This is a genomic window from Streptomyces sp. SM10 (genome assembly GCF_002910915.1).
In the GTDB taxonomy this organism is placed as follows: Bacteria; Actinomycetota; Actinomycetes; order Streptomycetales; family Streptomycetaceae; genus Streptomyces.
On sequence record NZ_NEUF01000175.1, the window covers coordinates 1 to 56,020 of the forward strand.

At 69.7% G+C, this 56,020-nt stretch carries 53 protein-coding genes, 3 rRNA genes and 1 pseudogene (1 of these 57 cut by a window edge); 33 read left to right on the top strand and 24 right to left on the bottom strand.

Translation table 11 applies throughout. From position 1 onward, the window contains the following. The first annotated feature begins 307 nt into the window (after positions 1-307). The 11 genes from B9S57_RS28735 to B9S57_RS28785 all read left to right on the top strand — a co-directional run bounded on the left by B9S57_RS28735 (position 308) and on the right by B9S57_RS28785 (position 12,401). Positions 308-1,833 (top strand): 16S ribosomal RNA (locus tag B9S57_RS28735). Between the two features lie 303 nt (positions 1,834-2,136). Further along, a 23S ribosomal RNA gene (locus tag B9S57_RS28740) occupies positions 2,137-5,262 on the top strand. 79 nt (positions 5,263-5,341) lie between these two features. Continuing rightward, positions 5,342-5,458, top strand: a 5S ribosomal RNA gene (rrf, locus tag B9S57_RS28745). Together the 16S, 23S and 5S rRNA genes form the textbook arrangement of a ribosomal RNA operon. A 72-nt stretch (positions 5,459-5,530) precedes the next feature. Beyond that, the gene (locus B9S57_RS28750) at positions 5,531-6,178 is read left to right on the top strand and encodes an HAD family phosphatase (RefSeq protein WP_103760102.1); all 648 of its coding nucleotides are present in this window, start codon (positions 5,531-5,533) and stop codon (positions 6,176-6,178) included. 42 nt (positions 6,179-6,220) lie between these two features. Continuing rightward, positions 6,221-7,423 carry an MFS transporter gene (locus B9S57_RS28755; protein WP_181011515.1) on the top strand — a complete coding sequence of 401 codons (1,203 nt, stop codon included), beginning with the start codon at positions 6,221-6,223 and terminating at the stop codon, positions 7,421-7,423. Continuing rightward, entirely contained in the window at positions 7,392-8,564 is a 1,173-nt protein-coding gene (locus tag B9S57_RS28760) for an acetoin utilization protein AcuC (protein ID WP_103760103.1), read from the top strand. Before B9S57_RS28755 ends, B9S57_RS28760 begins: the two co-directional genes overlap by 32 nt. 76 nt (positions 8,565-8,640) lie before the next feature. Further along, entirely contained in the window at positions 8,641-9,456 is an 816-nt protein-coding gene (locus B9S57_RS28765) for a phosphatase (protein ID WP_103760104.1), read from the top strand. Between the two features lie 127 nt (positions 9,457-9,583). Beyond that, the gene (locus B9S57_RS28770; RefSeq protein ID WP_014046653.1) at positions 9,584-9,796 is read left to right on the top strand and encodes a helix-turn-helix domain-containing protein; all 213 of its coding nucleotides are present in this window, start codon (positions 9,584-9,586) and stop codon (positions 9,794-9,796) included. 110 nt (positions 9,797-9,906) lie between these two features. Next, a complete protein-coding gene (locus tag B9S57_RS28775) occupies positions 9,907-10,005 on the top strand; it encodes a 30S ribosomal protein bS22 (protein WP_003948845.1) in 99 nt (32 codons plus the stop codon). Positions 10,006-10,264: 259 nt separating this feature from the next. Continuing rightward, complete coding sequence (locus B9S57_RS28780) at positions 10,265-11,335, top strand: NAD-dependent epimerase/dehydratase family protein (RefSeq protein ID WP_103760192.1); 1,071 nt, start codon at positions 10,265-10,267, stop codon at positions 11,333-11,335. Between the two features lie 16 nt (positions 11,336-11,351). After that, positions 11,352-12,401, top strand: coding sequence for a lysophospholipid acyltransferase family protein (locus B9S57_RS28785; RefSeq protein WP_103760105.1), 1,050 nt, complete (start codon positions 11,352-11,354; stop codon positions 12,399-12,401). 77 nt (positions 12,402-12,478) lie between these two features. Here B9S57_RS28785 and B9S57_RS28790 read toward each other — a convergent pair whose 3' ends face one another. The 3 genes from B9S57_RS28790 to B9S57_RS28800 all read right to left on the bottom strand — a co-directional run bounded on the left by B9S57_RS28790 (position 12,479) and on the right by B9S57_RS28800 (position 16,000). Beyond that, positions 12,479-13,675: a DUF5667 domain-containing protein gene (locus B9S57_RS28790; RefSeq protein ID WP_103760106.1), complete on the bottom strand. Its 1,197-nt coding sequence runs from the start codon at positions 13,673-13,675 to the stop codon at positions 12,479-12,481. A 209-nt stretch (positions 13,676-13,884) separates the two neighbouring features. Then, complete coding sequence (locus B9S57_RS28795) at positions 13,885-14,670, bottom strand: ECF subfamily RNA polymerase sigma factor, BldN family (protein WP_103760107.1); 786 nt, start codon at positions 14,668-14,670, stop codon at positions 13,885-13,887. A gap of 388 nt (positions 14,671-15,058) precedes the next feature. Then, the gene (locus B9S57_RS28800) at positions 15,059-16,000 is read right to left on the bottom strand and encodes an HAD family phosphatase (protein ID WP_103760108.1); all 942 of its coding nucleotides are present in this window, start codon (positions 15,998-16,000) and stop codon (positions 15,059-15,061) included. Between the two features lie 133 nt (positions 16,001-16,133). On the opposite strand from B9S57_RS28800, the gene B9S57_RS28805 reads away from it, so the two are divergent. The 6 genes from B9S57_RS28805 (at position 16,134) to B9S57_RS28830 (ending at position 22,514) form a co-directional block, all read left to right on the top strand. Continuing rightward, positions 16,134-16,409: a glutaredoxin family protein gene (locus B9S57_RS28805; RefSeq protein ID WP_103760109.1), complete on the top strand. Its 276-nt coding sequence runs from the start codon at positions 16,134-16,136 to the stop codon at positions 16,407-16,409. Positions 16,410-16,694: 285 nt separating this feature from the next. Further along, positions 16,695-17,480, top strand: coding sequence for a redox-sensing transcriptional repressor Rex (locus B9S57_RS28810; protein WP_103760110.1), 786 nt, complete (start codon positions 16,695-16,697; stop codon positions 17,478-17,480). Further along, positions 17,477-18,961, top strand: a complete 1,485-nt coding sequence (locus tag B9S57_RS28815) for a glutamyl-tRNA reductase (RefSeq protein WP_103760111.1) — start codon at positions 17,477-17,479, stop codon at positions 18,959-18,961. Before B9S57_RS28810 ends, B9S57_RS28815 begins: the two co-directional genes overlap by 4 nt. Beyond that, positions 18,958-19,944, top strand: a complete 987-nt coding sequence (hemC, locus tag B9S57_RS28820) for a hydroxymethylbilane synthase (protein WP_103760112.1) — start codon at positions 18,958-18,960, stop codon at positions 19,942-19,944. Before B9S57_RS28815 ends, hemC begins: the two co-directional genes overlap by 4 nt. Next, a complete protein-coding gene (locus B9S57_RS28825; protein ID WP_103760113.1) occupies positions 19,941-21,608 on the top strand; it encodes a bifunctional uroporphyrinogen-III C-methyltransferase/uroporphyrinogen-III synthase in 1,668 nt (555 codons plus the stop codon). Before hemC ends, B9S57_RS28825 begins: the two co-directional genes overlap by 4 nt. Before the next feature lie 165 nt (positions 21,609-21,773). Then, the gene (locus B9S57_RS28830) at positions 21,774-22,514 is read left to right on the top strand and encodes a hypothetical protein (RefSeq protein ID WP_103760114.1); all 741 of its coding nucleotides are present in this window, start codon (positions 21,774-21,776) and stop codon (positions 22,512-22,514) included. A gap of 108 nt (positions 22,515-22,622) precedes the next feature. On the opposite strand, the gene B9S57_RS28835 is transcribed toward B9S57_RS28830, so the two are convergent. Beyond that, positions 22,623-23,360 (bottom strand): class I SAM-dependent methyltransferase, encoded by a 738-nt coding sequence (locus B9S57_RS28835; protein WP_103760115.1) that lies wholly within the window; start codon positions 23,358-23,360, stop codon positions 22,623-22,625. A gap of 179 nt (positions 23,361-23,539) precedes the next feature. Between B9S57_RS28835 and hemB the strand changes: the two genes are divergently transcribed. Beyond that, positions 23,540-24,535, top strand: a complete 996-nt coding sequence (gene hemB, locus B9S57_RS28840) for a porphobilinogen synthase (RefSeq protein WP_103760116.1) — start codon at positions 23,540-23,542, stop codon at positions 24,533-24,535. A 50-nt stretch (positions 24,536-24,585) separates the two neighbouring features. Here hemB and B9S57_RS28845 read toward each other — a convergent pair whose 3' ends face one another. Then, the gene (locus B9S57_RS28845) at positions 24,586-25,146 is read right to left on the bottom strand and encodes a VanZ family protein (RefSeq protein WP_103760117.1); all 561 of its coding nucleotides are present in this window, start codon (positions 25,144-25,146) and stop codon (positions 24,586-24,588) included. Between B9S57_RS28845 and B9S57_RS36555 the strand changes: the two genes are divergently transcribed. Continuing rightward, complete coding sequence (locus B9S57_RS36555) at positions 25,145-25,411, top strand: DUF5701 family protein (protein ID WP_103760118.1); 267 nt, start codon at positions 25,145-25,147, stop codon at positions 25,409-25,411. The genes B9S57_RS28845 and B9S57_RS36555 overlap by 2 nt on opposite strands. Before the next feature lie 314 nt (positions 25,412-25,725). On the opposite strand, the gene B9S57_RS28855 is transcribed toward B9S57_RS36555, so the two are convergent. The 4 genes from B9S57_RS28855 to B9S57_RS28875 form a co-directional block, all read right to left on the bottom strand. Continuing rightward, positions 25,726-26,076: a hypothetical protein gene (locus B9S57_RS28855; protein WP_103760119.1), complete on the bottom strand. Its 351-nt coding sequence runs from the start codon at positions 26,074-26,076 to the stop codon at positions 25,726-25,728. Between the two features lie 464 nt (positions 26,077-26,540). After that, positions 26,541-27,074 (bottom strand): putative immunity protein, encoded by a 534-nt coding sequence (locus B9S57_RS28865; protein WP_103760121.1) that lies wholly within the window; start codon positions 27,072-27,074, stop codon positions 26,541-26,543. 11 nt (positions 27,075-27,085) lie between these two features. Further along, positions 27,086-27,328 (bottom strand): DUF397 domain-containing protein, encoded by a 243-nt coding sequence (locus tag B9S57_RS28870; protein ID WP_103760122.1) that lies wholly within the window; start codon positions 27,326-27,328, stop codon positions 27,086-27,088. After that, complete coding sequence (locus B9S57_RS28875; protein WP_258036687.1) at positions 27,325-28,110, bottom strand: helix-turn-helix transcriptional regulator; 786 nt, start codon at positions 28,108-28,110, stop codon at positions 27,325-27,327. The genes B9S57_RS28870 and B9S57_RS28875 overlap by 4 nt, the downstream gene beginning before the upstream one ends. Positions 28,111-28,261: 151 nt before the next feature. On the opposite strand from B9S57_RS28875, the gene B9S57_RS28880 reads away from it, so the two are divergent. Next, complete coding sequence (locus tag B9S57_RS28880) at positions 28,262-28,693, top strand: ATP-binding protein (RefSeq protein WP_103760124.1); 432 nt, start codon at positions 28,262-28,264, stop codon at positions 28,691-28,693. Positions 28,694-28,705: 12 nt separating this feature from the next. Then, the gene (locus B9S57_RS28885; protein ID WP_103760125.1) at positions 28,706-29,116 is read left to right on the top strand and encodes a DinB family protein; all 411 of its coding nucleotides are present in this window, start codon (positions 28,706-28,708) and stop codon (positions 29,114-29,116) included. Between the two features lie 117 nt (positions 29,117-29,233). On the opposite strand, the gene B9S57_RS28890 is transcribed toward B9S57_RS28885, so the two are convergent. Next, positions 29,234-30,526, bottom strand: a complete 1,293-nt coding sequence (locus B9S57_RS28890) for an LAETG motif-containing sortase-dependent surface protein (protein WP_103760126.1) — start codon at positions 30,524-30,526, stop codon at positions 29,234-29,236. 277 nt (positions 30,527-30,803) lie between these two features. Next, positions 30,804-31,535: a DUF4232 domain-containing protein gene (locus B9S57_RS28895; protein WP_103760127.1), complete on the bottom strand. Its 732-nt coding sequence runs from the start codon at positions 31,533-31,535 to the stop codon at positions 30,804-30,806. A gap of 396 nt (positions 31,536-31,931) precedes the next feature. On the opposite strand from B9S57_RS28895, the gene B9S57_RS28900 reads away from it, so the two are divergent. Continuing rightward, a complete protein-coding gene (locus B9S57_RS28900; protein WP_103760128.1) occupies positions 31,932-33,290 on the top strand; it encodes a helix-turn-helix transcriptional regulator in 1,359 nt (452 codons plus the stop codon). 91 nt (positions 33,291-33,381) lie between these two features. On the opposite strand, the gene argS is transcribed toward B9S57_RS28900, so the two are convergent. Continuing rightward, on the bottom strand, positions 33,382-35,151 hold the full coding sequence (gene argS / locus B9S57_RS28905) for an arginine--tRNA ligase (protein WP_103760129.1): 1,770 nt from the start codon (positions 35,149-35,151) through the stop codon (positions 33,382-33,384). A 146-nt stretch (positions 35,152-35,297) separates the two neighbouring features. Here argS and lysS point away from each other — a divergent pair, with 146 nt between their 5' ends. Beyond that, positions 35,298-37,058: a lysine--tRNA ligase gene (gene lysS, locus B9S57_RS28910; RefSeq protein WP_181011517.1), complete on the top strand. Its 1,761-nt coding sequence runs from the start codon at positions 35,298-35,300 to the stop codon at positions 37,056-37,058. Positions 37,059-37,123: 65 nt separating this feature from the next. On the opposite strand, the gene B9S57_RS28915 is transcribed toward lysS, so the two are convergent. The 3 genes from B9S57_RS28915 to B9S57_RS28925 form a co-directional block, all read right to left on the bottom strand. Further along, positions 37,124-38,512 (bottom strand): DUF2637 domain-containing protein, encoded by a 1,389-nt coding sequence (locus tag B9S57_RS28915; protein WP_103760130.1) that lies wholly within the window; start codon positions 38,510-38,512, stop codon positions 37,124-37,126. Between the two features lie 198 nt (positions 38,513-38,710). After that, positions 38,711-39,538, bottom strand: a complete 828-nt coding sequence (locus B9S57_RS28920) for a DUF3558 domain-containing protein (protein ID WP_103760131.1) — start codon at positions 39,536-39,538, stop codon at positions 38,711-38,713. Positions 39,539-39,749: 211 nt separating this feature from the next. Then, on the bottom strand, positions 39,750-40,577 hold the full coding sequence (locus tag B9S57_RS28925; protein WP_103760132.1) for a hypothetical protein: 828 nt from the start codon (positions 40,575-40,577) through the stop codon (positions 39,750-39,752). Positions 40,578-40,748: 171 nt separating this feature from the next. Here B9S57_RS28925 and B9S57_RS28930 point away from each other — a divergent pair, with 171 nt between their 5' ends. Then, on the top strand, positions 40,749-41,942 hold the full coding sequence (locus tag B9S57_RS28930) for an RtcB family protein (RefSeq protein ID WP_103760133.1): 1,194 nt from the start codon (positions 40,749-40,751) through the stop codon (positions 41,940-41,942). 116 nt (positions 41,943-42,058) lie between these two features. Here B9S57_RS28930 and B9S57_RS28935 read toward each other — a convergent pair whose 3' ends face one another. The 4 genes from B9S57_RS28935 to B9S57_RS28950 form a co-directional block, all read right to left on the bottom strand. Further along, entirely contained in the window at positions 42,059-42,817 is a 759-nt protein-coding gene (locus B9S57_RS28935) for an SDR family NAD(P)-dependent oxidoreductase (protein WP_103760134.1), read from the bottom strand. 62 nt (positions 42,818-42,879) lie between these two features. Beyond that, positions 42,880-43,215, bottom strand: coding sequence for a YnfA family protein (locus B9S57_RS28940; protein ID WP_103760135.1), 336 nt, complete (start codon positions 43,213-43,215; stop codon positions 42,880-42,882). 44 nt (positions 43,216-43,259) lie between these two features. Continuing rightward, on the bottom strand, positions 43,260-44,009 hold the full coding sequence (locus tag B9S57_RS28945; protein WP_103760136.1) for a Mut7-C RNAse domain-containing protein: 750 nt from the start codon (positions 44,007-44,009) through the stop codon (positions 43,260-43,262). A 90-nt stretch (positions 44,010-44,099) separates the two neighbouring features. Next, positions 44,100-44,936, bottom strand: a complete 837-nt coding sequence (locus B9S57_RS28950; protein WP_103760137.1) for a helix-turn-helix domain-containing protein — start codon at positions 44,934-44,936, stop codon at positions 44,100-44,102. A gap of 82 nt (positions 44,937-45,018) precedes the next feature. Between B9S57_RS28950 and B9S57_RS28955 the strand changes: the two genes are divergently transcribed. Next, complete coding sequence (locus B9S57_RS28955; RefSeq protein ID WP_103760194.1) at positions 45,019-45,591, top strand: TIGR03086 family metal-binding protein; 573 nt, start codon at positions 45,019-45,021, stop codon at positions 45,589-45,591. Here B9S57_RS28955 and B9S57_RS28960 read toward each other — a convergent pair. Further along, a complete protein-coding gene (locus B9S57_RS28960) occupies positions 45,524-45,820 on the bottom strand; it encodes a hypothetical protein (protein ID WP_103760138.1) in 297 nt (98 codons plus the stop codon). The genes B9S57_RS28955 and B9S57_RS28960 overlap by 68 nt on opposite strands. Positions 45,821-45,995: 175 nt before the next feature. Between B9S57_RS28960 and B9S57_RS28965 the strand changes: the two are divergent. The 4 genes and pseudogenes from B9S57_RS28965 to B9S57_RS28980 form a co-directional block, all read left to right on the top strand. Continuing rightward, positions 45,996-46,522: pseudogene (locus B9S57_RS28965) on the top strand (sodium-independent anion transporter); the annotation flags it as partial. A gap of 355 nt (positions 46,523-46,877) precedes the next feature. Next, a complete protein-coding gene (locus B9S57_RS28970; RefSeq protein ID WP_103760139.1) occupies positions 46,878-48,548 on the top strand; it encodes a PP2C family protein-serine/threonine phosphatase in 1,671 nt (556 codons plus the stop codon). Then, a complete protein-coding gene (locus tag B9S57_RS28975; RefSeq protein ID WP_103760140.1) occupies positions 48,545-49,639 on the top strand; it encodes a B12-binding domain-containing protein in 1,095 nt (364 codons plus the stop codon). Before B9S57_RS28970 ends, B9S57_RS28975 begins: the two co-directional genes overlap by 4 nt. Continuing rightward, positions 49,636-50,058 carry an STAS domain-containing protein gene (locus tag B9S57_RS28980; RefSeq protein WP_103760141.1) on the top strand — a complete coding sequence of 141 codons (423 nt, stop codon included), beginning with the start codon at positions 49,636-49,638 and terminating at the stop codon, positions 50,056-50,058. Before B9S57_RS28975 ends, B9S57_RS28980 begins: the two co-directional genes overlap by 4 nt. 96 nt (positions 50,059-50,154) lie before the next feature. Here B9S57_RS28980 and B9S57_RS28985 read toward each other — a convergent pair whose 3' ends face one another. The 4 genes from B9S57_RS28985 to B9S57_RS29000 all read right to left on the bottom strand — a co-directional run bounded on the left by B9S57_RS28985 (position 50,155) and on the right by B9S57_RS29000 (position 52,208). Then, positions 50,155-50,526 (bottom strand): STAS domain-containing protein, encoded by a 372-nt coding sequence (locus B9S57_RS28985; RefSeq protein ID WP_103760142.1) that lies wholly within the window; start codon positions 50,524-50,526, stop codon positions 50,155-50,157. An 84-nt stretch (positions 50,527-50,610) separates the two neighbouring features. Further along, on the bottom strand, positions 50,611-51,093 hold the full coding sequence (locus tag B9S57_RS28990; protein ID WP_107499032.1) for an ATP-binding protein: 483 nt from the start codon (positions 51,091-51,093) through the stop codon (positions 50,611-50,613). Positions 51,094-51,175: 82 nt separating this feature from the next. Next, positions 51,176-51,529: an STAS domain-containing protein gene (locus B9S57_RS28995; RefSeq protein ID WP_103760143.1), complete on the bottom strand. Its 354-nt coding sequence runs from the start codon at positions 51,527-51,529 to the stop codon at positions 51,176-51,178. A gap of 70 nt (positions 51,530-51,599) precedes the next feature. Then, positions 51,600-52,208, bottom strand: a complete 609-nt coding sequence (locus B9S57_RS29000; protein WP_103760144.1) for a hypothetical protein — start codon at positions 52,206-52,208, stop codon at positions 51,600-51,602. A gap of 292 nt (positions 52,209-52,500) precedes the next feature. Here B9S57_RS29000 and hemL point away from each other — a divergent pair, with 292 nt between their 5' ends. The 4 genes from hemL to B9S57_RS29020 all read left to right on the top strand — a co-directional run. Further along, the gene (gene hemL / locus B9S57_RS29005; protein WP_103760145.1) at positions 52,501-53,808 is read left to right on the top strand and encodes a glutamate-1-semialdehyde 2,1-aminomutase; all 1,308 of its coding nucleotides are present in this window, start codon (positions 52,501-52,503) and stop codon (positions 53,806-53,808) included. Beyond that, positions 53,805-54,494, top strand: a complete 690-nt coding sequence (locus B9S57_RS29010) for a histidine phosphatase family protein (RefSeq protein WP_103760146.1) — start codon at positions 53,805-53,807, stop codon at positions 54,492-54,494. The genes hemL and B9S57_RS29010 overlap by 4 nt, the downstream gene beginning before the upstream one ends. Before the next feature lie 186 nt (positions 54,495-54,680). After that, on the top strand, positions 54,681-55,937 hold the full coding sequence (locus B9S57_RS29015) for a hypothetical protein (protein WP_103760147.1): 1,257 nt from the start codon (positions 54,681-54,683) through the stop codon (positions 55,935-55,937). A gap of 67 nt (positions 55,938-56,004) precedes the next feature. Beyond that, positions 56,005-56,020 carry the 5' end (the start) of a redoxin domain-containing protein gene (locus tag B9S57_RS29020; protein WP_103760148.1) on the top strand. It continues 590 nt past the right edge of the window, so the window shows 16 of its 606 coding nt (coding positions 1-16); its start codon is at positions 56,005-56,007; the stop codon falls past the right edge of the window.

Sequence of the window (56,020 nt, forward strand, 5' to 3'; positions counted from 1 at the left end):
CCGGGAATCGGACACGAAAGAGTCTGATAGAGTCGGAAACGCAAGAACGAAGGGAAGCGCCCGGAGGGGCCCGGTGAAACGGGACCGAAGGAAGCGTCCGTTCCTTGAGAACTCAACAGCGTGCCAAAAGTCAACGCCAGATATGTTGATACCCCGGCCTGCTTCGGCAGGTTGGTGGTTCCTTTGAAAAGTCCTGCCGGCCCTTCACGGTCCGGTAGGCAACAACAGCGAGGACGCTGTGAACGACCGGTCATATTCCGACCTGGTCGTTCCGCTCTCGTGTTGTGATCCCGATTACGGGAAAACATTCACGGAGAGTTTGATCCTGGCTCAGGACGAACGCTGGCGGCGTGCTTAACACATGCAAGTCGAACGATGAAGCCCTTCGGGGTGGATTAGTGGCGAACGGGTGAGTAACACGTGGGCAATCTGCCCTTCACTCTGGGACAAGCCCTGGAAACGGGGTCTAATACCGGATAACACTCTGTCCCTCATGGGGCGGGGTTAAAAGCTCCGGCGGTGAAGGATGAGCCCGCGGCCTATCAGCTTGTTGGTGGGGTAATGGCCTACCAAGGCGACGACGGGTAGCCGGCCTGAGAGGGCGACCGGCCACACTGGGACTGAGACACGGCCCAGACTCCTACGGGAGGCAGCAGTGGGGAATATTGCACAATGGGCGAAAGCCTGATGCAGCGACGCCGCGTGAGGGATGACGGCCTTCGGGTTGTAAACCTCTTTCAGCAGGGAAGAAGCGAAAGTGACGGTACCTGCAGAAGAAGCGCCGGCTAACTACGTGCCAGCAGCCGCGGTAATACGTAGGGCGCAAGCGTTGTCCGGAATTATTGGGCGTAAAGAGCTCGTAGGCGGCTTGTCACGTCGGATGTGAAAGCTCGGGGCTTAACCCCGAGTCTGCATTCGATACGGGCTAGCTAGAGTGTGGTAGGGGAGATCGGAATTCCTGGTGTAGCGGTGAAATGCGCAGATATCAGGAGGAACACCGGTGGCGAAGGCGGATCTCTGGGCCATTACTGACGCTGAGGAGCGAAAGCGTGGGGAGCGAACAGGATTAGATACCCTGGTAGTCCACGCCGTAAACGTTGGGAACTAGGTGTTGGCGACATTCCACGTCGTCGGTGCCGCAGCTAACGCATTAAGTTCCCCGCCTGGGGAGTACGGCCGCAAGGCTAAAACTCAAAGGAATTGACGGGGGCCCGCACAAGCAGCGGAGCATGTGGCTTAATTCGACGCAACGCGAAGAACCTTACCAAGGCTTGACATATACCGGAAAGCATCAGAGATGGTGCCCCCCTTGTGGTCGGTATACAGGTGGTGCATGGCTGTCGTCAGCTCGTGTCGTGAGATGTTGGGTTAAGTCCCGCAACGAGCGCAACCCTTGTTCTGTGTTGCCAGCATGCCCTTCGGGGTGATGGGGACTCACAGGAGACTGCCGGGGTCAACTCGGAGGAAGGTGGGGACGACGTCAAGTCATCATGCCCCTTATGTCTTGGGCTGCACACGTGCTACAATGGCCGGTACAATGAGCTGCGATGCCGCGAGGCGGAGCGAATCTCAAAAAGCCGGTCTCAGTTCGGATTGGGGTCTGCAACTCGACCCCATGAAGTCGGAGTTGCTAGTAATCGCAGATCAGCATTGCTGCGGTGAATACGTTCCCGGGCCTTGTACACACCGCCCGTCACGTCACGAAAGTCGGTAACACCCGAAGCCGGTGGCCCAACCCCTTGTGGGAGGGAGCTGTCGAAGGTGGGACTGGCGATTGGGACGAAGTCGTAACAAGGTAGCCGTACCGGAAGGTGCGGCTGGATCACCTCCTTTCTAAGGAGCATCTAGATTCTCTTCGGGGAATCCAGAGGCCATTTCGTCGGCAAATGTTCGACGGTGGTTGCTCATGGGTGGAACGTTGACTATTCGGCACGACAGGTTGTTTTTGCGAGTACTGCTTCGGCGTGGAAAGTGAGAATGGATCGGTCGGGTCGGGCACGCTGTTGGGTATCTGAAGGTACGGGCTCGTTTGAGTCTGTCCCTTTGGTTGCCGGCCCCAGTGAACTCGCCTGTAAGGGTGGGGTGATGGGTGGCTGGTCGTTGTTTGAGAACTGCACAGTGGACGCGAGCATCTGTGGCCAAGTTTTTAAGGGCGCACGGTGGATGCCTTGGCACCAGGAACCGATGAAGGACGTGGGAGGCCACGATAGTCCCCGGGGAGCTGTCAACCAAGCTTTGATCCGGGGGTTTCCGAATGGGGAAACCCGGCAGTCGTCATGGGCTGTCACCCGCTGCTGAACACATAGGCAGTGTGGAGGGAACGCGGGGAAGTGAAACATCTCAGTACCCGCAGGAAGAGAAAACAACCGTGATTCCGGGAGTAGTGGCGAGCGAAACTGGATGAGGCCAAACCGTATGCGTGTGATACCCGGCAGGGGTTGCGCATGCGGGGTTGTGGGAGTTCTCTTGATCAATCTGCCGATTGGTCGGCAAGTCAGAAACCGTTGGTGTAGGCGAAGGACATGCGAAAGGTCCGGCGTAGAGGGTAAGACCCCCGTAGCTGAAACATCAACGGCTTGCTTGAGAACCACCCAAGTAGCACGGGGCCCGAGAAATCCCGTGTGAATCTGGCGGGACCACCCGCTAAGCCTAAATATTCCCTGGTGACCGATAGCGGATAGTACCGTGAGGGAATGGTGAAAAGTACCGCGGGAGCGGAGTGAAATAGTACCTGAAACCGTGTGCCTACAAGCCGTGGGAGCGTCGCTGTATGTGCTTGCACATGCAGTCGTGACTGCGTGCCTTTTGAAGAATGAGCCTGCGAGTTAGCGGTGTGTAGCGAGGTTAACCCGTGTGGGGAAGCCGTAGCGAAAGCGAGTCCGAATAGGGCGATTGAGTTGCACGCTCTAGACCCGAAGCGGAGTGATCTAGCCATGGGCAGGTTGAAGCGGAGGTAAGACTTCGTGGAGGACCGAACCCACCAGGGTTGAAAACCTGGGGGATGACCTGTGGTTAGGGGTGAAAGGCCAATCAAACTCCGTGATAGCTGGTTCTCCCCGAAATGCATTTAGGTGCAGCGTCGTGTGTTTCTTGCCGGAGGTAGAGCACTGGATAGGCGATGGGCCCTACCGGGTTACTGACCTTAGCCAAACTCCGAATGCCGGTAAGTGAGAGCACGGCAGTGAGACTGTGGGGGATAAGCTCCATGGTCGAGAGGGAAACAGCCCAGAGCATCGACTAAGGCCCCTAAGCGTACGCTAAGTGGGAAAGGATGTGGAGTCGCAGAGACAACCAGGAGGTTGGCTTAGAAGCAGCCACCCTTGAAAGAGTGCGTAATAGCTCACTGGTCAAGTGATTCCGCGCCGACAATGTAGCGGGGCTCAAGCGTACCGCCGAAGTCGTGTCATTCATACACATATCCTCAACGGGAGTATGGATGGGTAGGGGAGCGTCGTGTGCCGGGTGAAGCAGCCGCGGAAGCGAGTTGTGGACGGTTCACGAGTGAGAATGCAGGCATGAGTAGCGATACACACGTGAGAAACGTGTGCGCCGATTGACTAAGGGTTCCTGGGTCAAGCTGATCTGCCCAGGGTAAGTCGGGACCTAAGGCGAGGCCGACAGGCGTAGTCGATGGACAACCGGTTGATATTCCGGTACCCGCTTTGAAACGCCCAATACTGAATCAGGCGATGCTAAGTCCGTGAAGCCGGCCCGATCTCTTCGGAGTTGAGGGTAGTGGTGGAGCCGACGAACCAGACTTGTACTAGGTAAGCGATGGGGTGACGCAGGAAGGTAGTCCAACCCGGGCGATGGTTGTTCCCGGGGTAAGGGTGTAGGCCGTGTGGTAGGTAAATCCGTCACACATTAAGGCTGAGACCTGATGCCGAGCCGATTGTGGTGAAGTGGATGATCCTATGCTGTCGAGAAAAGCCTCTAGCGAGTTTCATGGCGGCCCGTACCCTAAACCGACTCAGGTAGTCAGGTAGAGAATACCGAGGCGTTCGGGTGAACTATGGTTAAGGAACTCGGCAAAATGCCCCCGTAACTTCGGGAGAAGGGGGGCCATCACTGGTGATCCGATTTACTCGGTGAGCTGGGGGTGGCCGCAGAGACCAGCGAGAAGCGACTGTTTACTAAAAACACAGGTCCGTGCGAAGCCGTAAGGCGATGTATACGGACTGACGCCTGCCCGGTGCTGGAACGTTAAGGGGACCGGTTAGTGCACTTTCGGGTGTGCGAAGCTGAGAACTTAAGCGCCAGTAAACGGCGGTGGTAACTATAACCATCCTAAGGTAGCGAAATTCCTTGTCGGGTAAGTTCCGACCTGCACGAATGGCGTAACGACTTCTCGACTGTCTCAACCATAGGCCCGGTGAAATTGCACTACGAGTAAAGATGCTCGTTTCGCGCAGCAGGACGGAAAGACCCCGGGACCTTTACTATAGTTTGATATTGGTGTTCGGTTCGGCTTGTGTAGGATAGGTGGGAGACTTTGAAGCGGCCACGCCAGTGGTTGTGGAGTCGTCGTTGAAATACCACTCTGGTCGTGCTGGATGTCTAACCTGGGTCCGTGATCCGGATCAGGGACAGTGTCTGATGGGTAGTTTAACTGGGGCGGTTGCCTCCTAAAGAGTAACGGAGGCGCCCAAAGGTTCCCTCAGCCTGGTTGGCAATCAGGTGTTGAGTGTAAGTGCACAAGGGAGCTTGACTGTGAGACCGACGGGTCGAGCAGGGACGAAAGTCGGGACTAGTGATCCGGCAGTGGCTTGTGGAAGCGCTGTCGCTCAACGGATAAAAGGTACCCCGGGGATAACAGGCTGATCTTCCCCAAGAGTCCATATCGACGGGATGGTTTGGCACCTCGATGTCGGCTCGTCGCATCCTGGGGCTGGAGTCGGTCCCAAGGGTTGGGCTGTTCGCCCATTAAAGCGGTACGCGAGCTGGGTTTAGAACGTCGTGAGACAGTTCGGTCCCTATCCGCTGTGCGCGTAGGAATATTGAGAAGGGCTGTCCCTAGTACGAGAGGACCGGGACGGACGAACCTCTGGTGTGCCAGTTGTCCTGCCAAGGGCATGGCTGGTTGGCTACGTTCGGAAAGGATAACCGCTGAAAGCATCTAAGCGGGAAGCCTGCTTCGAGATGAGTATTCCCACCACCTTGAGTGGTTAAGGCTCCCAGTAGACGACTGGGTTGATAGGCCAGATGTGGAAGCCCGGTAACGGGTGGAGCTGACTGGTACTAATAGGCCGAGGGCTTGTCCTCAGTTGCTCGCGTCCACTGTGTTAGTTCTGAAATAACGAACGGCCGTGTTGTGTTCCGGTGTTGGTTAATTTCATAGTGTTTCGGTGGTCATTGCGTTAGGGAAACGCCCGGTTACATTCCGAACCCGGAAGCTAAGCCTTTCAGCGCCGATGGTACTGCAGGGGGGACCCTGTGGGAGAGTAGGACGCCGCCGAACAATTATTCCGGGAAAGCCCCGTGCCCTTGTGGCACGGGGCTTTTCTGCGTTCGGAGCGTCTAGGGTCGAACCATGCGCTACGAACTGGTCATCTTCGACAACGACGGCGTGCTCGTCGACAGTGAGCCGATCTCCAACACCGTGCTGGCCGGCTACCTCACCGAGCTCGGCCACCCCACCTCGTACGAGGAGTCCCTCCGCGACTACATGGGGGCCGCGATCCACCGGGTCCACGACCTCGTGGAGGAGCGGACCGGCCAGAAGCTCCCCGCGGACTTCGACGAGGAGCTCCACCGGCGGACCCTCTCCGTGTTCCAGCAGGAGAGGCTGGCCGCGGTCGACGGGGTCCACGATCTGCTCGGCGGCCTCGTCGCCGACGGGGTCGCGTACTGCGTCGCCTCGTCCGGAAGCCACCAGAAGATCGCGGCAGGGCACCTGAACACCGGGCTCGACCAGTGGTTCGAGGACGAGTGGATCTTCAGCTCCGAGGACGTGGGGCGGGGGAAGCCGGCCCCGGACCTGTTCCTCCACGCCGCCGAACGGATGGGCGTCGCCCCCGAGAGGTGCGTCGTGATCGAGGACAGCCCCCTCGGCGTCGAGGCAGCCCGGGCCGCCGGGATGGACGTGTACGGCTTCACCTCGATGATGCCGGCGGACCGGCTCGTCGGCGTCACCGGGCACTTCTCCGACATGTCCCAGCTCCCCAAACTTCTCGCCTGATCGATCTACCCAGCGGTAGACCAGGGCTCTACGCTCGCGGCCATGACGGATGCGCGGTTGCGGTACGGCAGAGCCTCCCTGGCGCTGAGCTTCCTGGTGCAGGGGGTGACCTTTGCGCTGCTCGTGACGCGCATCCCCGCCATCCAGGACCGGTACGGGATATCCGACGGGCTGCTGCCCGCCTTCCTGGCCGCGGTGCCTGTCCTGGCGGGGGTCGCCAGTGTGGTCACCGAGAAGGTGGTCGCGCGGGTGCGTCCCGGAGTCGTGCTCAGGTGGGCGCAGCCCGTCGTGATGCTGGCGCTGCTGGGCGTGGGCGCCGGCAGCGAGGTCTGGCAGGTGGCTCTTGCGCTCGGGGTCTTCGGCCTGGCGGTCGGGGCTCTGGACGCGTCGATGAACATGATGGGCGTCAGCCTCCAGCGGGCGTACGGCCGGAGCATCATGCTCGGGTTCCACGCGGCGTACAGCCTGGGCGGGATCGCCGGGGCCTCGATGGCGTGGGCGGGCGCGCACTGGGATCTCTCGCTGCTGGTGTCCTATCTCCCGGCGGTGGCCGTCCTGCTGCCCGCGGCCCTGATCGGGAGCCGGTGGTACGCGGAGGGCAGGAGCGGCGCGGGCGCGGTGGAGGCGGAGCCCGCACAGGGAGCGTCGGTGCCGTTCAGGCTGCTGCTGCCGCTCTGCATGGTGATGGCGTTCGCGTACATCGGGGACTCGACGGTCTCCAACTGGAGCGCGAAGTATCTGCAGGACGTGCTGGGCAGCTCGGAGCAGCTGGCGACGGTTCCGTACAACGTCTACATGGTGACGACGTTGCTGGGGCGGGCCGTCGGGGACCTGGGGGTGCGGCGGTTCGGGGCGGTCGCGGTGGTGCGGGGTGGCAGTGTGCTGGCCGCCGCAGGGTTCGCGGTGGTGGCGTTGGCGCCCGGGGCCTGGTGGGGGATGTTCGGCTTCACGCTGCTGGGGCTCGGGCTGTGCGTGATCGTGCCGCAGACCTTCGCCGCGGCGGGGAGGATGTTCCCCGGGGCGAGCGATGTGGCCGTCGCCCGGCTGAACGTCTTCAACTACGTGGGCTTCCTCGTCGGGTCGCCGCTCGTGGGGGCGCTCGGGGACGCCTGGAGCTACCGAGGCGCGATGCTGGTGCCCATGGTGCTCGTCCTCGCGACGCTCGTGTACGCCCGGTCGTTCGGCGCGGAACCCGCCCGATACGGTGGCGGGCATGAGCGGGCGCGCGCAGCTGATGTGGGATGAGGCAGTAACGGGATACGACTTCGGGTCCAGTCACCCCATGGATCCGGTCAGACTCGCCCTGACGATGGGGCTGGTGCGGGCGTTCGGCCTGGACGGGTCGGTGGACGTCAGCTCGGCCAAGTCCGCCGGGGACTCCACGCTGCGGCTGGTGCACCGGCAGGACTACGTGGCGGCCGTCCGGGCGGCGTCGGCCGATCCGGGGTCCGCCGACCAGGCGTACGGGCTCGGGACCGTCGACGATCCGGCCTTCGCGGGGATGCACGAGGCGTCCGCGCTCATCGCGGGGCTCTCGGTGGGAGCCGCGGAGGCGGTGTGGCGCGGGAGGAGCGCGCACGCCGTGAACTTCACCGGCGGACTGCACCACGCGATGCCCGGGAGCGCATCGGGCTTCTGCGTGTACAACGATCCCGCCCTCGCCATCGCCCGGCTGCTGGAGCTGGGCGCGGAGCGCGTGGCGTACGTGGATGTGGACGTCCACCACGGCGACGGGGTGGAGGCGGCGTTCCGTGAGGATCCCCGGGTGCTGACCGTGTCGCTGCACGAGCACCCGCGGACGCTGTTCCCGCAGACGGGGTGGCCCGAGGAGACGGGGTCCGGGGCGGGCGAGGGCAGCGCGGTGAACGTGGCGCTGCCGGCCGGTACGGGTGACGCGGGGTGGCTGCGGGCGTTCCACGCGGTGGTGCCTGAGCTGCTGGAGGACTTCCGGCCGCAGGTGCTGGTGACCCAGCACGGTGCGGATACGCACTTCGAGGATCCGCTGGCGCATCTCGCGGTGTCCCTGGACGCCCAGCGGGCCGTCATGGAGGCCTGCCACGAGCTGGCCCACGCCTACGCGGAGGAAGGGCGGTGGGTGGCGCTCGGCGGAGGCGGTTACGCGGTGGTGGATGTGGTGCCGCGCTCCTGGACCCATCTCGTGGGGATCGCCGCCCACGCCCCGGTGGACCCGGAGTCGGTGATTCCGTCGTCGTGGCGGGACGAGGTCTACGCCCGTACGCGGCAGTTGGGTCCGGCGCGGATGACGGACGGCCGTACGCCGATGTGGAAGCCGTGGGAGGACGGCTACGACCCGGCGGACCGGCTGGACCAGGCCGTGCTGGCGACGCGGCGCTCGGCGTTCCCGCTGCGGGGGCTGCTGGCCTGAGGAAGGGTTACGCCAACGGTGGGTCGGTATCGGGGTTCCGGCACGGGGGCGCTGCCGGTGCGGCAGCATCGGGAGGGTGTTGAGCACCGGAGCGCTGCGCGCTCATCTGCTGGCAGCCCGGCTGGCCGGGCCCGTGGCCACGCCGCGGGAGACGAGCCTGCGGAGGTACCGGCTGTTCGCGGCGAGGGACCCCCGGGTGATGCTCGGACTCGATCCGGACCGTGCATGGGGGGAGCGTGACCTGCTGCGGCTGATGGCGGACAAGTGCGGTGTGTCGGGAGATCCTGATCATGTGTCAGGGCCGGATGTGATCGATCCGGAGCGGACCCTGGCCGCTCTGGACGCGTTCGCGGAGCGGATCGCGGGAGCTGCGGAGAGGCGGTCTCCGGTGCTGTTCGGCACCGGGCATCCGCACCGGCTGCTCGGGTTCTACGCCGGTCTGACAGACGCTTTGTCGGCGGCCGGGTGCGCGGTACTCACCCCCGCGCAGGGGCGATGTGTCGACATGACGACCCGGTTCGGCGTACGTACGTACAACCTCGACTACGTACACGGCGTCGCGCTGGTGCGCGAACCGGGCGTGCGGGTTCCGGGGAGTGCCACCGGCGCACACACCCACTCGCCGCTGCCGGTCCGGGCCGCCCTGGAGGAGGCGGTGGACGCCCGGGGGGTGCTGCCCGAGCTGGTGGTCGGGGACCACGGGTGGGTCTGCGGGGCAGGTCAGCTGGGCATCGAGGCCATCGGGCTGGCGGACACGGACGACCCCGCGGTGTTCGTGGGTGAGGCGGAGGGGCGGGTGTCCGTCGCCGTTCCGCTTGATGACGGTGTGCACGCGGACCACTACCGGCCTCTCGCTCGGTATGTACTCAATCGGGCTGCTCTGTCACAGTAGGCGGCCGATCGCCTCACCTCTTCCCCACTGCATCACCCGCCCCTAATCTGGGGAGTGAGCGCACAACGACGAAGAGTCACCGGAGGGGAAGCCGGTGCGCGTCTCGTGCGGAAGGTACAGGTGGGTCATGGCTGCTGGCAGCGAGAGGCCTCTCAACGAGGTCAAGTTTCTGACCGTGGCGGAAGTCGCCTCGGTCATGAGGGTGTCGAAGATGACCGTGTACCGCTTGGTGCACAGCGGTCATCTGCCGGCGATCAGGGTGGGAAGGTCCTTCCGGGTCCCGGAGCAAGCGGTTCACGAGTACCTTCGTGAGTCCTTCGTGGGGGTGGAGTCGGCCTGACGTTGCCCTCGGATTACGTCCCTCACCCGGTGGCGGGTAGGCTAGGCCGACGTAGGTCGTGTGGGCCCAGACGCCCCGCACCAGTGAAGAAGAAGTGAGCGAGGGTAGTCGTGGGCTCTGTTATCAAGAAGCGGCGCAAGCGGATGGCCAAGAAGAAGCACCGCAAGCTGCTCAAGCGCACGCGCGTTCAGCGTCGCAACAAGAAGTAGGCGAACGCAGTTCGTGAGACCGAGGCCCTCCCGTCGTCATGGCGGGAGGGCCTCGGTGCGTTCCGGGGGCGGTGTTCCGCGCTCGTCGGGCGGTCGCGGGGCCTGTGCCCGGCTGTCCGCCCGTGCGGCGGTTCCGGTGGTATTCCCGCCATCGGTTCGGTAAAGCCCGCCTGGGGTCATCACAGGGCAACATCCACCGACTACGGTGACGGCCAGGGGAACACCCCGTCCGGTGAACGATCGACGGAAGGCGCTGATCTTGGGGAAGATCGTGCTCGTCACAGGTGCGGCCCGGCAGCTGGGAGGCCGTTTCGTGCGGCGTATCCAGCGTGATCCCGGTGTGGACCGGGTGATCGCCCTGGACGCGGTGGCGCCCGCGCATCAGCTGGGTGACGCCGAGTTCGTCCTCGCGGACATCCGGCAGTCGGCGATCGCCCGGATCCTCGCCGAGTACTCCGTCGACACGGTCGTCCATCTGGACGTGTCCGCGAAGGCGCTCGGCGCGGGTGGCCGGACGACGGTCAAGGAGACCAACGTCATCGGCACGATGCAGCTGCTCGGTGCGTGCCAGAAGTCCCCGTCCGTGCAGCGGCTGGTGGTGAAGTCGAGCACGAACGTCTACGGCTCCGCCCCCCGCGACCCGGCGGTCTTCACCGAGACGACCTCCCCCAAGTCCCTGCCCAGCGGCGGGTTCGCCAAGGACGCGGTGGAGGTCGAGGGCTATGTCCGAGGCTTCGCGCGACGCAGGCCCGACGTGGCCGTGTGCGTGCTGAGGTTCGCGAACATCCTGGGACCCGAGCCGGACTCGCCGCTCGCCGACTACCTGACGCTTCCGGTCCTGCCGACGGTCCTCGGGTACGACCCCCGGCTGCAGTTCGTGCACGAGGACGACGTCGTCGACGTACTGGAGATCGCCGCGCGTGAACCGCGGCGCGGCACGCTGAACAGCGGCACGTTCAACATCGCCGGCGACGGTGTGCTGCTGCTCTCGCAGTGCGCGCGGCGCCTGGGGCGGCCGACCGTCCCGGTGTTGCTGCCGGCCGTGACCTGGGTGGGATCGGCGCTCCGTACGATCGGTATGACGGACTTCTCGCCGGAGCAGATCCGCCTGCTCACCCACGGCAGGGTGGTCTCGACCGTGCAGATGCGGGAGACGCTGGGTTTCCGGCCGGGATTCACCACGGCCGAGACGTTCGCGGAGTTCGCGCGGAGCAGGGGGCCGGGGCTGCTGCCGCCCGAGCGGGTGGGCAGGGCCGTCGGCAGGCTGGCGGAGCTGCCGATCGGCGGCGGGCCGGCCCGCAGGACACATTCGACTCACGGCGCCAGGTAGAGGAGCGCGACCGACGATGGCGGACGCCAAGGTCATTCCCTTCGACGACGACCGCTCGCGCTCCGGTGCGGGGCGGCGCAGAGGTCTGCTGCCGGGCGGAGGGCGGGTCCAGGCGCCCGCGTCGGCCGCCCCCGCGCCCGTCAGCGCACTGCCGGGCGGTCAGGTGCCGGAAGGGGCCGCTGAGGCCGCAGGTGCCCCCTCGCGCGACGAGGGGGCGGGGCCGGTGAGCGGCTGGGACCGGCGGATCGCGGGCGGGCTCGCGTTTCTGCGGCGCAGGCTCACGGGGGATTACGACGTCGACGAGTTCGGGTACGACAAGGAGCTGACCGACCAGGTCCTCATGTCGATGCTGAGGCCGCTGGCGGACACGTACTTCCGGGTCGAGGTCAAGGGCATCGAGAACATCCCGTCCGACGGTGGTGCGCTCATCGTGGCCAACCACTCCGGGACGCTGCCGCTGGACGGGCTGATGCTCCAGGTCGCGGTGCACGACAACCACCCGGCCGAGCGGCATCTGCGGCTGCTCGCGGCCGACCTGGTCTTCATGCTCCCGGTGGTCAACGAACTGGCGAGGAAGGCCGGGCACACCCTGGCGTGCGCGGAGGACGCGGAGCGGCTCCTGCAGGCCGGTGAGGTCGTCGGGGTGATGCCGGAGGGCTTCAAGGGGATCGGGAAGCCGTTCGGCGAGCGGTACAAGCTGCAGCGTTTCGGCCGGGGCGGCTTCGTGTCGACGGCGCTGCGGGCCGGGGTGCCGATCGTGCCGTGCTCGATCGTGGGCGCGGAGGAGATCTACCCGATGATCGGGAACTCGAAGACGCTCGCGCGGGTGCTGGGCGTTCCGTACTTCCCGGTCACGCCGACGTTTCCGTGGCTGGGGCCGCTGGGGATGCTGCCGCTCCCGACGAAGTGGACGATCCAGTTCGGGGAGCCGATCCCCACGGACGGGTATCCGCCGGAGGCGGCGGAGGACCCGATGCTGATGTTCAACCTGACGGACCAGGTGCGGGAGCAGATCCAGCACACCCTGTACAAGCTGCTGGTGCAGCGCAGGTCGGTCTTCTTCTGACGGGCGCCGGGTCGCCCACGGAGGAAGGGAGGGGCTGTCCGGTCAGGACGGCCCCTCCCTTCCTCCGTGGGGTCGCCCTACGGCTCGACGTCCTCGCCGTCGATGCCCAGACCGGGCAGCAGGCCCGGGAGCAGCGGCGGCAGGGTGACGTCCGGCGCGGGGGACGTGCCGGAGGTGCCGCCCGGGGACGACGGGGTGGTGCCGTCCGTCGGGAGGTCGTCGAGCAGGCCGTCCGTGCCGCCGTCGAGCAGGCCGTCCGCCGGACTGCTGTCGGAGCCGGACGGCTTCGGTGCGGTGCTGGTGGACGCGCTGTCGTGCGGGGCCGCGGAGGAGGAAGGCGCCCTGCGGCCGGGGGCCGTGGAGTCGTCGTCCTCCCGCGGGGAGCCTGCCGGTGGTGCGTCCCCGCCGGTGTCCGGTGTGCGGGGCAGCAGGGACTTCAGCGGTGCGACCTCCTGGTCCATGGCCTCGAAGACGGAACTGACCTTGTCGCCCACGTCGGTCAGCTGGACGGGCAGCCGCTCGCGGAGGCTGCTCCAGCCCGCGCGGTGCGAGCGGGAGAAGGAGTCCAGGGTCTGGATCGGGCCGATGGCTCCGTCGCGCTGGTAGGCGGTGTGGAGCAGGCGGTGGCCCTCGGTGGCGTCGTGGGTCACGCTGTCGAGGGCGCGCCTGACCTCGCCGATCGATTCGTGGTCCATCTCGCCCGCGCGTCCACGCTCCATCAGCCGGCGGGCTTCGCTGAGGCGGGTCGAGGCCTGGTCGAGATAGGCCTCGCCCCGGTCGGCGTCGCCGTCGGCCATGCCGAGGCTGATGTCCTCCATCCCGCGTTTGAGCGGGTAGAGGGAATCACCCGGCAGGGCGTCGGAACTGGCGGCTGCCACTCCGCCGAATGCTCCCGCGGCCACACCGACGGTGAGCCCGCCCGCGGTGAGACCCTTCGCCCAGCGGGAGCGGGGGCGCAGCCTCCGGATCGGGGAGGCCCGGTGGGCTCCCTTGCTCCGTTGCTCGGGCACCGTAGGGCCGGTGGGCGCACCGCCTTCGGCGAACATGGTCTCCATGGCCGCGACGAGCTGGGCTCGCTGCACCACTTTGACCTCGGGATCGAATTCCGGCGCCGGTAGCTCACCGAGGCCGTTCGCCAGGGCCAACAGCGTTCCGTGGTCGGCCGGTGGGGCCGGGTCCTCGGGCTGTACGGCCGCCTCACCCTGGGGGGACTGCTCCTCCAGGGCCTGGGCGAAGGCGTTCGCCCGCCGGTGTGCCGAAACGTTTGCGATCACTGGCGGCACCTCCTCTCGTCATGACGGTCGACTCCCCTGAGGGTCCGGAAGGTTGCCCACCGGAGGCGTTTCCACACGATCGAGCGAGTGGAAACGGCCTGGTGCGGCGACAGGGGGCCTGCATCCGGCACAACGAGTGGCGCGGCAGTTGGGTTACGGACGGCGGATGATCCGATCAGCGTGTCACGGACACGTCACGGATGGTGACGTCAGCGGGCGTCGTCCGGCAGAAGTCGTGCGAGCGTTCGCACGGCTCTGTACTGCAAGGTTTTGATCGCGCCCTCGTTCTTTCCCATGACCCGGGCGGTCTCGGCGACCGAGAGGCCCTGAAGGAATCTCAGGGTCACGCACTCCTGCTGCTGCGGGTTGAGCCGTCGTACGGCTTGCAGCAGCGCGGCGTTGGAGAGGGACTCCAGGACGGAGTCCTCCGGGCTCCGCGCGACCTCGTTGGCGTCGAGCATTTCGCCGGTGGTCACTTCCAGCCGGAAACGACTGGATTTGAAGTGGTCGGCGACCAGGTTGCGAGCGATCGTGACCAGCCAGGCGCCGAAGTCGCGGCCCTGCCAGGTGAAGGTGGAGATGCGGCGGAGCGCCCGCAGGAACGTCTCGCTGGTCAGGTCCTCCGCTGTCGCCTTCCCTCCCACGCGGTAGTAGATGTACCGGTACACGGTGTCGCTGTACTGGTCGTACAGGCGGCCGAAGGCCTCGGCCTCACCGGCCTGCGCGCGCTCGACGAGATCCATCATGCGCGCGCTGTCGCTGTCGGCTGCCGGCCGGCGGGCAGGAGCCGACGACGCGGTGGTCGCGGCGACGCGGTTGCTCCGTCTTCCGACGGCCGCGCTGCGTTCGGCCAGCGCATAGCAAGGACCGGCAGGTACAGGGGTGGCACATTGGGGGACGGCGTACGCGGTGGGGACGAAGCCGCGCAAGTGGTCGAGGACCGTTGCGCGGAGCGTAGCCAGGCCCGAGGTGTCAACCCCGACGTGTGGGTACACGGGACTCCCAGAGGCAGAGCTTCCATCACGTGCAGTTCGAAAACCGTCACTCGTGGTAGCGAGAGGCGGGCTCCTTGTGCGTCTGAGGAGAATAACGCTTCGTACAGGCCGTGCTACACCCAGTTGCTCAAATCACCGATTCCGTCGCTTCCGTAACCTCTCAGTGACGGTTCAAGTGGCACATCGTGACCGGTTATTGATCGAATGGCTTCGTGATCTGCCTGCGGCGGCGACGGGTTGTGGTCGTCCGCACGCAACGCGACTGGCCGGGGCGATGGGTGTCCCCGCCCGCTGTTCCGCTCCCGATTGGCCGTACGTCTCCGGGCGTGCCGCTTTCCGCCCCGCGCGAGGACGGCGGGGCGGGCGGGGTGCGTGGTGAAGGGGAGGGTCAGCGGCGGCGGCGGTGGAGCGCCACGGCGGCGGCCGTGCCGCCGGCCAGGGCGCCGACGCCCGCCGCGGCCGGGATGCCCACCTTGGCCGCCTTGCGGCCGGTGCGGTAGTCGCGCAGCCGCCAGTCCAGGGAGCGGGCGTGCTTGCGCAGCTTGGCGTCCGGGTTGATCGCGTACGGGTGGCCGACCAGGGACAGCATCGGGATGTCGTTGTGCGAGTCGCTGTACGCCGCGCACCGGTCGAGGTCCAGTCCCTCGGCCGCCGCGAGTGCGCGCACCGCCTCGGCCTTGGCCGGGCCGTGGAGGGGTTCGCCGACGAGCCGGCCGGTGTAGACGCCGTCGACCGACTCGGCGACCGTGCCGAGGGCGCCGGTGAGGCCCAGGCGGCGGGCGATGATCGTGGCGGTCTCCACCGGGGCGGCGGTGACCAGCCAGACCTTCTGTCCCGCGTCGAGGTGCGCCTGGGCCAGGGCGCGGGTGCCGGGCCAGATGCGGTCGGCCATGTACTCGTCGTAGATCTCCTCGCCGATGGACATCAGCTCGGAGACGCGGTGGCCCTTGACGATGGACAGGGCGCTGTCGCGGGCGTCCTGCATGTGCTCGGGGTCCTCGACGCCCGCCAGCCTGAACCAGGCCTGCTGCCAGGCGAACCTGGTCAGTTCGCGGCGCTGGAAGAACTTCCGCTTGTACAGGCCGCGGCCGAAGTGGAAGATCGCGGCGCCCTGCATCACGGTGTTGTCGAGGTCGAAGAAGGCGGCGGCGCGGGTGTCCCCGGCCACCGGGAAGGGGGGCTCCCCGGCCTCTTCGGAGGCGGCCGGCGGCTCTTCGGCGCCGGTGGGGAGTGCCGACTTCCGCGCTGCTTCGGCTGCGGCCTCGCCTGCGAGCACGCTGCGTGCCGTGGCGGGGCGCCTGCGGGTGGTGAGCCATCCAAGAGCGGCCATGTCGTGAGCATAGCCATTCTGTTCGGCTCTTCCCGACCCGGCGGGATGCGGCGGTGTGAACTCTCCGGGACCGGGGCGTTAAACGGGTGATTCCGCGGGTCCGCGGGTCCGTCCGGGGGCGCAGAATGAAGGTATGAGTGCACTGCTGCGTCGGACGAAGAAGAAGCCCGCGGACCGGGTGGTGACCCTCGTGGGGAAGCCCGGGTGTCATCTCTGTGACGACGCGCGCACGGTGGTGAGCGCGGTCTGCGAGGAGACCGGTGCCTCCTGGGTGGAGAAGGACATCACGCGGGACGAGGCGCTGCACCAGGAGTACTGGGAGCAGATCCCGGTGGTCCTGATCGACGGTGAGCAGCACACCTTCTGGCGTGTGGACCCGGCGAGGCTGCGCACGGCCCTGCGTACGTGAGGGGGCTTCTCCGGCGAAACCCGGTTAACATCGTGGGCGTTTTGAGTGGTCTCGGGGGCGTGGACATGAGGAGTGTGTACCGTCTTGCCCCCTTCGGGCCTGCAACGGGCTGATGGCGCCCCGGGTTCCGGGACCGCGCAGGGAATATGCGTGACCCCGGTCACTTTGACCGGACAAAACGGACACTATCTTTGTGCACGCGTTCACAAAGACATAGCCTGCTGTCGACGGGGCGGTCATAGGACATACGGCCGCCTGCAGCCCCGCTCATCCCGCAGGAGCACCGTGGCAACTGGCCGAACTCACCGACCGGCGACCCGTAGCCGAGGAATTCCCGAGGCCACCGTCGCCCGGCTTCCGCTGTATCTCCGCGCACTGACGGCGCTCTCCGAGCGCTCGGTTCCCACGGTGTCGTCCGAGGAACTCGCCGCGGCGGCAGGAGTCAATTCCGCCAAGCTGCGGAAGGACTTCAGCTATCTCGGTTCCTACGGCACGCGTGGTGTCGGGTACGACGTCGAATATCTCGTCTACCAGATCTCCCGTGAGCTGGGCCTCACGCAGGACTGGCCGGTCGCGATCGTCGGCATCGGCAACCTCGGCGCCGCGCTCGCCAACTACGGCGGCTTCGCCTCCCGTGGTTTCCGCGTCGCGGCCCTGATCGACGCCGACCCCGCGATGGCGGGTACGCCGGTGGCCGGGATCGCCGTGCAGCACACCGACGACCTCGACCGGATCATCAGCGACAACGGCGTGTCCATCGGGGTCATCACCACCCCGCCCGGCGCGGCCCAGCAGGTCTGCGACCGGCTCGTCGCCGCGGGTGTGACCTCCATCCTGAACTTCGCGCCGACGGTGCTCTCCGTGCCGGAGGGCGTCGACGTGCGCAAGGTCGACCTCTCGATCGAGCTGCAGATCCTCGCCTTCCACGAGCAGCGCAAGGCCGGCGAGGAAGCCGCTGCCGACGGCAGGGCGGCCGTGGACGCCGACGAGGAAGGGGCGCCGCCGATGCGGGCCACCCCCACCGGCCGGAAGGGACCTGACGGGGACATGCCCGCCGTGATGCCGGCATGAGCCTCCTGGTCGTCGGGCTGAGCCACCGCAGTGCTCCCGTCTCCGTGCTGGAGAGGGCGTCGCTGGCGGTCGAGGCGCAGACGAAGCTGCTTCAGGACACCCTCGCCGCGGAACCCGCGACCGAGGCCGCGGTCCTGGCGACCTGCAACCGCATCGAGCTGTACGCGGACGTGGACAAGTTCCACGCGGGTGTCGCCGAGCTGTCCACCCTCCTCGCGCAGCACAGCGGGGTCGGCCTGGACGAGCTCACTCCTTATCTTTATGTGCACTACGAGGACCGCGCCGTCCACCACCTCTTCTCGGTGGCGTGCGGGCTGGACTCGATGGTCGTCGGCGAGGGCCAGATCCTCGGCCAGATCAAGGACGCGCTCGCGCTGGGGCAGGAGCTCCACACCGCCGGCCGTCTGTTGAACGACCTCTTCCAGCAGGCCCTGCGGGTCGGCAAGCGCGCCCACAGCGAGACCGGGATCGACCGGGCCGGGCAGTCGCTCGTCACCTTCGGTCTCGAGCAGCTGGCCGAGGGCGCCGAGATCACCGGGTGGGCGGCCGGCAAGTGCGCCCTGGTGATCGGTGCGGGTTCGATGTCCTCGCTGGCCGCGGCCACCCTGGCCCGCGCCGGTGTCGAGGAGATCGTCGTCGCCAACCGGACCCGGGCCCGTGCCGACCGGCTCGTCGAGATCCTCGGCCAGGCCGGTGTCCCGACGGCGCGTGCCGTGGAGATGGGCCGGGTGGCGGGTGAACTGACACGTGCCGACATCGTGGTGTCCTGCACCGGCGCGACGGGGCTCGTCCTGACCGCGGAGGCGGTCGCCGAGGCGCTCGGCGTCGACTTCGACAGTGCGGCGCATGCGCCCGAGGCTCCCGCGTCCGCCGTACCCGACGAGCTGGACCAGCACGCCGCGTGGGTGGAGAACGGTTCCGCCGCCCAGGACCGGACCGTGCGCCGGGCCCCTGTGCGGCCGGCCGCCGTCGGCCCCGCCCGGATCCATCTGCTCGACCTCGCGATGCCGCGCGACATCGACGGAGCGGCCCACCGCGTCGCCGGTGTGCGCCTCGTCGACATCGAGTCGCTCGCCGAGGCGTCCGCGGACGCCCCGATGGCCGCCGATGTGGACCAGGTGCGCACCATCGTCGCCGACGAGGTCGCCGCCTTCGGAGCCGCGCAGCGCGCCGCCCACATCACTCCGACCGTCGTCGCCCTGCGCACCATGGCCGCCGATGTGGTGGCCGGCGAGATCGCGCGGCTCGACGGACGCCTCCCCGACCTGGACGAGAAGCAGCGCGCCGAGATCACGCAGACCGTGCGCCGTGTCGTCGACAAGCTCCTGCACGCGCCCACCGTGCGGGTCAAGCAGCTCGCCAGCGAGCCCGGCGGTGCCGGGTACGCCGATGCGCTGCGGGAACTCTTCGACCTCGACCCGCAGACGGTGGCCGCCGTCTCCCGGGCAGACCTGAACGACCCGAATCGAGGGCGGTCATGACCGACAACTCACCCCTGGGCGGGGAGACCACCACACCGCTGCGGCTGGGCACCAGGCGCAGCAAGCTCGCCATGGCGCAGTCCGGCATGGTCGCCGACGCGGTCCGTGAGGTGACCGGGCGCGCCGTGGAGCTCGTCGAGATCACCACGTACGGAGACGTCTCCCGGGAGCAACTGGCGCAGATCGGCGGGACCGGCGTGTTCGTCGCGGCCCTGCGCGAGGCGTTGCTGAGCGGCGAGGTGGACTTCGCCGTCCACTCGCTCAAGGACCTGCCGACGACGCAGCCCGACGGCCTCGTCCTGGCCGCCGTGCCGGTGCGCGAGGACCCGCGCGACGCGCTGGTGGCGCGGGACGGACTGGCCTTCGAGCAGCTGCCGTCCGGTGCCCGCATCGGTACCGGTTCGCCGCGCCGCATGGCGCAGCTCAACGCGTACGCCCGCTCGCACGGCCTCGAGATAGAGACCGTCGCGATCCGCGGCAATGTCGATACGCGCATTGGTTTTGTGCGGAGCGGGGAGCTGGACGCGGTGGTACTCGCCGCGGCCGGGCTCAGCCGCCTCGGACGTACGGACGAGGTCACCGGCTTCCTGCCGGCCGACACCGTCCTGCCCGCTCCCGGCCAGGGAGCACTGGCGATCGAATGTGCTGCAGGCAGCACGGACCTCGCCGCGGCGCTCGCCGAGCTCGACGACCCGTACACCCGGGTCGCCGTGACCGCCGAGCGTGCCCTGCTCAACGCCCTGGAAGCCGGCTGTTCCGCACCTGTGGGTGCGCTGGCCGACTTCCTGGCCGATGGGCAGGTTGTCAACGAACTGCGCCTGCGCGGTGTCGTCGGTTCGACCGACGGCGCTTCCCTGGTGCAGCTGTCCATCACCGGTCCCGTCCCCACGTCGCTCGACGACGCGGCGGCCCTCGGTCGCGAGCTCGCGGCCGAGATGCTCGCCAAGGGTGCGGCCGGTCTTATGGGGGAGCGAGCACTTTGAGCCCCACCGGCCCTGTCGTATCCGACTTCCCTGTCCTGGCTTCAGGGCACGTCACCTTCCTCGGCGCCGGTCCCGGCGACCCGGGACTGCTGACTCTGCGCGCTGTTGAAGCGCTTGCGAGCGCGGACGTCCTTGTCGCGGAACCCGAGGTTCTCGACGTCGTTCGCTGCCATGCGCGGGCAGGGGTAAGCACACCTGAGATGACGGTTGTTGACGAGGCGTCAACACCCGCCGGAGTACCCGTCCTCAGGGATGCCGCCAATCTTGTCATGGAGGCAGCGAAGGGCGGCAGGCGGGTGGTGCGTGCCGTTTCGGGCGATCCCGGCCTGGACGGCAACACGGGTGCCGAGATGCTCGCCTGCGCTGCCGCGGGTGTGCCCTTCGAGGTCGTGCCCGGCATCGCCAACGCGGTCGGTGTGCCGGCGTACGCCGGTGTGCCGCTGCGCGACGCGCAGGGTGCGGACGTGCGTTTCGTCGACGCGCGTACGGCGTCGGACCGCTGCTGGTCCGAGGTCGGCGCGAGCGACGCGACCGCCGTCGTGTCCGCGTCGCTCGACTCGGTGGCCGCGGCCGCCGGTGAGCTGGTCTCGGCGGGCCGCAAGCCCGACACCCCGCTCACGGTGACGATCGCCGGGACGACGACCCGCCAGCGCACCTGGACGGCGACCCTGGGGACGATCGCCCAGGCCCTGAAGCAGGCGAAGGTGCTCCCGTCGCCCGACGGGCACCTGCCGGTCATAGCCGTGGTCGGGGAGCGCAGCTCCGCCGCCCAGCGCGACCAGCTCGCGTGGTTCGAGTCCAAGCCGCTGTTCGGCTGGAAGGTGCTCGTGCCGCGCACGAAGGAGCAGGCGGCGTCGCTCTCCGACCAGCTGCGTTCGTACGGCGCGGTGCCGCACGAGGTGCCGACGATCGCCGTCGAGCCGCCGCGCACGCCCCAGCAGATGGAGCGCGCGGTCAAGGGTCTGGTCACGGGCCGCTACGAGTGGATCGCCTTCACGTCGGTCAACGCGGTGAAGGCCGTCCGGGAGAAGTTCGAGGAGTACGGGCTCGACGCCCGTGCCTTCGCCGGGATCAAGGTCGCGGCCGTCGGTGAGCAGACCGGTGCGGCCCTGGTCGACTTCGGTGTGAAGCCGGACCTGATGCCGTCCGGCGAGCAGTCGGCCGCGGGTCTGCTGGAGGACTGGCCGCCGTACGACCCGGTCTTCGACCCGATCGACCGGGTGTTCCTGCCGCGTGCGGACATCGCCACCGAGACCCTGGTGGCCGGGCTCATCGAGCTGGGCTGGGAGGTCGACGACGTCACCGCGTACCGCACGGTCCGCGCCTCGCCGCCGCCGGCCGACACCCGGGAGGCGATCAAGGGCGGCGGCTTCGACGCGGTGCTCTTCACCTCGTCCTCGACCGTCCGCAACCTGGTCGGCATCGCGGGCAAGCCGCACAACGTGACGGTGATCGCGTGCATCGGTCCCGCCACGGCGAAGACCGCCGAGGAGCACGGCCTGCGGGTCGACGTCCTGTCCCCGGAGCCGTCGGTCCACAAGCTGGCCCAGGCGCTGGCGGACTTCGGCGCGCAGCGCCGGGACGCGGCGAAGGAGGCCGGTGACCCGGTGACCCGGCCGAGCGAGCGGCGCCCGGGTGCGCGCCGTCGCCGGACGACCACCTGACCCGTTCGGCACGTTCATGTGCGGGGCCCGGTCGCTTCCTTCGGGAGGCGGCCGGGCCCCTGTGCGTGCCGGAGGCGGTGGGCGGCTGCGGCTGAGCGCTCTTGGCGCGCCGGGGGAGCGGTGAGATCATCCGCGGGTGGTGTCGGTGGATGGCCAGGGGGGCTGATGATTTCCGAGCCGGAGATGGACGGGGCGGCCGGTGCGGCGGCAGCCCACGACGTGGTGGGCGACCGGGTGCTCGGGGAGCGCCGGCCACGGAGCCACTGGATGTGGGCCCTGGGCGGGATGGCCGTGGCCTCCGCCCTGTGGGCGGCAGCGGTTCTGGTGTACGGCGCCGACGGCGGGGGGAGGCCGGACACCCACGGCTACCGGCTGGACGCCGATCCCTGTCCCTCCCTGCGGCTCTCCTCGATCCGGACGGCGGTCGGACCGCGTGAGCCCACCGCGCCGAATCCGTCGGGACTGCTGCGGCACCCCGCGCTCGACGAGATCCGGTGCGACATCCCGCTGAGGGAGCGGTCTGCGGGGGCCGGGAGCGAGAGGGCCGGTTACGCCGTCGTCGTCAGGGTCGAACTGCACAAGGAGACCGATCCTCGGGCGGAGTTCGAGGCACGGCAACGGGTGACCGGGCGGGGGTACGAGCCGGGGGCGGAGCTGGAGTCCGTACCGGATCTGGGGGATCTGGCGTATCTGCTGACCTCGCGCGCCGGGAACGCCCGGCAGGAGATCCGGGTGCTGGAGGGCGGGGCGGTCTTCTCGCTGGAGCTGCACGCCTTTCGCGTGTACGAGGACGCGGAGGCCGCGGAGGGGCGGCGCGGGGCCGGCCTCCTCGACCTGGTGCCTTACCGGGCAGCGATGATCAGTGACATGAGGGAGCTGATGGCGGCCCTGAAGAGGGATGGGTGAGGGGCCGGGCCGGGCTGCTGACGTCCGGGATCTCCCCTCCCGCCCGCTGGAGCGGGCGGCCGGCTCCGGGCCTCAGGCCGACGCCCGGGCTCAGGCCGGCTCCCGGGCTCAGGCCGGCTTCCGCCACACGGAGATGTGATGCGTGGAGTCCTGGGTGAACGGCGTCCCGTCCCAGTCCGCGACACGGCGGTCCAGCTGGAGCCCGGCGATCCGCGCCATCAGGTCGAGCTCCGCCGGCCAGGCGTACCGGTGGCGGGAGGCGCCGCGGCGGTAGCGGCCGTCGTCGTCCTGGGTGAAGTGGTGCGAGACGAGCATCTGCTCGGCCAGGTCGAAGGTGTCGAAGCCGAGGTGGTGCTCGGACACGTCGAAGGGCACGGCGACCTGGCCGGGCGGCAGGAGCCGCAGGGGTGGCACGCCCAGCTCGATGACGAACCGGCCGCCGGGTTCCAGATGACGTGCCGCGTTGCGGAAGCACTCGACCTGCTCGTCCTGTGTCAGCAGGTTCGAGATGGTGTTGTAGACGAGATAGACGAGGGCGAAGGAACCGGGCACGACGGTGGTGGCCATGTCCCCCAGAGTCACCGGCAGCGTCTCCTCGTCGACCTTCGCCCGGAGCACCGCTGCCATGTGCTCGGACAGTTCGATGCCGGTCACGGGTACGCCGCGTTCACGGAGCGGGATGCCCACGCGGCCCGTTCCGATGGCGAACTCCAGGGCGCGACCGCTTCCGGCGAGGTCGGCGAGGAAGGCGAGGTTCGGTTCGAGGAACGCGGCGGAGGATCTTTCGGCCTCCTCGGCGTCGTAGCGGTCGGCGGTCGCGTGGTTCCACAGTTCACTACTGGTCACGAGCGGGCACTCTGCCGGGCGCCCGCGAGGTCTGTCGACCTGTTTTCCCTGCCGCGGGTCCGTCAGTCGACGCCGTGGCGCCGGGCGGACCCCGACGGTCCGGCCGGTCGTTCCAGAGGCCGCTTTTTCCGGGTCGGCTGTCGGTAAACCGGTGATGTGTACGGGTCTAGTCTCGAAGGATGACTGAGTACGGAAACTTCCCCGGCTCGCGGCCCCGCCGGCTGCGGACGACCCCCGTCATGCGGCGCATGGTCGCCGAGACCCGGCTCGACCCGGCGCATCTGATCCTGCCCGCGTTCGTGCGCGAGGGCATCGACGCCCCGGTCGCCATCTCGGCCATGCCCGGTGTCCAGCAGCACACTCTGGAAACGCTGCGGAAGGCCGCCGTCGACGCCGTCACGGCAGGCGTCTCGGGGATCATGCTCTTCGGGGTCCCGCTGGACGAGAAGAAGGACGGCCGGGGCACGGCGGGCACCGACCCGGACGGCATCCTCCAGGTCGCTCTGCGCGCGGTGCGCGAAGAGGTCGGCGACGACCTGGTGATCATGTCCGACCTCTGTCTGGACGAGTACACCGACCACGGGCACTGCGGGGTGCTGACCGAGGACGGCCGGGTCGACAACGACGCGACGCTGGAGCGGTACGCCGAGATGGCCCAGGTCCAGGCCGACGCGGGCGCGCACGTGGTGGGCCCCAGCGGGATGATGGACGGCCAGGTCGGCGTGATCCGCGACGCGTTGGACCAGACGGGCCACGAGGAGGTGTCGATCCTCGCCTACACCGTGAAGTACTCCTCGGCCTTCTACGGCCCGTTCCGCGAGGCGGTGGGCTCCTCGCTCCGGGGCGACCGCAAGACGTACCAGCAGGACCCGGCGAACAGCCGTGAGTCGCTGCGGGAGCTGGCGCTTGACCTGGAAGAGGGCGCGGACATGGTCATGGTCAAGCCGGCCGGGCCCTACCTGGACGTCCTGGCCAAGGTCGCCGACGCGGTGGACGTGCCGGTCGCGGCGTACCAGATCAGCGGCGAGTACGCGATGATCGAGGCCGCCGCGGAGAAGGGCTGGATCGACCGGGACGCGGCGATCCTGGAGAGCCTGACGGGCATCCGTCGCGCGGGCGCGCAGATGATCCTGACGTACTGGGCGACGGAGGTCGCGCAGCGGCTGGGGCGGTGACGTTTCAGGCGGTGACGGCTGACGGTTGACGGCGACCCGTTCCGTGTCGGTCACCGCGCGGCGGCGACGCGTCCACGGTCGCGGCGGTTCACCAGGGCCGTCGCCGCCGCGTTCAGGGCCAGGCCCACCCCCACGCCGAGCGCGTTGCAGAGCGCGTCGTCGAGATCGACGACCCGACCGTTGCCCTGGAGCAGCTGCGTGGACTCGATGAGGAATCCGAGACCGGCGCACAGCACGAAGCACTTCATCGCCGAGAAGCCGGGACGGAGGCGCGAGAGGAGCACGGGGAGCGGCATGAACATCAGGGCGTTCGCCGCCCACTGCCGGACGACCATCTCCTTCTCGCCCGGGGTGACGTACTCGCTGCTCGCTCGAAGCGTGTCGATGCCGGGGCTCAGCCAGACGCCGCCGCCTCCGGTACTGCTGTCGGAGGCGGCCAGCGTGGCCAGAAGGATCAGGGCGAGCCACAGGGTGAACGTGAGAGTCGCGACGCGTCGAACGACCTGAGGCCACCGCGCCTTGGCCAGGTGGGCGGTGAGCGCTCCCAGGAAGACAAGCGCCACTGCCAGAAGGACCGTTGTGGGTGTCAGGTGAAGAATGACGCGCCACATGCGCTGCTCCTCTCCTCACGCCCCGCTCGTATGGCATCTCCTCCTGCGAGGTTCCTTCTGCTTCGATGCCTGCGGCTTCAGGCCGACCGAGGCCGGGCTTGTGTCGCTGGAAGGCGTACGTCGCCGGGCTCCGGGATCTGCTCGCCCGCCGACTGCCCCGCGCCCGCCGAACCGAGGGAGCCCCGGTTTCCGAGCCCGCGGTCACAGCCCCAAGGTCGGCTGGTGCTGGGCGGGCAACCGGCATACGTGGCCGGGCGTCGCCTAGGCTGCGGGCCGTGGCGGCCGGGAGGGGGGCGGCGTCCGCGTGACCGTCCTGGACGCCCCTGCGCCGAACCGGGCGATGCCGGCCCGGCAACCGCGTCTGGAGCGCGCCGACATGGCTTCGCCGGTGCTCGATGACGTCGGCCGGTACGGAGGGTCCTGCCCCCGTTGATTCGTCGCGGGCGTCGACGGAGCGGCCCTGGGCGTACGAGGTCCACAACCGGCGTTCGGAGACGCTCAGTTCGTCGAGGCGCATAATCGGCGATCTTCCCGGTGCGGACCCCGTCCGGAACAAGCCCGCAAGGGAACGACGGGCTCCTACGGCCAGTCCACGAGGGCCATGAAGGCGATGACGGAGACGAACACGACGGCGGGCGCCGCCACCGAGAGGAGTGCGCGGGTGGCCGCCTGGCGTTGCCGCCAGGGGAGGGACCAGCTCGCCAGCAGGACGGCGAGGGACAGCAGGAGCCCCGTGCAGAGGACGGCCCATCCCGCGTTGAACGAGTCCGTGAAGCGTTCGGCCTGTGCGCCGTTGCAGGAGTCGCACGCCATGGGGGACAGCCCGCCGTAGAGCAGGGCGGCCCCCGCCGCGGGGAGCGTGATGAGCGTGGAGACCAGAGGGGCGGCCCAGGCGTGCGGCGCACGGGGGTTGAGAAGTTCATCCGACATGCGTACGAGTCAACGCGGCGCTGAAGGAGGCCACATGAGCGCTTCTACTCAGGGAGTGCGAGTACGCCCTTCCCCCTGCGCCACGGCCCGGGGGCGGGCCCCCCATGGGCTCGGGGGGCCGCACCAGTGCGTCCGGGGGCCGGTGCCTGTGAGGCTGGAGGGACGACAGCAGTCCTGATTCGCCTGGGGGAAGCATGGCCGTCTTCACCGCAACGTCGTCGCACCGCCGGAAGGTGTACCGCCGGCTGAGGGCGCCTGTGGTGGCCGTCTGCTGCGCGGCGCTGGTGAGCGGGCCCGTCGCCGTGGCGGCGGCAGCGCCGGACAGCCCGGGTACGCGACGTGGGGGGAGCATGCCCGGGGGGTCGCGCCACTCGGGTTCCAACGTCGCGGCCACGTCGGCGATCGTCCGCTGGTTCGGCGCGCTGCGGGGGCGGTGACGCCGCCGGCTGAGGTCGGGCGGTGCGTCACCGGCGGAGTGCGGCGTCGAGCAGGCGGGTCAGCTCGCCGACGCGGCCGCCGGCGGCCGGGGCGTGCGGATAACGCGCGAGTACGTGGGTGACCTCCGGTCTTGCGCGCCGTGCCGCTCGCTCGATGTGCGCGGCGCCGATGGTCCGATCGTCACCGGCGACCAGTTCGGCGGCCCTGGCCGCGTGGGCGGCTGCGCCGAGGATGTGCTTGACCTGGGTGGCCTTGGCCAGGGGGTGCAGATAGGCGGCCCCCGCCGCCGCCATCGCCGCACGCGCGGCTTCGCCACCGGCCGGGGTGCCCGCGCTCTTCGCCGCCTTGAGCGCAGCCCACGCGGTGTCGCGCAGGGCCTTTCCGCGTGCGCCGCCCCGGGCGAACTCCCGGGCGGCGCCGATCGCTTCACGGGGCCGTGCGTCGTCCGGCTGGTCGGCCTCGAAGACCTCCAGCACCGTCTCCGCGCACGCTGCGGCGTACGCCGTCACCTCGCGGAGGTCCTGCGTGCTCAGCTCGACCTCGGCTGCTTCCTCCGCCACGGGTGCGCCGTTCAGTTCCGGGCGGCGTACACGGCGAAGTCCGACCAGGCGGTGGGGGTGACGGCGAAGGTGGGGCCTTCGGGGTTCTTGGAGTCGCGGACGTGGACGGCGTTGGGGTGGGCGGCGACTTCCAGGCACTGGCCGCCGTCGCTGCCGCTGTAGCTGGACTTGCGCCAGTCGTAGGCGACTTCCAGGCAGGCGCCGCCCTGCTCGCTGCTGTAGGTCGACTTGAACCAGGTGAGTTCGGTGCTCATACGTCTCCTAGCAGCCGGTCCAGTAGGCCCCGCGATTCTTCGGTGTTGAGGGCCTGAGTCCGCAGCATCGCATATTTGCGTTCCAGGATACTCACGTCATCCGGTGCTGAAATGAGCTGGCTTCCGCGCTGCGTCTCCGTGTAGGCGAGGCGCTGGTGCTCAGGTGTTTCAAGGAGGATGAAAGGCCCGGAAAGGCCTGCGTGCGTGCGCCGCCCGAGAGGCATGATCTGCACGGTGACCCCAGGGATTTCAGTGCACTCACGTACGTGACGAAGGGCGCCCGCACGTACTTCGTCCCCGCCCAGGCGGTCGATCAGAGTCGCCTCTGAGATAACGAAGCTGGCAGTCGGGGGCTCGTGTTGGTGCAGGATCTGCAGACGTTCAAGTCGCGTTGAGACCCGTTGGCTGATCTCGTCCTCGCTGAGGGCAGGTACGTCTGTGCGGAACACCGCTCGCGCATAGCCCTCCGTCTGGAGCAGCCCCGGCAGCACCTGGTTCTCGAACCACGACAGTGCCAGCGCCTCCCGCTCCAGGTCCATGTACTGCTCCGCCCACGCCGGGATCAGGTCCACCTCCGGCATGTTCTCCACTGCCGTCTCCAAGGCCCCCTTCGTGCTCAGGAGCTGGTCCAGGCGGCGGGCGAGGTCGGGCAGGAGGGTGCGGCGGCCCTGCTCGATGGAGGCGATCGTCTCCAGCTGGACGGCGGCCCGGTCGGCCAGCTGGGCCTGGGTCAGGTCGGCTGCGACGCGGAACAGGCCGACCAGTTTGCCGACGAGCTTCATCGCCGACGCGTTCCTGCTGCGGCGCTTCCTGGGGTGCATACGGTCGGACTCCCCGCCCTCGTACGTACTTCACGCATGCGCGGCCCGTACAAGAGATCTGTACGGGCTCACATACTGCTTGAGGGTATGTACGCAGAGTGACCCTTGTCTCATGAACGAGACGATGCAACCCTCCCTCCTGCGCGAGCGGTTCTGCCGGCGTGAGCGCAGGTCCGTGCCCGCCGTACGGGAGTTCGCGGAGGCCGCTGCGGTCGACTGGGGGTTCGGGGCGCGGCTGGACGATGTGCTGCTCTGTGTGAGCGAGTTGGCGACCAACGCGCTGCTGCACGGGGTGCCGCCGGGGCGCGGCTATCTCGTACGGCTGACCCTGGGGGAGCAGGGCCGGGAGCTCGTCCTCGAAGTGCACGACAGCGGGGGCGGGGATCCTGTGGTCCTGGAGCCGTGCGGTGAGTCGGGGCGGGGGCTGCTGCTCGTGGAGGCGCTCGCCGATCGGTGGGGTGTCGGGGAGCGGGACCCCGGGAAGGTCGTGTGGTGCGTCTTTTCGAAGCCGGGGCTGCCGGAGTCCGGGCTCGGACCGATGTGAGGATCCTGCCGCATGGCTACTCTGCCCGATGGCCGTGCCGTTCCCCCCGCGTACGCCGATGAGCGTCCCATGCTGATGAGTTGGCTGGACTTCCACCGGGCGACCCTCGCCCTGAAGTGTGAGGGGCTCGACGACCGTCAGGTGCGGACCGCGTCGGTCGCGCTGTCGGAGATGACACTGCTCGGGCTCGTGCAGCACGCGGCCGAGGTGGAGCGCAACTGGTTCCGGCGGATCTTCGGAGGGAAGGACCTGCCGCCGGTCTACGCGGGAGAGGGGCGCGAGGACGGCTTCGCGCTGGTGACCGGCCGGGGGCGAGGGGCTGTCGCTCCGCTGGATCTTGTGCACATGATCGAGGAGTACGCCCGCCACAACGGCCACGCGGACCTGCTGCGGGAGGGCATCGTCGGGGTGACGGGCTCCTGACGGCAGCGTCGACCACATGCACCGACGCAGCGGGCCCGGCACCGTTGTCCGGTGTCGGGCCCGCTGGGTGGATCAGCGCCTGGAGCGAGGCGCCCGGCGGGCACCCCGGCTCACGCGTCAGGCGTGGGAGCCGGCCTTGCGGCGGCGTACGACGAACACCGCGCCCGCGCCGATCGCCAGCGCCGCGCCGCTCGCGAGGGCGAGCTGCGACGTGGCGTCGGACGAGCCCGTCGCGGCGAGGGTGCCGCCCACCGGACTGGCCGACGCGCCGGTCTGCGTCGTGAGGTTCGAGTCCTTGGGCTTGGTGGTTTTGACCGTGGCGTCCGGGACCTTGCCGGGCTTGCTGCCGGCTGCGGCGATCATGAACTCGTAACCCTCGAGGTCCGGGCTGCCGCCGCAGGTGCCGTCCTCGTTCCAGTAGTCACCGGCGACGAAGGTGACGCCGTTGCCCGCGGGGGCCTTGGCGTCGACCGTCAGGCGCATCTTGATGTCGGCGTGGGCGCCGGCCTTCAGCGGGCTGACGCGGTCGATGTAGTGCTCGTTGTCGACGTTCTTCCACGTCGAGGACTTGGCGGAGGACCACTGGAGATGCACCAGGTCGTCGAGGCCCTTGAGGCCGGACGTGTCGGTCGCGTGGACGTAGACGAACGGGTAGACCTCGTCCAGCGTCCTGTCGGTGCCGTTGGTCACCCGGAGCTTGAAGTCGGTCTTCGTGCCGGCGACGACCGTGGACGGCAGGCCGGTGACGACCGTGGTGAGCTTGGGCTCGGGGACGCAGGTGTCGTCCTCGTTGCCGTCCTCGCCGCCCTCGGCCTCCTCTTCCTTGGCCTTGGCCAGGGCAGCGTCGGCTGCGTCCTTGTCGGCGAGCGCGGTCTTGGCCACCTCCTGTGCCGTGTCGATCGCCTGTGCCGCGGTGACGCGGGCGTCGTTCCACGCGGCCAGCGCTTCCGTGGCCTTGGTGTCCGCGGCGACCTTGGCCTCGCCGGCTGCCTCGGCCTCGGCCTCGGCCTCGGTGACCGCGGTCGTGGCCGCGGTCTTCTCCTCCTCGGTGGCGTCTCCCGGGAGGGCCTTCAGCGCGGTCTGGGCGTCGATGACGGCCTGGTCGGCGGTCGCCTTCGTGGTGGCGGCCTGGTCGGCCGCCATCCTGGCGGCGTCGGAGGCCGCCTTCAGGGGGGAGTCGTCGGTTTCGAGTGCGTCCAGTACCGCCTTGGCGGCGTCCACGGCAGCCACCGCGTCGTCGTACGCCGCCTGCGCCGCTGCGGCGGCCTTCTCCAACTCCGCGATGGACGGCTTGTTCTGCGTCTGCGCCGCCGGCTTGTCGTCGGCGAACGCGGGGGTGACCGACAGCAGGAGGACGGGCGTGGTCACTGCGGCGGCAACAGCGGTGGCGAGAACGCGGCGGATCTTCACATGGGCCCTTCGGGTGCGAGACAAGAAGAAGAGGAAGTCGCTGCGGAATGGGACACGCAGAGGCGACTTCAGGTGATCGTATGACCGGAGGGACATCCGGGCATCACACCTTCTTCACGCGTTCCGGCCTCTACCACATCGGCGGGGCAGACAGAAAAGGCGAATGGGTGCAGTTGCCTTCTCTTCCTGTGCTTTCGCTGTGATCAATGCCACAGGGGGTGGGCCCGCGACGTTCCGGGCGATCCCGTCGCGGGTCCTGCCCGCCCTTCGGAGCCGGTCAGTACATCAGCGCGTCGTCCCTCTCGGTCTGCCAGTACGTGACCGTAAGGGTGCTGTCGACGTAGACCTTCTTGGAAAGCGGGACCCGCACCGACGTCCCCGTGGAGCCGCCCTCGGCGTCCTGGAAGTGCACCCCCAGGTCCTTGGTGGAGTAGCCGCCGATGCCGCTGCCGTCGGCGGAGGAGGTCATGACGCCGGTGTACGCGGACTCGCCGGGGTCGATGACGACGACCGACTGGGGCCGGCTGTCCTCGGTGACCTGGGGCACGGCCTGCGCCTCGCCGAACCGGAGGAACGGATAGGCGTAGGCGTAGCAGGACTTCGAGCCGGTGTTGGTCGCCGTGAGCAACATGTGGTTGATGGGCCGCTGGACGGCCGTCATGGTGAGCTTGGTGTTCGCGCCGGTGCAGGTGGGCAGGGTCGCGCTGCCCCCGGCGTTGCTGCCGCCGCCCTGCCGCTGTTCCGCCACCGGCTTTGCGGGGGTCTTGCCCGAAGAGGAACCGGAACCCGTCACGGAGGAGGAACCGGAATCCCCGGAGTTCGGCTTTTCGGCCGCCTTGCCGGTGTCGGCCACCGGGACTGCGGAGGTGCCGGAGGCCGCCGAGTCGCCGGCGTCGCCGGCGGACTCCGTGCCACCGCTCTGGCAGGCCGTCAGGGACAGGGCGGCGATCAGTGCGGTGGTGCCCAGGACGGAGGTGCGGGTGGCACGGCGGAAGCGAAGGTCGCGCATGAGTGGTTCTCCCCGTTCGAAGGTGGTGCGGGCCCGGGGCGCCGGGTTGGCGCCGTGAGGTACGGGCGGGTGTACTGAGCGGTGACGCATGATCAGAGGCGTTACAGGAGCGACAGGACGATCGCGATGCAGGCGATCAGGACTCCCGTGGCGACCGCGTCGGTCAGATTGATCTCGGGTCGGCTACGCACGGCGGCTCCCGGGACGGAGTGGGGGTGGGATGTACGGGTCGCGGGGAACGCCGCGGTGTGTCCACATCCTTCTCCGCTCCGGAATCCGGTCGCAACGGCTGCCGGGGCATGCGGGACGCTGGAACGCATTTACCTGCTCTGACCTGCGCGGACATCACCTCCCTGGGACGCCGTTCCGGGAAGGAACGGAAAGGGAACGGTCGGGGTGGGCACAGAGATCCAGGATTTCGCGGCGCTGCTCAGGGAGCTGAAGGAGCGGTCCGGGCTCAGCTACGGGGCGCTCGCGCAGAAGCTGCACATGAGCACCTCGACCGTGCACCGCTACTGCAACGGGGACGCGGTCCCGCACGACTACGCGCCCGTCGAGCGCTTCGCGCGGGTGTGCCGGGCGTCCGCCGACGAGTTGATGGCGCTGCACCGCAAGTGGATCCTCGCGGACGAGGCCAAGCGGCGGGGTTCGCGGAGGCCGGGGCCGGAGGCGGGCGCGGACATCGGCGGTGGGGCTGTAGAGGCGGGAGCTGAAGCGGAGCCGGAGCCGCAGGCGGAGGTGGAATCCACTTCGGTAGCCGAAACCGCGCATCTTTCGGGGGACGTGACGCCCGAGGGACCCCGCCCCGGTACCGCGCCCGTTGCCCGTCGGCGCACCAGCAGGAGGCTGCGGGTCCTGCTCACCGCGGTGGCGGTCGTCGCGCTCACTGTGCCTGCCGCGCTCGTCGTGCGGGGGGCCGGGAACGACGAAGGCGCCGACGACAAGCGGGCGGACGCGGAGTTCAGTCCCACGCAGGTGGTGCCCAGCGGCGAGGTGAGCCCGAGCGGGAAGCCGAGCAGGAGCAGCAGCCCCTCCGCGGCTCCCGGCGCCACCGCTTCCTCACCGGGCGCGGGCGGTGGTGGTGCCGGGACCGGGACCACCACCTCGCCGTCCTCGGGCGGACAGCAGGGCGGCGGTGTTCCCGTGCACGCCACGATCAGCTCGTACAACTGGGAAGCGCCCTGCGGGCAGTACTACCTGCTCGACCAGAAGCCCGACGACGTGCCGCCGCCGCCCGCACCTCAGGACACCCGCGGATGGGCGCGCGCCCTCGGAGGCGTCGACGGCGGTGCCATGCTGCTCGCGCTCACCCTCCAGGGGACGTCCGGCCAAGCGGTCGTGCTGGAGGGGCTGCACGTGCGGGTGCTGGGGCGCGACGCGGCTCTCGCCCGGTCCGCGTACTCGATGGGGAGCGGGTGCGGCGGAGGCGTCACGCCGCAGAGCTTCGACATCGACCTGGACGACAGCCGGCCGCGCTCGACCCCCGTCGCGGGGACGGACGGTGACACGGTCGTGCCCGCGAAGGACTTCCCGTACCGGGTGAGCTCCACGGACGTCGAGGTGTTCCACCTGGACGCGCACGTGGAAGGGCACGACGTGACCTGGTACCTGGAGCTGGAGTGGACCAGCGGGGGCCGGAGCGGGACGCTGCGCATCGACGACGGGGGCAAACCGTTCCGTACGAGCAGTCTCACCACCCGGCCGAAGTACTACTACCGCTCGGACACGGCCCAGTGGGTCCCGGAGGAGAACTGACGGCTCCCGGCCGGCCGATGGAGTGCCCACAGGCGATCGCCCGTGCGGGAGCGTGTCCCGCACGGGCGATCGGTGTGCTCTCCGTGCAGGGTCAGAGGCGCTCGGGCGTCCGGATGCCGAGCAGCTTCATGCCCTGGTGGAGGGTGCGGGCGGTGAGCTCGACGAGGAAGAGCCGGTTCTCGACGACCTCCGGCGCGTTCTCGTCGCTGAGGACCTGGCACTGGTCGTAGAACGTGGTGAGGTGCGAGGCCAGCTGGTAGAGGTACGCGGCCAGCTTGTGCGGCTCGTACCCCTCGGCCACCTCCTCCAGGACCGCGCCGAACTGGTCCAGGTGCAGGCCCAGCGCGCGCTCGGCCGGGGCCAGCTCCAGCTCCGGGTGGGCGGCGGGCTTCGCGTCGCCCGCCTTGCGCAGGATGGAGCGGATCCGGGCGTAGGCGTACTGGAGGTACACCGACGTGTCGCCGTTCAGCGACACCATCTGGTCCAGGTCGAACTTGTAGTCCCGCACGGCGGAGGTCGACAGGTCGGCGTACTTCACCGCGCCGACACCGACGTACCGGCCGTTCTCGACGATCTCGTCCTCGGACAGGCCCACCTTCTCGGCCTTCTCCCGGACCACGGCGGTGGCCCGCTCGACGGCCTCGTCGAGGAGGTCCTCCAGCCGGACGGTGGTGCCCTCACGGGTCTTGAAGGGCTTGCCGTCCTTGCCGAGGACCGTGCCGAAGGCCAGCTGGTGCGCCTTGACGTCGTCGTTGAGCCAGCCGGCGCGGCGGGCCGTCTCGAAGACCATCTTGAAGTGAAGGGACTGCCGGGCGTCCACGACGTAGACCAGGGTGTCGGCCTTGAGGCCCTGAACCCGGTCGCGGATCGCGGAGAGGTCGGTGGCCGCGTAGCCGTAGCCGCCGTTGGTCTTCTTGACGATCAGCGGGACCGGGTTGCCGTCCGGGCCCTTCACGTCGTCGAAGAACACGCAGAGCGCGCCCTCGGAGCGGACGGCGACGCCCGTCTCCTCCAGGATCCGGCAGGTCTCCTCGAGCATGTCGTTGTAGCCGGACTCACCGACGATGTCGGGGTCGGAGATGACCATGTCGAGCTTGTTGAAGACGGAGTAGAAGTAGATCTTCGACTCGTCGACGAAGCCCTGCCAGAGCGCCAGCGTCTCCGGGTCGCCGGCCTGGAGGGCCACCACCCGGTCACGGGAGCGGGCCTTGAACTCCTCGTCGGAGTCGAACAGGACCCGCGACGCCTTGTAGACGCGGTTCAGCGACGACATGGCCGCCTCGCCGTCCGCCTTGCCGCCCTCGTGCTCCAGCTCTCCCGGGTGCTCGAAGAGGTACTGGATGAGCATGCCGAACTGGGTGCCCCAGTCGCCGATGTGGTGGCGCCGGACGACGTTCTCGCCGGTGAACTCGAGGATCTGGACCATCGCGTCACCGATGACCGCCGACCGCAGGTGGCCGACGTGCATCTCCTTGGCCACGTTCGGCTGGGCGTAGTCGATCACGGTGGTGCCCGCGGCGGACTTCAGCGGCACACCGAGCCGGTCGCCGTCGGCGGCGCGCGCGGCGAGTGTCTCGACGATCGCCCGGTCGGTGAGGGTGATGTTCAGGAACCCGGGGCCGGAGACCTCGATGTCCTTGATCAGCTCACCGGCCGGAAGGGCGGCCGTGACCTGGGAAGCCAGCTCGCGCGGGTTGCCCTTGAGCTTCTTGGCGAGCGCGAGGATGCCGTTCGCCTGGAAGTCGGCCCGGTCGCTTCGGCGCAGCAGCGGGTCCGCGGTGCCGGCATCCGGCAGTGCTGCCGTCAGGGCGTCCGCCAGCTGCTGCTGGAGCGTGGAAGCGAGGGAAGGGACCGAAGCCATGAGCCGGCTGCCGTTTCCGTAGGAGACAAAGGATCACCCCAGTATCCCACGGGGCGTAAAGCCGTTTTCGCGCTGCGGGTGGTACCTGGGAGAATGGGGGTGCCCCTCATGGGGGTGCCCCTACGAGTCCTACACGAGAGAAGGACGTGCCGACCGTGGCTTCCAGTCAGAGCAGCACCGAGACCGACTGGGTCTCCCGCTTCGCGGACGATGTCATCGCCGAATCGGAGCGACGTGCGCCTGGCAAACCGGTCGTCGTCGCGTCCGGCCTCTCCCCGTCGGGCCCGATCCACCTGGGCAACCTCCGCGAGGTCATGACCCCGCACCTCGTCGCCGACGAGATCCGCCGCCGGGGTCACACCGTGCGCCATCTGATCTCGTGGGACGACTACGACCGCTACCGCAAGGTGCCGAACGGCGTCGAGGGCGTCGACGACTCCTGGCAGGCGCACATCGGCAAGCCGCTGACCTCGGTGCCGGCCCCGGCCGGGTCGGCGTACCCGAACTGGGCCGAGCACTTCAAGGCCGCGATGACCGAGGCGCTCGACGAGCTGGGTGTCGAGTACGACGGCATCAGCCAGACCGAGCAGTACCTGGCGGGGACCTACCGCGAGCAGGTCCTGCACGCGATGAGGCACCGGGCGGACATCGACGCCGTCCTGGACCGCTACCGCACCAAGAAGGACGGTGCGGCGGGCGCCAAGGGCGGCAGGAAGCCCCAGCAGAAGAAGGTCGACGAGGCCGAGCTGGAGGCAGCCGAGGGCTCCGGCGCGGCGGACGAGGACGACGGCGGTTCCGGCTCGGCCGGCTACTTCCCGTACAAGCCCTACTGCGGCAACTGCGAGAAGGACCTCACCGTCGTCACGTCCTACGACGACGACACGACCGAGCTGAACTACACGTGCTCGGCCTGCGGCTTCGCCGAGACGGTGCGGCTCAACGAGTTCAACCGCGGCAAGCTGGTCTGGAAGGTCGACTGGCCGATGCGCTGGGCCTACGAGGGCGTGATCTTCGAGCCCAGCGGCGTGGACCACTCCTCGCCGGGCTCCTCCTTCGTCGTCGGCGGCCAGATCGTGCGCGAGATCTTCGACGGCGTCCAGCCGATCGGGCCGATGTACGCGTTCGTCGGGATCTCCGGCATGGCGAAGATGTCCTCCAGCAAGGGCGGTGTGCCGACCCCGGCCGACGCGCTGAAGATCATGGAGGCGCCGCTGCTGCGCTGGCTCTACGCCCGCCGGAAGCCGAACCAGTCCTTCAAGATCGCCTTCGACCAGGAGATCCAGCGGCTCTACGACGAGTGGGACTCGCTGGCCCGCAAGGTGGCCGACGGCTCGGTGCTGCCCGCCGACGCCGCCGCCTACGCACGGGCCGTCGGTACGGCCGCCGGGGAGCTGCCCGCCACCCCGCGCCCGCTGCCGTACCGCACGCTCGCCTCGGTCGCCGACATCACCGCCGGCGCGGAGGACCAGACGTTGCGCATCCTCGGCGAGCTCGACCCTTCGAGCCCGCTGACCTCGCTCGACGAGGTACGCCCCCGGCTCGACCGCGCCGAGAGCTGGATCACCACCCAGGTTCCGGCCGAGGCCCGCACCATCGTCCGTGACGAGCCGGACAAGGAACTGCTCGGCTCCCTGGACGAGCAGGGCCGCGAGTCGCTCAGGCTGCTCCTGGAAGGGCTCGACTCGCACTGGTCGCTGGACGGCCTGACCACGCTGGTCTACGGGGTGCCGAAGGTGCTGGAGGGGCTGGCGCCCGACGCCAGGCCGACCCCCGAGCTGAAGGTGGCCCAGCGCTCCTTCTTCGCGCTGCTCTACCGGCTGCTCGTCGGCCGGGACACCGGCCCGCGCCTGCCCACGCTGCTCCTCGCGGTCGGGGCGGACCGGGTGCGGACGCTGCTCGGCGCGTGACACACCGGATGTGAGGACGGGCGGGCCGCTCAGCGGCCCGCCCGTCTCGTCGTCTGCCCTCGCCCCTACGCGATGTGGTCGGCGGCCATCTCGTTGTCGAAGCGCTGCTTGAAGCCGGGGAGCAGCTTGCGGAGCAGTGCGGCGCTGTGCGGGTGGCGGACGTTGTGTCCGTCCGAGAGGTGGATGTCGAGCACCTCGGCGCTCGGGTAGTCCTGGTGCTGATGCGTGTACGCCGTGAACACGTCGTACGCGATCTCGCCGAACTCGATCTCGGTCTGGGCCCATTCGGCGGGGTCGGCCTCCTGCTGGGCCGGTTCCTGCCGCACCTGCTCCTGCTGTCCCTGCTCCTGCGGTCCGGTCCCCGGCTCCGTGGTGCGGGGGCGCGGGAACGCGCCGATGGTGCCCACGTTGCCGAGCGGCCGGGTCCTGCCGGGCGCTCCCGAGGGGACCATCACGGGGCTGCTCTCGACACCCTCCTCGTAGGTCGGGTCGTACGCGCCCTCGTAGGCCTCGTCCGGCACCTTGTGGGCGAACCAGGGGCTGTCGTGCGAGCCGGGACCCTCCTGGGGGTACTGCTGCTCGAACTCGTCCTGCTGTACGAACCGTTCCTCCTGTTCGTACGCGTCCTGCCGGTGCCGGTCCGGCCGGTCGTGCTCCTCCTGCAGGGGGGCCTGCTCCTGCGCGTCCTGCGTCTGCGGTGCGTACGGGAGCTGGGGGTGCTGCGCGCTCTCCACGGCGGCGGCGGGGGCCGGGGGCAGGAGAGCCGGTTCGATGCCGGCGGCTGCGAGGCCGGCCGGGGCGGTCTCGGCGAGCGGGACGCCGTACTTCGCCAGGCGCAGCGGCATCATCGACTCGACGGGCGCCTTGCGGCGCCAGTTGCGGCCGAAGCGGGCCTGGAGGCGGGCCTGGTAGATCAGGCGGTCCTGTTCGAGCTTGATGACCTGCTCGTAACTGCGCAGCTCCCACAGCTTCATCCGACGCCACAGCTTGAACGTGGGGACGGGGGAGAGCAGCCAGCGGGTGAGACGGACGCCCTCCATGTGCTTGTCGGCGGTGATGTCCGCGATGCGGCCCACGGCGTGCCGTGCGGCCTCGACGGCGACGACGAACAGGATGGGGATCACCGCGTGCATGCCGGTGCCCAGCGGGTCGGGCCAGGCGGCGGCGCCGTTGAAGGCGATCGTCGCCGCGGTCAGCAGCCACGCGGTCTGGCGCAGCAGCGGGAAGGGTATGCGCATCCACGTCAGCAGCAGGTCCAGCGCGAGCAGGACGCAGATGCCCGCGTCGATGCCGATCGGGAAGACGATCGAGAAGTCGCCGAAGCCCTTCTCCTCCGCGAGTTCACGGACGGCGGCGTACGAGCCCGCGAAACCGATCGCCGCGATGAGCACGGCGCCCGCGACGACGACCCCGATGAGTACGCGGTGTGTGCGTGTCAGCTGCATGGCGGCCACCCGCGATCCCCTCCCGACTTCGACGAACCGGCTCCACTTCGGCATCCGGCGCGGGCACAGCCTGGCACATGCCCGCCGGGCGTGTTGCGTGGGGAGGGGCCGAAGCCCGGTACTCGGAGGAGCACCGGGCTTCGTCAAGGCGCCTTCGGGCAGGGGAGTTGGTGCTCCTGCCCGTTCCGGTCACGACTCCGTGTCGGACTAGCCGTCCGCCTTCGCGGTGGCCTTGCCGGTCGTCTTCGCTGACGTCTTGTCGGTCGTCTTGTCGGTCGTCTTGGACGACGTCTTGGGGGACGGGGAGGCCGTGGACTCCTTCGAGTCGCCGTCGTCGTCGGCGCCGACGGCGGAGACGGCTTCCCCGGCGGCCTTCTGCGCGTCCTTGAGGATGTCGGCGGAGGAGGGCGACTTGGCGCCCGCGAACCCGGCCCCGTTGTAGGTGACGCTGACGACGACGTTGCCGGTGCGTGCGATGACCGTCGCGTACTCGAAGTCCTCGCCGGACTTCTTCAGGCCGTACGTGATGGCGGTGGCCTGCTCACCGAGACCGGTGGCGGGCTTGGCCGCGGGCTTCTCGGCGCCCTCGGTCGCCTGCGCCTTGGCCACCTGCTTCGTGTACTCGTCCGTCGCGCGCTTGGCGCCGCTGCCCAGGGACTGGTCCGAGTCGAAGCGGGTGAAGCCTGCGTCGAGCCAGCGGTACTGCGAACCCTTGACGCCGTTGTCGTCCAGGCCGTTCCAGGAGCAGCCGCCGCGGGCCGCGGTGTCGCTGGACTTGCCCGGGGTACCGCCCTTGGTCTTGGTCTTCGGGACCAGGGCCTCGATCGTCTTCCCGGAGATCGCGGAGCAGGCGTCGGGCAGCGAGGAGAACTTCGCGGGCTCGACGGTCGGCTCGGCCTTCTTCGTGCTCGGGGAGGACGAGGAGCCCGAGTCCTTCGAGTCGCCGGAGTCCGACGAGCAGCCGGCGACGACGAGCATCACCGGAACGGCGGCGCAGGCGAGTATGCGGGACAGTCGCGGGGCTGATCGGTGCATGGTTCCTTCACTCGGACGGCACGGCGGTGTCGGTCGTGCGGGCGGGCGGGTGGTACGTCGGTCGGGCGGGACCGGGCCGTACGTCGCGGTGGATCACCGCCCGGTACGCCGGTCGGGGCCACGGTACGACGGACCGCGACCGGATGCCGCCTCCGGCCGGAGGGCCGGGGTGTGACGGCGGCCCCGGCCGAGGGCCGCCGGGGACCGGTCATCAGCTGAGGGTCTCGTCCAGTTTCCGCGCCAGGGCCTGCGCCTTCTCCTGCAGTTCCCTGCTGTCGGGGACCGCGGTGAAGAGGGCGGGCTGTTCCGTGTACACCACGGTCACGATGACGTTCGATGTGCGGAATACCACGCTCACGGTGCGGTGCTGCGCGGTGGATCCCGCCTGGGTGAGCGCGTCGTCCAGGAACGCGGCGTCGCCGAGTTCGTCCAGCAGCCGCGGCCTGAGGTCCTCGTCGGGGCCGGCGTCGGTGGCGCTGCCCGAGGGCTCGGTGGAGGGGGTGGCGGAGGGCTTGCCGCCCGGCGAGCCGGAGGGCGTGCTGCTCGGTGAGGCGGAGGAGGACCCGCCGGGCTTGTCGCCGGGCTTCTCGCTGGGGGTGACTCCGCCGGACGTCGGGAGGGCGGCGGCCTCCTCCTTCTTCGCGTACACCTCCCGGGCGCGGTCGTCGTCGCTCACCGAGGGGTCGTACGACACGACGCGTTCGAAGTCGATGGACAGGTTCCGGGAGGCGTCAGGGGCGTCCGACGCCCAGCGGCAGCCGACCTTGCGGTCGGTGTCGTAGGTGACGGCCGCCGTGCCCTCGTACACCTTCTCCTGCTGCTCCTCGGGCAGTTCGGCGGCGCCCGGCAGCAGGTCCTTGAGCGTGGAACGCGGCACGGCACGGCAGGATTCGGGCAGCGTCCGGTACTTCCCGGGAGGCGCTGCCGTGACCGTCGGGCTGCCGGGCTTGCTGTCGGCGGCGGGGTCGTCGGCGTCGGAGCCGGCGCTGCAGCCGGCGACGAGCGCCACGAGAAGCGCGACGCCGGGTACGTACGCCATGTGTCGCACGGTCCCAGGCTCCCTTCGGTACGAAAACGGGTTGCCGCTCGACGGCGGCCGGTGGACACAATGTGTATCGCACGCGCCGCTGTGAATGCCGGTCGGCCGACCTGTATGCCGACCTAGGCACCGGTTTTGCGCTTTCAGTCTTTTCGGGGGAATCGAGGGGTTATGTCGTATGTAGAGGTGCCGGGTGCGCAGGTTCCCATCCGTATGTGGGCGGATCCGGCGTCCGTCGAGGACGGCGCGATGCAGCAGCTGCGGAACGTGTCCACGCTGCCCTGGATCAAGGGCCTCGCCGTCATGCCGGACGTCCACTTCGGCAAGGGGGCGACCGTCGGCTCGGTGATCGCGATGCACGGCGCGGTCTGCCCGGCCGCGGTGGGCGTGGACATCGGCTGCGGGATGTCGGCGGTGAAGACGTCGCTCACGGCCAACGACCTGCCGGGCGATCTCTCGCGGCTCCGGTCGAAGATCGAGCAGGCGATTCCCGTGGGCCGGGGCATGCACGGCGAGACCGTCGACCCGGGCAAGCTGCACGGCTTCCCGACGAGCGGCTGGGACGACTTCTGGTCGCGGTTCGACGGGATTGCCGAAGCGGTCAAATTCCGTCAGGAGCGTGCGACGAAGCAGATGGGAACGCTCGGATCCGGCAATCACATGATCGAATTCTGTCTCGATGAGGCAGGGGTGGTCTGGTTGATGCTGCACTCCGGGTCCCGGAACATCGGCAAGGAGCTCGCCGAGCATCACATCGGGATTGCCCGGGGGCTGGCGCACAATCAGGGTCTGGTCGATCGGGACCTGTCGGTCTTCATCTCGGACACTCCGCAGATGGCCGCGTACCGCAACGATCTGTACTGGGCCCAGGAGTACGCCAAGTACAACCGCGCGATCATGATGGCGCTCTTCAAGGACGTGGTTCGCAAGGAGTTCAAGAAGGCGAAGCCGCTCTTCGAGCGTGAGATCTCCTGCCATCACAACTACGTCGCGGAAGAGCGGTACGAGGGCATGGAGCTGCTGATCACCCGCAAGGGCGCGATTCGCGCGGGCGCCGGCGAATACGGGATCATCCCCGGCTCCATGGGGACGAGTTCCTACATCGTGAAGGGCCTCGGCAACGAGAAGGCGTTCAACTCGGCCTCGCACGGCGCTGGTCGGAGGATGAGCCGGAACGCGGCCAAGCGCCGCTTCACGACGCGCGATCTGGAAGAGCAGACACGAGGGGTGGAGTGCCGCAAGGACTCCGGCGTCCTGGACGAGATCCCGGCCGCGTACAAGCCGATCGAGCAGGTCATGGAGCAGCAGCGGGACCTCGTCGAGGTCGTCGCCAAGATCAAGCAGATCGTCTGTGTGAAGGGCTGAGGCCCCCCACCCCGCACGAGCGGCAGGCCCCGGACCATCGTGGTCCGGGGCCTGCCGCTGTGGAGCCCCGGGCTCCCGCAGCGGGGATCCGGGGCTCGGCCGTCAGTCGTCGGTCCTCAGCCGGTGCGGTGGACCTTGGAGTTGGAGGCCTGGGCGCGGGGGCGGACGACCAGGAGGTCGATGTTGACGTGGCTGGGGCGGGTGACGGCCCAGGTGATCGTGTCGGCCACGTCGTCGGCGGAGAGCGGGGCGTCGACGCCCGCGTAGACCTTGGCGGCCTTCTCCGTGTCGCCGCGGAAGCGGGTGGCGGCGAACTCCTCCGTCTTGACCATGCCGGGCGCGACCTCGATCACGCGGACCGGGGTTCCGACGATCTCCAGCCGGAGGGTCTCGGCGAGCACGTGTTCGCCGTGCTTCGCCGCGACGTAGCCGCCCCCTCCCTCGTACGTGGAGAGGCCGGCCGTCGAGGAGAGGATCACGACCGTGCCGTCCCCGCTCGCGGTCAGGGCGGGGAGCAGGGCCTGGGTGACGTTGAGCGTGCCGATGACGTTGGTCTCGTACATCTGGCGCCAGTCGGCGGGGTCGCCGGTGGCGACGGGGTCGGCGCCCAGTGCGCCGCCCGCGTTGTTGACCAGGACGGCCAGGGACCGGAACGCGGTGGCGAACTCGTCGACCGCGGCGCGGTCGGTGACGTCCAGGGCGTAGGCCGTGGCCTGGTGACCCGCTTCGCTGATCTCGGCGGCCAGGGCCTCGATGCGGTCCTTGCGGCGTGCGGTGAGCACCACGCGGTATCCGGCGGCGGCCAGCTGCCTCGCGGTCGCGGCGCCGATGCCGCTGCTCGCGCCGGTGATGACGGCGATGGGGGTGGCGGCCATGCGAACTCCTCGGACAGCTGATCGGTACGGGGCCAGGATAGGCGGGCGGTGCCGGGGCGGTTTCAGTGGTCGCGGGGGGCGTACATGATCAACGCCATGCCCGCCAGGCAGATCAGCGCGCCGGTCACGTCCCAGCGGTCCGGGCGGTAGCCGTCGGCGACCATGCCCCAGGCGATCGAACCGGCGACGAACACCCCGCCGTACGCCGCGAGGATGCGGCCGAAGTCCCCGTCGGGCTGGAGCGTGGCCACGAATCCGTAGGCACCGAGGGCGATGACGCCCGCGCCGATCCAGATCCAGCCGCGGTGCTCGCGCACCCCTTGCCAGACGAGCCACGCGCCCCCGATCTCGAAGAGCGCGGCGACGACGAAGAGGGCGACGGAGCGGGCGACGAGCATGGGGCCAGGGTGTCACGCGGGGGGAGGAGCCGGTGCCGAGCCGCTCAGGCGGTCGGTGTCCGGCGCCCCGCCACGCCGAACTCGCCTACGGCATCGGCCACCACGGCTTCCAGGCGGGCGTGGTGGGCGCCCCGCCAGTACACCCGGCCGCAGGCCGTGCACTGCGCGAACACGTCGTAGGACGCCTGCGTGCCCTCCTCCAGGAGGGCGCTCACGGAGTCCTTGTCCGCCTTCGAGAGTTCCCCGTTGCAGGCGGTGCAGCGGGTCCACGGTGCGAGGGCGGGAGCGAAGCGCCCCAGAATGTCGCGGAGCTGCTCCTCGGGCCGGTCGCTGTACACGTACGCCCCGGCCCAGATCTCCCTGCGCCGGAGCAGTCCCCGGTCGCGGGAGAGCATGACGCGCCGCTGCTCGGCCGAGCGGGCCGCCAGTGCCGGGTCGCCGATGTCCTCGCTCTCGTACGCCGCGTCCACGCCCAGGAGTCGCAGACGCCGTGCCAGCGTGCCCAGATGGACGTCGAGCAGGAAGCGCAGCGGCGCCCCCGGGACCTCCTGGGGGCGCCGGACCGGCCGCACCCCGACGTGTTCGCCCGCCGCGGGGATGTGGGACACGGGCACGGGGCGGCCGTCGACGAGGAGCTCCCCGGCCTCGGTGAGCGGGATGCCGAGTGACTCCACGACGTGTCCGAGGGTCGACGAGCCGTCCGTGACGACGGCCGTGGTCCCCTGCCGGCGGTCGTGTGCGACGAAGAGCCGCAGCTCCGGGGCTACTTCGAGGGAGATCTCGGGTCCGTTCACCCGGTCAGGATGCCACCGGCGGGGCGCGGCGGCGACGGGTTTCCGGCCGCCCCGGCCGCCGGGCCCGCGGGATCCCCCGGTGGGCGGGGGTCAGCGCCGTGCGAAGGCGGCAGGGGGTACGCCCACCGTGGCCGTGAAGTCCCTGACCAGGTGGGCCTGATCGCTGTAGCCGAGATCGGCGGCGAGTGCCGCCCAGTCGGGTTCCGGGTCCGCCCCGGCCCGCTGCAGCGCCTCGTGGATGCGGTGGCGGAGGATCACCCACTTGGGCCCCACCCCCACGTAGGCGGAGAACAGCCGCTGCAGTGAGCGTACGGACATGCCTCCCGCCCGGGCCAGGGCGTCCACGCGCAGCAGCGAGCGGTCCGTGCGCACGAGTTCGGCGAGCTCCGTCGCGAGCTCCGCCTGCGCGTCCGGCGGCGGAACGAGGGGGAGCAGGTACGTGTCCAGCGCCGCGACCCGGTCGTCCTCGTCGGCCGGATCGAGTACGGCCCGCGCCGTCGCGGAGGCCGAAGGCCCGGCCACGGGTGCGGCCAGCGCCTCGTCCGCAGGGACCCGGCGTCCGGTCCACTCCGACACGGGCCGGTCCGGGGCGAACGGCCGGAAGGCGCCGGGCCGGAACTTCACGCCGCACACCCGCCCCCTGCCCTCCAGGCGCTGGCTGAACAGGCCCTCCACGACGCCGTACACCTCGGCGGAGCCGGCCCGTTCCGCCACGCTGCCCGACTCCGTGCGCTGGAAGACCAGGTGGACGCTCGGGTGCGGCACCACGTGCGAGGTGTACGGCCGCGGGAGGTCCCAGTCGATCAGCCAGTAGTGCTCCAGGTGGTGCCGCAGCGCCGGCGCGGGGTCGCGGAGCCGGAAGCGGACGTGGGTGAACAGGTCGGGGGCGTCGACGATGCCCCTGGTCTCGCGTTCAGGCCCTGCCATGGTCGGATCCTAGGTCGGACGAACCGCCGCGCTGTCGTGTTTCTTCAAGACGCCGCAGGGCGGCGGGGGCATGGTCGGAGACATGAAGACGATCAGCGAACTCCTCGAAGGTGCCGCCGCGCGGGCGGTCCCCGTCGTGCGGGGCGTCGACGACGACCGGCTGGCCGACTCCACGCCGTGCAGCGAGTACGACGTCCGGGCCCTGCTGAACCATCTCTTCCTCGTGATCGAGAATTTCAGGGCCCTCGCGGTCAAGGGATCCACCGACTTCAGCCGGACGGACGACGTCGTCACGGGGGACTGGCGCGGCCGCTTCGACGAGGCGGCGGCGCTGCTGGTGACGGCATGGGCCCAGCCGGGCGCCGAGGAGGGAACACCCGGAAAGATGGGGATCCCGGCCAGGACGGTGGGGCTCATGGTGCTGGGGGACCTGACCGTGCACGCCTGGGACCTGGCCCGGGCGACGGGACAGGACTTCGAGCCGGACGCCGCCGTGGTGGCGGAACTGGGGCCGGGGCTGGAGGCGATGGCCCCGCAGGCGCGGGAGATGAAGGTGTTCGGCGAGCCCTTTCCCGTGCGGCCCGGAGCTACGGCTTTCGAGCGGGTGCTGGCCGTGACGGGCCGCGATCCGGGGTGGAGTCCGGCAGGCCGCTGACGGCCGGGAGCGGTGTGGCCGGGTCGGCGTAGAGCCGGCCGAGGGCGGCGTACGCACCGTCGACGAGCGCCTCGGCCCGGGCCACCGCCTCGCGGGCGGCGAGGCGGGCGGCCCGGCGGGTGTAGGGGGACGGCGGGTCCCGGCGCAGACGCCGGCAGTCGCAGACGGCGTACACCCCGCTCGCGACGGCCACGGCCGGAACGGTCAGGGCCAGCAGCAGGTCGTCCATGGCGGGGCTCCTCGGGGCGTGCTCGTCGTGCCCCTTGCATCGGCAGCCCCCGTGGTGCGGCTGGAGACCGTTCTTCGGCCAATGAATGGCCGAAGAACGATCTCCGTATCCGCTGGAAGGCCCTCCTCCGCGTGTGCCGGAGGGCGCCTTCCGAGGTCAGGCCTCCGGCCCGGCGTTCGGGCCGGTCGTCTCCGACATCCCGATGGCGGCCCTCGTCGCGGTCATGGTCATGGTGCGCATCGCGACCTTCGGCCGGCGCTCCACCGCGCCCAGGACCCTGAAGCGGATGCCCGCGGGAGAGATCGCCGTGATGGTGATCACGGTGTTCTGCGTCGTGGCCACGGAGGATCTCGCCGTCGGAGTCGTCGTGGGTTCGGTCACAGCGATGGTCGTCCTCGCCCGGCGGGTCGCCCACCTGACCGACGTCACGTCGGTCACCGACCGGGAGGTCGACAGGGTCGTCCGATCCGTCTTCGGCGAGCTGTTCTTCGCCTCCTCCGACGACCTCGTCGGCCGGTTCGACCACGCGGGCGATCCGGGAGAGGTCGTCATCGACCTGACCCGCCGCGCACATCTGGGACGCGTCGGAGGTGGCGACGCCGGACGCCGTCACCACCACGTACGAACAGCGGGGCAAGCGCGTGGAGATCATCGGTCTCGACGCGGAGTGCCGACCTCCACGGCTCCCTCGGCGGCCGCCTCGGCCCAGGCGGGCCGCCCGTCGGCGGGTGGCCCGGAAGCGGGTACGGCCGGCCCGCCCGGAGTGCCGCGGCCGGCGGACCGGGGATGCCGGGGGACCGGTCGGGCCAGGCTCCTCCTGGGCGTCCGCCGGCGGTGTGCCGGGCCTCGTTCTTCCCGGGCGGCAGGGCCCCGCGAACCGGACACGGGGAGCAGGCGCGAGCTGTGACGTTCCTCTCGCGGGGAGGGCGGGCCGTGCCCCCCGTCGCGGAGGGGGTGGGTTGCCATCAGCCGCTCGGCTGGGCAATGGTTGCCGAAGGGAAAGTAACTTTCGTCCAGTTGGAAGGTGGTGCGACTCGCTTCGGGCGGGTCCCCCCTCATGGCTCCTCCGAAGGAAGACATCGCCACGAAAACACGTCAACGGCCCACGCCCGGTCTGTGGGCGACAGCCCCCTCTCCCGCGATCGTCGTCGACAGGGCAGGGACGGTCGTCGACCTCAACCCTGCCGCCGACGCACTCCTGGGCGGAGTGAGACCGGGAACCACCCTGCCGGAGGCGGTGCCCGCCTGGCTGACACGTGCCCATGAGGAGACGGTGGTTCCTCCCGCCGGCCCGGACGGCGCGGCGGTCCTGCCTGCGTTCCGGGGGCGGATCGGCGCGCGGAGCTTCGAGGCGCACCCGGTCCCGCACCGGGGCGGCGACACGGTGTGGTGGCTGGTGGACGACACCGGCCGGCAGCGCGTGGAGGAGGAGCTGGCCACCGAGCGGGAGCGGACCGTCCTCCTGGCCGAGGCGTCGAACACCCTCCTGTCCTCGCTGAACACCGACCGCTGCATGCAGGTCACCGCCCAACTCGCCTCCCGCCACCTCGCCGAGGCGGCCGTCGTGGTCCTGCCCCCGTCGGGGCGGAAGCTGCCTCTGGCGTACGCCGTCGAGGGCGGGTCCGCGGTCCGCGCCACGGTGACGGCGGACCCGGCCCAGGTCCCCGGCCTGAGCGAGGCGCTGCAGGGTTTCCCGCCCGTCCCCTCCCGGTGGATCGACCCCGCCTCGCTGCCCGGCTGGCTCCTGCCGGAGGGCTTCGTCGGAACGGTCGGGTCGGCCGCCGTCACCCCCCTGCCCGGCCATGGCGTCCCGGCGGGCGTCCTGGTCCTGCTGCGCGGCACGGGCTCCACGGAGTTCAACGAGAACGAGGAGATGCTCGCCCGGCTGTTCGCCGCGCGTGCCGGTGCCGCGCTGTCCGCCGCACGGCTGTACGCCGAACAGAGCGACATCACCCGGACCCTGATGCGGGACCTGCTGCCGCCCCCGCTGAACCGGGTGAACGGGGTCGAGTTCGCCGGTGGTTACCAGCCCGCCGCCGCACGCGACCGGGTGGGCGGTGACTTCTACGACGTACACCCGGGCGGCACACCGGAGGACGCGTCCCTGGCGGTCCTCGGCGACGTCTGCGGGAAGGGCCTGGACGCGGCCGTGCTCACCGGCAAGATCCGCAACACGCTCCAGGCGCTGACGCCGATGGCGGGTGACCACGAACGGATGCTGCGGCTGCTCAACGGGGCGCTCCTCACCTCGCACCACACGCGCTTCGCGACCCTGGTGCTGGCCTCGGTCCGGCGCGAGGAGAGCCGGGTACGCCTGCGCCTCACGTCGGCCGGCCACCCCGCCCCGCTGGTGATCCGCAACGACGGCCGGGTCGAGGAGATCGACACCCAGGGGACCCTGGTCGGGGCGCTGCCCCACATCGAGACCCGCACCGTGGAGACCGATCTCCTCCCGGGGGAGACGTGCCTGCTCTACACCGACGGCGTCACCGAGGCCCGCGGAGGGCCCCTCGGCGACGAGATGTTCGGCGAGGAGCGGCTGATGCGGGCCGTGGCGGAGTGCGTGGGGATGCCGGGCGCGGCCGTGGTCGAGCGCGTCCAGATGCTCGCGTCCCAGTGGCTGCACGACGGCAGGCACGACGACATGGCGCTCGTCGCGATCACCGCGCCGCAGACCACACATCTGAGTGCGGTGGACGGCCATACTCGGGGCAGGTACACGGGATGAGCACACAGAGCCTTGCCGCGCCCCGGATACGCGGCCTGCAGGACCGGATGTGGGCCGCGGTGACCGAACGGGACGAACACGCTGCCGCCGCCGTGGTCTTCGGCGCCCTGGACGACGGCATCGACGCGGAGACGGCGCTGCTGGAGGTCATCGCCCCCGTGCAGGCGAGGGTCGGCACCGAATGGGCGGCCAACCGCCTCGGTGTGGCGCAGGAGCACGCGGCCAGCGCCATCGCCGAGCGGGTCATCGCCGCGCTCGCCCACCACCCGGCCGTGCGTGTCACGCCGCGGCTCGGCAGGGTCACCGTGGCCTGTGTGGACCAGGAGTGGCACGTCCTGCCCGCCCGTCTCCTGGCCGAGGTCCTCACGCTGCGCGGGTGGCGGGTCGACTTCCTCGGGGCCCAGGTGCCCACGCCGCACCTCATCGGCCACCTGCACAGCAACGGTGCCGACGTGGTCGCGCTGTCCTCCTCGATCCCCACCCGGCTGCCCACCGCGCACGCGGCGATCACCGCCTGCCAGGCCGCGGGGGTACCGGTCCTGGCCGGCGGGGCGGCCTTCGGCCCCGACGGCCGGTACGCGCGCCTGCTGGGTGCCGACGCCTGGGCCCCCGACGCGCGTTCCGCGGCGAGCCGCATCGCGGACGGCATCCCCGATCCGGCGCCGGCCGCCGGAGGGCGGCGCCCGGACGGCCTGCCGCACCTCGCCGACCAGGAGTACACCCTCGTCGTCCGCAGCAGGCCGCATCTCGTGCGGGAGGTGCTGGCACAGCTGGAGGGCCGCTTCCCCCAGGCGGCGGGCTACACCGAGCAGCAGCGCGAGCACACGGCGCAGGACATCGCCCACATCGTCGAATACCTGGGTGTGGCCCTCTACACGGACGACGACGACCTGTTCACGGGCTTCCTGTCCTGGACCGCCGGCATCCTCGAGGCCCGACGGGTCCCGGCCGTGTCCTTGCGGCCGGTCCTCGACGTCCTGGGGACGGAACTCAAGGACTTCCCCCGGTCCACCCGGCTGCTCGGCCGGGCGCGCACCGTCCTGGACGCCTCCCTCGCCGCCGCAGGCCATGACCACGGAGACCTGGGATGACCGAACTTCCCTGCCCGCCCCTCGCCCTGGCGGTCGAAGCCGCTCCTGGCGCCGCCCGACTGCGTCTCGTCGGCGACCTGGACTACGACACCGGCGAGCAGCTCGTGGAACGGGCCCAGGAGTGCCTCGCCGACGACCCCGGCCTGCGCGACCTCTACCTGGACTGCGCGGGGCTGCGGGTGTGCGACTCGACGGGCCTCTCCTGCCTGCTGCTGATCCACCGCGGCACGACGTCCCGGGGAGTGGTGCTGCACCTGGAGAACCCGCCCGGTTTCCTCCGCAAGGTCCTGGACGTCACCGGGACCGGGCAGCTCTTCGCCCTCGGCGGGGAGGACCGGCAGGCCGAGCAGTCGGACGACGGGCAGCCGCCCGGCGGAGGCCGGCACCAGGCCGTGCCCCCGCCGGCGCCTTCCGGCTGACGCGGCGGCGCTGACACGACAGGGCTGACGCGGCGGCGCTGACACGACAGAGCTGACACGACAGGGCTCACGCGCGGGCAGGCCGGGGCCGGGCGGTCAGGAAGCGGTCGGGGGCGCGCCGAGGGCGGCGTCGAGCGACGGATAGCTCCGGAGCACCGGGTCGAGACCCGCGGTCCGCAGGAGCCTGGTCAGGGCCGCGCCCGGTGCGGCGATGCGCAGATCCGTTCGCTGGTGCAGCTCGATGAGGAGACTGAGGACGGACGAGTCCGCGAAGGTCACCGCCGACGCCTCCAGCACGACGACCTCGTGTCCGGCCGAGGCCTGCCACAGGGCGATGAAGAGCGGATCGACGCTGTCCGAGTCGATGTCGCCCCGGGCGTGGACGATCCAGCAGCCGTCGTTCCCGCCCTCGGACGCCACCACGGACAGGTCGGCCGGTGCGGAGTTGTCGAGGGGCTCGCGGACCATGCGGGAAATTATGCCAACGGGCCGCCGTCCGCGCGTACACCCCTGCCGGGGAGAACGGCGGGGGCGGCCCGGGCGGAGCGCCGCTCAGGCGAGGGCGACCAGCGCGACGATGTGCTTGCCGCCGGGCAGATACGTGACGGACACCCGCTTCGCCAGCCTGCGCACCAGCAGCCAGCCGTAGCCGCCGACGGAGACGACGCCCGGGGAGCGTTCCTCGGTGACCGGTGCCCGCGTGCTGGCATCGGCGACGGTGAGGAGGAGGCCGTCGTCGGTGACCTCCGCCGTGAACCCGGTGAGGCCACCGCCGTGCCGGACGGCGTTGGTCACCAGCTCCGAGGTCACCAGCAGGGCGTCGGCGACCACGACGTCGGCCGGACCTTCGCCGGCCAGCCCGCAGAACTGCGCTTCCAGGAGTCGGGTGACGACATCCCGCGCGGCGGCCGCGTTCCTCGGCACACCGGGCGGAGGCCGTCGGCCCGGCCGTCCCGGCGCGGCCGGGCCGACGGCCTCCGCCGGCCCATCGGCCGGACGCACACCGTCCCACAGCACTTCTCGTTCCCCGTCCATTACCTTCTGCGCTTGCCCGACCGGGACCGGATCACACGCACCGCCGGGGTACCGGCTGCCGGGCGGCGCGGTCCGCGGCCGGTCAGCATGTCAGCGCCGCGTCCACCGTGTCGGCGAACGTGAAGGCACCGAGCGTGCCCGAGACCTCGAAGAGCCGGCGCACGCCCGTCCCCAGCGGCCCGGCCAGAACCAGCCGCACCCCGGCCTCGTCGTGGCGGCGCTGGGCGTTCAGCAAGGCGTGCAGTCCGGTCGAGTCGGCGAACTCCAGCAGGGACAGATCGGCCACGGTCAGCCGTCCGCCGCGCCCGGCAGCCTCCTCCAGCGCCCCGATCAGTCCGGAAGGGCCCGACCATCCGTCAAGGCAGCCCCGGACACGGACCAGCACGACACCGTCGTCCGTGGTCTGCACGACCACACGCAGTTCATCCGCCGTCATGCGCCATATGGTGCTACACCGGCGCGGAGCTGTGGAGCCCGCCTGCCCTTTCGCCTCCCCCGCGGCCGGGTCAGGGCCACACCAGGCAGTACGCCTGGTGCCCGGCGTCGTGCAGCCGGTGGGAGAAGTCCTGCCACTCGTGGAGCAGTTGGTAGACGTTGAAGGCGTCGCGCGGGCCGCCACGGTCGGGGACCGTGGACCAGATGAACGCCGCCGCGCCGACCGATTCCTCGCCGACGTCCCGCAGGGGGTCGACCACGGTCATCGGCAGCTTGACCACCGCGTAGTCGGGATGGAGCACGACCAGCTCCAGCGGGGGGACCTTGTTCAGGGGTATGCCCTGTATGCCGGTGAGGACCATGGCGGCCACCGTCTCGGGCTTGATCTTGCTGAACATGCCGCCCATGCCCAGCTCGTCGCCGCCCAGCTCCTCGGGACGCATGGAGATGGGCACGCGTGCGGCGGTGGCCCCGTCAGGGGCACCGAAGTACTTGTAGGTCACCCCCACCCGTCCACTGCTCCTGCTCCCGGACCCATCGGCCCCGCCCGCCCGGCCGTCCTGTCCCCGCTCGGCCCGGTCGTCCCGTACCCGCTCGGCCTCGCGCCGGTGCCGCCCTCGCCGGGCAGGCTCGGGCCCCAGGTCGTCGGTCCCTTCGCCCACTCCGCCACCGCGATGCATATCTCATCCACCCGACTACTTCTTAGGAGACACAGCCCCGCCGCGCAACCCGATCATCGTCAGTGACCTCCCCCACGGGCGTGCGGTGAAACACCTGTCCGCAAGACCGTCGACGCCTCTGACACCATGGCATGTGTGAGCTTTCCCTATGACGCCCCAGTTTCGCAGACGCGAGGAGACTGACGCCCTTTCGTTGTACGAGCCTCATACGGGGAGAGCGCGCTCCCTGCTCACCGGCGGCCGGGAATTCCGGCCGGTCCCCCCGAACCTCGAATCGCAGATCAGGACCAAAGTGGCGTATTCATACGAAGCCCCAGTTTCGCAGACGCTTTTCGACCGTGCGTCCCTCGTGACGCCCGGCGGCGTGAACTCCCCCGTGCGTGCCTTCCGGGCCGTGGGCGGTACGCCCCGGTTCATGGTGTCCGGTACGGGTCCGTACCTCACCGACGCCGACGGCCGTGAGTACGTCGACCTCGTGTGTTCGTGGGGGCCGATGATCCTCGGTCACGCGCACCCCCAGGTCATCGCGGCCGTCCAGGAGGCGGTGGCCCGGGGTACCTCGTTCGGTACGCCGGGCGAGGGCGAGGTCGCGCTCGCCGAGGAGATCGTCGCCCGGATCGAGCCGGTGGAGCAGGTGCGGCTGGTGTCGTCCGGCACCGAGGCCACCATGTCCGCGATCCGGCTCGCCCGCGGATTCACCGGGCGCGCCAAGGTCGTGAAGTTCGCCGGCTGCTACCACGGGCACGTCGACGCGCTGCTGGCCGCGGCGGGTTCCGGGGTCGCCACGTTCGGGCTGCCCGACACGCCCGGGGTGACCGGCGCCCAGGCCGGCGACACGATCGTGCTGCCGTACAACGACCTGGAGGCCGTGCGCGCCGTGTTCGCCGCGCAGCCGGGTGAGATCGCGTGCGTGATCACCGAGGCGTCGCCGGGCAACATGGGTGTCGTGCCGCCGCTGGACGGCTTCAACGCCGGTCTGAAGGAGATCTGCGAGGCCGACGGCGCGCTGTACATCTCCGACGAGGTGATGACCGGCTTCCGTACGTCGAAGGCCGGCTGGTACGGCATCGACGGGGTGCGGCCCGACCTGATGACCTTCGGCAAGGTCATGGGTGGCGGCTTCCCGGCCGCGGCGTTCGGCGGCCGTGCCGACGTGATGGCCCACCTGGCCCCCGTCGGTCCCGTCTACCAGGCGGGCACCCTCTCGGGGAACCCGGTCGCCACCGCCGCGGGCCTCGCGCAGCTGCGGCTGCTCGACGACGCGGCGTACACGAAGGTCGACGCGGTCTCCGCGCAGCTGCGCGCGCTGGTCGGCGAGGCGTTCACCAAGGAGGGCGTCGCCCACACGGTGTCGGCGGCGAGCAACATGTTCTCCGTCTTCTTCACCGAGGAGCCCGTCCGCGACTACGAGGACGCGAAGAAGCAGGAAGCTTTCCGCTTCACCGCGTTCTTCCACTCGATGCTGGAGCAGGGTGTGTACCTGCCGCCGTCCGCCTTCGAGTCCTGGTTCGTCTCGACCGCCCACGACGCGCGGGCCGTCGAACGGATCGCCGCGGCGCTGCCCGCCGCCGCCCGCGCCGCATCGGAGGCCACCGCATGAGTGGGTCCAGCGAGAAGGACATCACCGTCGTCCACCTGATGCGCCACGGTGAGGTGCACAACCCCGACGGCGTGCTCTACGGACGCCGCGCCGGCTACAGCCTCTCCGACCTCGGCCGCCGGATGGCCGACCGGGTGGCCGAGCACCTGGAGAAGCGCGACATCACCCATGTCGTCGCCTCCCCGCTGGAGCGCGCCCAGGAGACGGCCACGCCGATCGCCGCCTCCCACAGCGTGGAGCTGGCCACGGACGAGCGCCTCATCGAGGCCGCCAACGTCTTCGAGGGCAAGACCTTCGGGGTCGGCGACGGCGCGCTGCGCAAGCCCGAGAACTGGAAGCACCTCACCAACCCCTTCAAGCCGTCCTGGGGCGAGCCGTACGTGGAGCAGGTCGTACGGATGATGGGTGCCCTGGACGCGGCGCGCGACGCGGCGCGTGGCCACGAGGCGGTCTGCGTCAGCCACCAGCTGCCGATCTGGATCGTGCGGAGCTTCGTCGAGCGGCGCAGGCTGTGGCACGACCCGCGCAAGCGGGAGTGCACCCTCGCCTCGCTGACGAGCTTCACGTACCAGGGGGACAAGATCGTCTCCGTCGGGTACACGGAGCCTGCCCGTGACCTGGTGCCGGCGCACCTGCTCGCGGGTGCGAAGCCGGTCAAGGGGAAGTCCAAGGCGTTCGGGGCGTAGCCGCCCGTACGCCGCGCGTGGCGCTCCGTCCGTACCGCCGTTCTGTATGTCATGTGCAGCACCTGTAAGGGTCTGTTCACGTGACAACTTTTGTGATTATCGGCGGAACCGTCGTGTTGCTTTCCTCATCTAAGCCATCGCCAGTTTGTATGGTCTTGAGGTAATACGACCGCAGATGGGGACGCCATGCGTGAAATCAACCGAAGGGGCCTGCTCGGGGCCGGACTCGGAGCCGCAGCCGCACTGTCGATGACGGGCTGCGGCTCCCTCGGTTCTTCCGGCAGCGGCCGCCAGGATCCCGAGAAGGGCTCCCACGGCGGCGAAGAGGCGCACGGGAATGAGGGAGGGCCTCCCGGAAAACAGGTCAGGCTGATCGGTGACGGCTCCACGGCCGACACCGGAAAGCAGCCGAAGCAACCGGCCGCTCCCGTACCGCTCGAAGCCGGACAGACGCCGCCGCAGTTCGTGATCTTTTCCTGGGACGGGGCGGGCGAGGTCGGCAACGGTCTCTTCCCGCGCTTTCTCGAACTCGCCGAGGAACACGACGCGGCGATGACCTTCTTCCTCTCCGGGCTCTATGTGCTGCCCGAGGCGAAGAAGTCGCTCTACCGGCCGCCCAACAACCCCCGGGGCGCCTCGGACATCGGATATCTCAGCGACGACCACGTCAAGCAGACGCTGAAGTACGTCCGCCAGGCGTGGCTCGACGGCCACGAGATCGGAACCCACTTCAACGGGCATTTCTGCGGTGGTTCGGGATCGGTGGGCAACTGGTCGCCCGCGCAATGGCGGAGCGAGATCGATCAGGCGGTCTCCTTCGTCACCGAATGGCGGACGAACGGCGGCTGGCAGGATCTCGACCCGCTGCCGTTCGACTACCGGAAGGAACTGGTCGGGGGCCGCACGCCCTGCCTGCTCGGCCAGGACAATCTCCTGCCCACCGCGAAGCAGCTGGGCTGGCGCTACGACGCGAGCTCACCCGGCGGCGTCCAGATGTGGCCCGAGAAGCGGCAGGGAGTCTGGGATCTTCCGCTCCAGGGCATTCCGTTCCCCGGCCACACCTTCGAAGTCCTCTCCATGGACTACAACATCCTCGCCAACCAGTCGAAGAATTCGACCAACGGCATGCCCTCGCGCTATCCGGGGTGGCGCACCCAGGCCACCGAGGCGTACATCGCGGGATTCGACCGCGCCTACGAGACGAATCGCGCGCCCTTCTACATCGGTAACCACTTCGAGGAGTGGAACGGCGGTATCTATATGGACGCCGTGGAGGACACGCTCACACACATCGCGGGCAAGCCGGATGTGCGCCTCGTCTCCTTCCGGCAGTTCGTCGACTGGCTCGACGCACAGGACCCGGCCGTGCTTGCGAAGCTCCGCACGCTCCAGGTCGGACAAGCGCCCGAGGGCGGCTGGAACACCTTCTTTAAACAGGCTTGACAAGGGGCTTTACGGGCACCGAGGGGGGTGCGCAAGATCTCCGGAACTGCCATGCGAAACTTTTCACATGAGCTCTGGCCGCG

Excerpts from the sequence above, each read along its gene's own strand:
- B9S57_RS28950 (WP_103760137.1), bottom strand. The coding sequence starts at position 44,936 with ATGGCAGGGCCTGAACGCGAGACCAGGGGCATCGTCGACGCCCCCGAC.
- B9S57_RS28955 (WP_103760194.1), top strand. The coding sequence starts at position 45,019 with ATGAAGACGATCAGCGAACTCCTCGAAGGTGCCGCCGCGCGGGCGGTC.
- B9S57_RS28880 (WP_103760124.1), top strand. The coding sequence starts at position 28,262 with ATGAACGAGACGATGCAACCCTCCCTCCTGCGCGAGCGGTTCTGCCGG.
- B9S57_RS28750 (WP_103760102.1), top strand. The coding sequence starts at position 5,531 with ATGCGCTACGAACTGGTCATCTTCGACAACGACGGCGTGCTCGTCGAC.
- B9S57_RS28870 (WP_103760122.1), bottom strand. The coding sequence starts at position 27,328 with ATGAGCACCGAACTCACCTGGTTCAAGTCGACCTACAGCAGCGAGCAG.
- B9S57_RS28975 (WP_103760140.1), top strand. The coding sequence starts at position 48,545 with ATGAGCACACAGAGCCTTGCCGCGCCCCGGATACGCGGCCTGCAGGAC.
- hemC (WP_103760112.1), top strand. The coding sequence starts at position 18,958 with ATGACCGACAACTCACCCCTGGGCGGGGAGACCACCACACCGCTGCGG.
- B9S57_RS28800 (WP_103760108.1), bottom strand. The coding sequence starts at position 16,000 with ATGGCCGCTCTTGGATGGCTCACCACCCGCAGGCGCCCCGCCACGGCA.
- B9S57_RS28925 (WP_103760132.1), bottom strand. The coding sequence starts at position 40,577 with ATGGCGTACGTACCCGGCGTCGCGCTTCTCGTGGCGCTCGTCGCCGGC.
- B9S57_RS28895 (WP_103760127.1), bottom strand. The coding sequence starts at position 31,535 with ATGCGCGACCTTCGCTTCCGCCGTGCCACCCGCACCTCCGTCCTGGGC.
- B9S57_RS28755 (WP_181011515.1), top strand. The coding sequence starts at position 6,221 with ATGACGGATGCGCGGTTGCGGTACGGCAGAGCCTCCCTGGCGCTGAGC.
- B9S57_RS28985 (WP_103760142.1), bottom strand. The coding sequence starts at position 50,526 with ATGGTCCGCGAGCCCCTCGACAACTCCGCACCGGCCGACCTGTCCGTG.
- B9S57_RS28935 (WP_103760134.1), bottom strand. The coding sequence starts at position 42,817 with ATGGCCGCCACCCCCATCGCCGTCATCACCGGCGCGAGCAGCGGCATC.
- B9S57_RS28930 (WP_103760133.1), top strand. The coding sequence starts at position 40,749 with ATGTCGTATGTAGAGGTGCCGGGTGCGCAGGTTCCCATCCGTATGTGG.
- B9S57_RS28760 (WP_103760103.1), top strand. The coding sequence starts at position 7,392 with ATGAGCGGGCGCGCGCAGCTGATGTGGGATGAGGCAGTAACGGGATAC.
- B9S57_RS29010 (WP_103760146.1), top strand. The coding sequence starts at position 53,805 with ATGAGTGGGTCCAGCGAGAAGGACATCACCGTCGTCCACCTGATGCGC.
- B9S57_RS29015 (WP_103760147.1), top strand. The coding sequence starts at position 54,681 with ATGCGTGAAATCAACCGAAGGGGCCTGCTCGGGGCCGGACTCGGAGCC.
- argS (WP_103760129.1), bottom strand. The coding sequence starts at position 35,151 with ATGGCTTCGGTCCCTTCCCTCGCTTCCACGCTCCAGCAGCAGCTGGCG.
- B9S57_RS28885 (WP_103760125.1), top strand. The coding sequence starts at position 28,706 with ATGGCTACTCTGCCCGATGGCCGTGCCGTTCCCCCCGCGTACGCCGAT.
- B9S57_RS28785 (WP_103760105.1), top strand. The coding sequence starts at position 11,352 with ATGGCGGACGCCAAGGTCATTCCCTTCGACGACGACCGCTCGCGCTCC.
- B9S57_RS28960 (WP_103760138.1), bottom strand. The coding sequence starts at position 45,820 with ATGGACGACCTGCTGCTGGCCCTGACCGTTCCGGCCGTGGCCGTCGCG.
- B9S57_RS28920 (WP_103760131.1), bottom strand. The coding sequence starts at position 39,538 with ATGCACCGATCAGCCCCGCGACTGTCCCGCATACTCGCCTGCGCCGCC.
- B9S57_RS28845 (WP_103760117.1), bottom strand. The coding sequence starts at position 25,146 with ATGTGGCGCGTCATTCTTCACCTGACACCCACAACGGTCCTTCTGGCA.
- B9S57_RS28830 (WP_103760114.1), top strand. The coding sequence starts at position 21,774 with ATGATTTCCGAGCCGGAGATGGACGGGGCGGCCGGTGCGGCGGCAGCC.
- B9S57_RS28855 (WP_103760119.1), bottom strand. The coding sequence starts at position 26,076 with ATGTCGGATGAACTTCTCAACCCCCGTGCGCCGCACGCCTGGGCCGCC.
- B9S57_RS28995 (WP_103760143.1), bottom strand. The coding sequence starts at position 51,529 with ATGACGGCGGATGAACTGCGTGTGGTCGTGCAGACCACGGACGACGGT.
- hemB (WP_103760116.1), top strand. The coding sequence starts at position 23,540 with ATGACTGAGTACGGAAACTTCCCCGGCTCGCGGCCCCGCCGGCTGCGG.
- B9S57_RS28940 (WP_103760135.1), bottom strand. The coding sequence starts at position 43,215 with ATGCTCGTCGCCCGCTCCGTCGCCCTCTTCGTCGTCGCCGCGCTCTTC.
- B9S57_RS28770 (WP_014046653.1), top strand. The coding sequence starts at position 9,584 with ATGGCTGCTGGCAGCGAGAGGCCTCTCAACGAGGTCAAGTTTCTGACC.
- B9S57_RS28990 (WP_107499032.1), bottom strand. The coding sequence starts at position 51,093 with ATGGACGGGGAACGAGAAGTGCTGTGGGACGGTGTGCGTCCGGCCGAT.
- B9S57_RS28805 (WP_103760109.1), top strand. The coding sequence starts at position 16,134 with ATGAGTGCACTGCTGCGTCGGACGAAGAAGAAGCCCGCGGACCGGGTG.
- B9S57_RS28970 (WP_103760139.1), top strand. The coding sequence starts at position 46,878 with ATGGCTCCTCCGAAGGAAGACATCGCCACGAAAACACGTCAACGGCCC.
- B9S57_RS28815 (WP_103760111.1), top strand. The coding sequence starts at position 17,477 with ATGAGCCTCCTGGTCGTCGGGCTGAGCCACCGCAGTGCTCCCGTCTCC.
- B9S57_RS28875 (WP_258036687.1), bottom strand. The coding sequence starts at position 28,110 with ATGAAGCTCGTCGGCAAACTGGTCGGCCTGTTCCGCGTCGCAGCCGAC.
- B9S57_RS29000 (WP_103760144.1), bottom strand. The coding sequence starts at position 52,208 with ATGCATCGCGGTGGCGGAGTGGGCGAAGGGACCGACGACCTGGGGCCC.
- B9S57_RS28980 (WP_103760141.1), top strand. The coding sequence starts at position 49,636 with ATGACCGAACTTCCCTGCCCGCCCCTCGCCCTGGCGGTCGAAGCCGCT.
- B9S57_RS36555 (WP_103760118.1), top strand. The coding sequence starts at position 25,145 with ATGCGCTGCTCCTCTCCTCACGCCCCGCTCGTATGGCATCTCCTCCTG.